The following is a 57,671-nucleotide window of genomic DNA, read 5'->3' on the forward strand; positions in this document are numbered from 1 at the left end:
GTCGCCGACCTCGCCGACGCGGTGGCGCGAGCCGTCCGCGATGCCGGGTGCACACGCATCCGCTATGCCGGTGTGTCGCTCGGCGGCGCCACCGGGCTCGAGCTGCTGCTGCGCCATCCCGACCTGGTCGACTCGGCCGCGATCGTCGCCTCCGGGGCGCAGCTGGGCGATCCGCAGGCTTGGCACGAGCGCGCCGCGCAGGTGCGCGCCCAGTCGACCTCGTCGCTCATCAGCGGCTCGGCGCAGCGCTGGTTCGCGCCCGGCTCGATCGAGCGCGAGCCCGACCTGAGCGGGCGCCTGCTGCACGCGCTGCAGGAGGCCGACGACGAGTCGTACGCACGGTGCTGCGAGGCGCTCGCCGGCTTCGACGTGCGCGACCGGCTCAGCGACATCGAACGGCCCGTCGTGGCGGTGTGGGGCGAGCACGATGCCGTCGCACCTGCGGCGAAGGCCGAGGAGATCGCGACGGGCGTGCACCACGGCTCAGCGGCGATGATCGCCGACGCCGCCCACCTGCCGCCCGCCGAGCAGCCCGAGGCGACCGCCCGCGTGCTGCTCGACCACTTCGCGCGAGGAGGCGCAGCATGAGCCGACCGTTCGGCGAAGGCCTGACCGACGCGGAGCGCTACCTGCAGGGCATGGACGTGCGGCGCGAGGTGCTCTCCGACGCGCACGTCGACCGCTCCGTCTCGGCCACGACACCCTTCACGGCCGACTTCCAGGACTTCATCACCCGGGTCGCGTGGGGCGACGTGTGGTCGCGGCCGGGCCTCGACCGGCGCTCGCGCTCGGTCGCGGTGCTCACGGCGATGATCGCGCTCGGGCACCACGAGGAGTTCGTCATGCACGTGCGTGCCGCGCTGCGCAACGGGCTGACCCCCGACGAGATCAAGGAGGTCATCCTGCAGTCCGCGGTCTACTGCGGGGTGCCCGCAGCCAACACGGCGTTCAAGCTCGCGAACGAGGTGCTCGCCGCCGAGGCCTGAGGGCGCGTCTCCCCCGGGCAGCAGGAGGCGCTCGCCCTGGCAATCGCCGCACCGGACCGATATAGTCGTTATACGAACATCGGTTCGCAGAGCGAACACAGGAGGCAAGCGTGATCGACAAGTCCGTGCCCGATCTCGAGGCGGCGGTCGCCGGCATCGACGACGGCGCGACGGTGATGATCGGCGGCTTCGGCCGCGCCGGTCAGCCCGTCGAGCTGATCGACGCACTCATCCGGAGCCGCGCGAGCGACCTCACGATCGTCAACAACAACGCCGGCAACGGCGACACGGGCCTGGCTGCCCTGCTGGCGACCGGCCGGGTGCGCAAGATCATCTGCTCGTTCCCGCGGCAGCACGACTCCTGGGTCTTCGACGGCCTCTACCGCGACGGCCGCATCGAGCTCGAGCTCGTGCCGCAGGGCAACCTCGCCGAGCGCATCCGCGCGGCCGGCGCCGGCATCGGCGCCTTCTTCTCCCCCACCGGGGTCGGCACCGAGCTCGCCGCGGGCAAGGAGACGCGCGAGATCGACGGGCGCACCTACGTGCTCGAGCACCCGATCCACGCCGACGTCGCACTCATCTCAGCGCTGCGCGGCGATCGCTGGGGCAACCTGGTGTTCCGCGAGACGGCCCGCAACTTCGGCCCCGTCATGGCGACGGCGGCCCGCGTGACCATCGCCCAGGTCGACGAGATCGTGCCGCTCGGCACCCTCGACCCCGAGCAGGTCGTCACCCCCGGCATCTTCGTCGACCGCGTCGTCGCGGTCGGCTCCCGGCCCTGGCTGCGCGACGGCGCGTTCGTCGGCGGCGTCGACGTCGAGGGGCGCCGCCTCGGCGACGCTCCCGCTCCCGTGGAGGTGGACCAGTGACCACGCGCATCAGCCGCGACGACCTCGCCCGGCGCATCGCCGCAGACATCCCCGAGGGCTCCTACGTCAACCTCGGCATCGGCGCCCCGACGCTGGTGGCGAACTACCTGCCGGTCGATCAGGAGATCATCCTGCACACCGAGAACGGCCTGCTCGGCATGGGCGAGGCGCCCGAGCAGGGCAGCGTCGACCCCGACCTCATCAACGCGGGCAAGCAGCCGGTCACGGCGCTGCCGGGCGCGGCGTACTTCCACCACGCCGACTCGTTCGCGATGATGCGCGGCGGCCACCTCGACGTGTGCGTGCTTGGCGCCTTCCAGGTCTCCGAGACCGGCGACCTCGCCAACTGGTCGACCGGCGCGCCCGGCGCCATCCCCGCCGTCGGCGGCGCGATGGATCTCGCGATCGGCGCGAAGAGCGTCTACGTCTTCACCGACCTGCTCACGAAGCAGGGCGAGCCCAAGCTCGTCGCGGCCTGCACCTATCCCCTCACGGGTGTCGGATGCGTGACGCGCGTGTACACGGACCACGCGATCTTCGATGTCACCGAAGCGGGCTTCGCCGTGCGGGAGGCGTTCGGCGACAACACCGTCGCCTCGCTGTCGGAGCTCACCGGCCTCGCGCTGGCCGACAGCCGGACCGCCGGACAGGACGCATCGTGACCGCATCCTTCGTCTACGACGCCGTCCGCACCCCGTTCGGGCGCGCCGGCGGAGCGCTCTCGGGCGTGCGCCCCGACGACCTCGCGGCGCTCGTCATGCGTGAGACGGTCGAGCGCACGGGCATCGATCCGGAGCGCATCGCCGACGTCATCTTCGGCGACGCCAACCAGGCGGGCGAGGACAACCGCAACGTCGCGCGCTTCGGCGCGCTGCTCGCCGGGCTGCCCACGTCGGTGACGGGCGTGACGGTCAATCGTCTGTGCGCGTCTTCGGTCGAGGCGGTCATCCAGGCGGCCCGCGCGGTCGAGTCCGGCGACGCCGAGCTCGTGCTCGCCGGCGGCGTCGAGTCGATGAGCCGCGCGCCGTTCGTCGTCGAGAAGTCGCCGAAGCCGTGGCCGGCGACCGGCAACCCACAGATGTGGAACACGTCGATCGGCTGGCGCATGGTCAACCGCGCACTGCCCTCGCACTGGACGATCAGCAACGGCGAGTCGGCCGAGAAGGTCGCGCGCGAGCACGGCATCTCGCGCGAGGCGCAGGACGCCTTCGCGGTGCGGTCGCACCGGCTGGCGGCCGAGGCCTGGGCTGCCGGCGTCTTCGACGGCGAGATCGTGCAGGTGCCCGGCGCCGAGCTCGCGCGCGACGAGGGCATCCGTGCCGACACCTCGCTCGAGCGGCTCGCGGGCCTGCGTGCGCTCTTCGCAGACGACGGCACGGTCACTGCAGGCAACGCGTCGTCGATCAACGACGGCGCCTCGGCCGTGCTCGTCGGCGCCGAGGGTGCGCTGGATCGCGAGCCGCTCGCGCGGATCGCCGGGCGAGCCAGCCACGGCGTCGACCCCGACGACTTCCCACTCGCACCGATCGAGGCCGCCAACAAGGCGCTCGCCCGGGCGGGCCGAACGTGGGCCGACGTCGACTTCGTCGAGCTGAACGAGGCATTCGCGTCGCAGGCGCTCGCCGACCTGAAGGGCTGGCCGGAGCTCGACCCGGAGCGCCTCAACATCCACGGCGGTGCGCTGGCGATCGGGCACCCGCTCGGCGCCTCGGGCGGACGCATCATCGGCCGTGCAGCGCACGAGCTCGCCCGTCGCGGCAGCGGCGTCGCGGTCGCGGCGATCTGCATCGGCGTGGGACAGGGCCTCGCCGTCGTGCTCGAGCGCTAGCGCCGGCGGCGCGCGCCTCGAGACCCTCCCCTCCGTTGGTCGAGTAGCTCGCGCCGGCAGCGCGCCCGGCCAGGGGCCAGCGACCTGCGCCGGCGCCGCGTCGCCCCAGGGCGTCAGCACCCCGCGCTCGGCGAGCAGCCGCCCGCCGCCGGGCGTCGCGGTCAGCACCGCCTCGCGGCCGAGCATGCCCTGCAGCCGCTCGAGCGCGTGCTTCGTGCGGTCGTCGATGTCGCCGCCGCCCCACAGCCCCGGCATGTGCTCGGCGTCGGCGTCGAGCCGCTCCGGCAGCGCCTGCACCTCGACGAGCGCCGAGCCGAGGTCGCTCTCGGTGAGCTGCCAGCGCATCCGGTCGACGATGTCGCCCGCGCGCAGGAACCCGGGCTGGCGCCAGAGGCGCTCGCTCACCCGGCCCTCCTCGCCGCGCAGCACGATGCGGATCTCGCTGCACACCAGCCGCTGCTCGGCCAGCTGCCGCACGAAGCGGTCGACCGGCTCGCGCACCGCGAGCGCGAGCTCCTGCACGCCCTCGATGCCCGGCTCGAACACGAGCCGCAGCACCCGCTCCTCGCCGAGCCCGGCCTCGTCGACGCGCCGGTCGTCGTCGCCGCGGGCGCGGGCGAGCGCCACCAGCCCCGCCTCGCCGAAGCGGTCGCGGATGCTCGCGTCGGGCAGCTGCGCGAAGCCGCCGAGGGTGTGCACGCCGAGCCGGTGCAGCATGCTCGGCAGCTCGTCGTCGCCGAGCACCCCGACCGGCAGCGCGCTCAGGAACTCACGGCTGCGCCCGGGCGGCACGATCGCCTCGCGGTCGGCGCCGGCGGCGAGCTCCGCCGTGAATCGGTCGTCGGCCACGCCGAAGCTCGCCCTCAGCCCGAGCTGCTCGAGCGCGCCGCGCACCGCGTCGAGGGCACGCGACTCCGACCCGTAGAACCTGCTCGCCCCGCGCATCCGGAACGCCAGCGCCCCGTCGCCGATCGGCTGCGCCGCCGGCACGACCGCCAGCACCGCGCGCACCACCCGCTCGAAGGCGAGCGCCTCGCCCACCGGGTCGGCGGGCGCGAGCGCGAGCATGGGCGACGCAGCCTGCGCGTCGCGCACCCGCATGCCCACCCGCACGCCGTCGGCTCGGGCGCCCTCGTCGCACGCCACGATGCGCAGCGCGTGCACGATCGCGCCGGGCTTGCCCTGCTCGCCGCCGCCGGGCAGCGCGCCCGTCTGCCGCGCCACCACCACCGGCCAGTCGGGCACGCGCAGCACGCCCACCCGGCTGGTGCGCACCCGCACCGCGGTGCTGCTCGTCGTCTCGTCCACACTCCATGATCGAACATACGTTCGATCGTCGTCAAGCGGATGCGGCGCGTCGCGCCGGGCGGTCCGGTGCCGTCGTGTGCGGTGCCCGTCGCGCCCGGACCGTCACGCCCGGGCATGCGGGAGTGCGGGACGCAACCCAGCGCGTCCCGCACCCGCTCTGTTCACCGCGTGACGTGCACGCGGCGTCGCGCCAGCAGCAGCATCCCGAGCGCCAGCAGCGTCAGCGCCGGGAGCAGCAGCTCGCCCGAGCCGGCACCGGTCTGGGGCAGCATGCCTCCGGAGCCGGAGCCGGAGCCGGAGCCAGACGCGCGCGCCGTGCCGGCATCCGCCGTCACGGGCATGCGCTGCACGGTCTTGTTGACCGCCGGCTGGTCGGATCCGCCTCCGCTGCCGACCTCGGCACCGGAGTCGCCGGCACCGCTGCCATCAGCCGGGTCGGCGGGGTCGGCCGGGTCGGCAGGCACCGTCGGGTCCGTGGGATCGGTCGGGTCGACCGGCACGGTGGGGTCAGTCGGCACCGTCGGGTCGGTCGGCACAGTCGGGTCGGTCGGCACGGTCGGATCGGTCGGGACCGTTGGGTCGGTCGGCACGGTCGGATCTGCAGGATCGACCGGCGAAGCCGGCGAGTCGCAGTCGCCCGCCAGCCCGCCGAGCGAGACCGCCAGGCAGACGTCGGCATCCACGCCGAGCAGGTCGCCCAGGTCGAGGCCGGCATCCGCATCCACGATCGCGTCGACATGGGGCAGCAGGCCATCGCCCGCCAGGCCATCGCCCGCCACGCCATCGCCCGCCACGCCATCGCCGAGGTCGACGATCACATCAGCGATCACGTCGGCATCGACCTCACCGAGCAGACCATCACCGAGCAGACCGTCACCGAGCACGCCATCCCCGAGCAGGCCATCGCCCAGCTCGACGACGAGGTCGGCATCGATCGCTGCACCGACATCCGAGAGCAGACCATCGCCCGCTCCCCCATCGGCCAGGTCGACGATCACGTCAGCAGCCACGTCGGCCACGACGCCGGAGAGCGCATCGCCCTCGTCAGCCGCGCCACCGAGCAGCCCGTCGCCGAGATCCACCAGCGCGTCGACGTCGACGACCGCTTCAGCTCCAGAGAGCAGGCCGTCGTCAGCGACGCCGTCGCCGACGTCGACGATCACGTCAGCCTCCACGTCGGCCACCGTGTCGGAGAGCAGGCCATCGCCCGCCATCCCGTCGCCGAGGTCGACGACCGCATCCGCGTCCACGACCGCCTCAGCGCCCGAGAGCAGGCCGTCGCCGGCGACCCCGTCGCCCAGATCCACGACCGCATCCGCGTCCACGACCACCTCGGCGCCGGAGAGCACGCCGTCGCCGGCGACCCCGTCGCCCAGGTCCACGACCGCGTTCGCATCCACGACCGCCTCAACGCCGGAGAGCACGTCGTCGCCCCGAGCCTCGTCACCGAGGTCGACGACCGCATCCGCGTCCACCGCCACGACCGCCTCATCGAGGACGTCATCGTGCACGACGCCATCGCCGAGGTCGACGATCACGTCAGCCTCCACGTCGGCCACCGCTTCGGAGAGCAGCCCATCACCCGCGACCCCGTCACCGAGGTCGACCACAGCATCCGCGTCGACCGCCGCCGAGTCGTCCGAGAGCACGCCGTCGCCGGCGACCCCGTCACCGAGGTCGACCACAGCATCCGCGTCTACGACCGCCTCGGCACCCGAGAGCACCCCGTCACCCGCGACCCCGTCACCCAGATCGACCACAGCATCCGCGTCCACGACCGCCTCGGCACCCGAGAGCACCCCGTCACCGGCGACCCCGTCACCGAGGTCGACCACAGCATCCGCGTCGACGACCGCCTCGGCACCCGAGAGCACCCCGTCACCGGCGACCCCGTCACCGAGGTCGACCACAGCATCCGCGTCGACCGCCGCCGAGACGTCCGAGAGCACGCCGTCGCCGGCGACCCCGTCACCGAGGTCGACCAGCGCGTCCACGTCGACGATCGCCTCGACGCCCGAGAGCAGGCCGCTGCCCACCCCGAGCACCGACGATCCGGATCCGACATCGTCGGTCTCCGCCGCACTGGCCACGCCAGTGCCTGCGGCCCAGAGGCCGCCTGCGAGCGCTGCTGTCCACAGCGCGCGCTTCATGAGCTTGTTCATCGCTCTTCCCTTTCATGGAGTGATCTGCCGCTCCGCTCCGGAACGGCTGCGTGCCGCGCGCATGGCACGGCCCGGATCGCTCAATCAGGGCTGGCGGTGAGCTCCTCCACAGGGGCGCTGGGGATGCGGTCGGACTCGACCGCACCGGCCTCACCGCTCGCGGGCGCGAGCAGGAGGTGGTCATGGGTGATCGCCGACGGCGGCGACGAGCCGGCCGTGGCACCGCTCGAGCCCGAGGGCAGAGCGGCGGGCTGTGCCGGCGCGCGGACGTCGGCGGCATCGCGATCCGGCGGCGAAGCCCCTCGGATCACGGGCGTGCCCGCGTTGGACGTCGGGGATCCAGCCGTCGCTGCGGCGCCGGCGACGCTGCGCCGCTCGAGCGCGACGGGGGCGGATGCGTCGACGACGTCGGGCGCCACGCCCGGCTCGGAGGCGTGCGCGGCCGCGTCGCTGGGCAGCGGCTCCTCGGCGCCGGCCTCCGGCACGAGCGCCGGCCCGGCCTCGACGACCGGCGGAGCAGTCGGGACCACGGGCTCGATCACCTGCGCGCCAGGGGTGACGACCTCGACGCCCGCCTCGAGGACTGGGTCGACGATCGCGCTGACCGGCCGCTCGCCGAGCAGGTCGTCGACCACAGGCAGCGCCTCGACCGCACCGTCGACGGTGTCGACGACCGGGTCGAGCGCCGTGAGCACCGGGGACAGCACCGAGCCGGTGACGGCATCGAGCACCGGGTCGGTCACCTGGTCGAGCACCGGCACGACCATCGGCGCGACGGCATGATCGATGACCGCCTCGACCGGCTGCGTCACGGGCGCGAGCGGCTGCAGCGCGGGCGCGAGCGCCTCGGTCGCGTCGCCGGCAGCGCCGGGCGCTGCGACGACCGCCTGCACGACGGGAGCGACCGGGGCGACGACCGGAGCCGTGATCGGCTCGACGATCGCCTCGACCGGATCGAGCGTCGCGCCGAGCTCGTCGACCAGCGCGTCGACCGGTGCTGCAGCAGCGCCGACCAGGCTGCCGAGCAGGTCGCGGCCGTCGTCGTCGGCAGCACTGGCCGCGGAGGCGCCGCCGATGAGGGAGAGGCCGACGGCACCGAAGGACGCCGCGGCGATCGCCAGGGCAAGGCGCAGCGGGCGGAGGCTTGTGCCTGCGCTCGCTGCCGACATGATCGCCCCCGAAGATTGCAGCCTTCTCGACTCTGTCCGGGTCAGGCTACGCCGCGCCTCCCGGCAGAGCAACGCATTTCTGACGTTCCCAGAACCTTCCCAGGACGGAAGGTTTCAGGCCGCCGGCTGCATCAGCAGCGCAGCGTCGCCGAGCACCGGCTCGGGCGCACCGGCACCGGCGATCGGGATGCGCGCGAGCCTCGGCGCCCCTCCGGCGGCCGCCTCGACCAGGAGGCTGCCGGTCGCGATGCGGCCATCCCCGTCGGCGAGGCCGCCCCACTCGGCCCGCACGCTGCGCACGACGGTCGCTGCATTCGGCCACGGGCCGACGACGAGCAGGGTCGACGACGACTGCCGCAGCCGGGCGGCGAGGCGCGCCGCGTCGGTGGGCGCGACCCGCGGCGGCGCGGCGGCCAGCACGACCGGCATCGCATCGGCGAGGCTCGCCACCACGTCGAGCCATGCGCGGCCCGGCTGCGGCACGAGCGCGATGCGGTCGATCGCCACGCCCAGGTCGCGAGCCGCCTCGATGCCGAGATCGGCCATGCCGACGATCGCGCCCCAGCCCCCGGCGGGCATGACAGCGCCGAGACAGGCGAGCGCGAGGCTGCGCGACTCGATGCTGTGCGCAGCCCCGGGGCGCAGGCTCCGCACGACATCGTCGAGCCCCGCGGGCGCCGACTCGTCGAGCGTCGGCGCCTGCTGCGGCACCGTCTCCTGCATGCTGCGCAGCCGCTCGCGCAGCGCCTCGACCGTCGCTGTGCGGTCCTCCCCCGTGCGGCGCTCGAGCCTCGTCGATGCCATCCCCATCCCTCCATCTTCGAACGTGTGTTCGAATCGGTCAAGCCCCGGCGGCGTGTCGAGCCATCAGTCGCCATGCGATGATCGAAGCGACCCGCGACGCGGGCAGCTGCGACGAGGAGGCTCGATGGCGACCACCGCCGACGACCCGAGCGTCGCACCCACCGCTGACGCGAAGGCCCCCGTGCTCTGCGTCACCACGAACCCCGCGATCGACATCACGTACACGATCGACGAGCTGCGGGTCGGCGTCAGCCACCGGGTGCCCACCGGCCTCGCCTGCGCCGGCGGCAAGGGCGTCAACGTCGCCCGCGTGCTGCGGCAGCACCACGAGCCCGCGATGGTCATCGCCCCGATCGGCGGGCCGGTGCGCGTGCTGTTCGTGCACGACCTCGACCGCTCCGGCATCCCCCACCGCCTCATCGACGTCGACGCGCCCACCCGGCGCACCACCGCGATCGTCACGCCGGCCGGCACCACCAACCTCAACGAGACCGGCGAGGCCATCGACGCCGCCAGCTGGCAGCGCGTGCTCGAGGCTGTGCGCGCCGAGGCAGCCGGATCCCGGGTCATCGTCTCGGCAGGCTCGCTACCGCCGGAGACGCCGGCGCACCTGTGCGCGAGCGTCGTCGAGATCGCGCTCGCCGCGGGCAAGCCGGTGATCGTCGACGTCGGGGGCGCGCAGCTGCCGCACGCGGTCGCCGCAGGCGCCACCGCCGTGAAGCCCAACCGCCACGAGCTCTTCGACGCGATGGGCGGCAGCGACCCGCTCGACGCCGCCCGCCGCCTCGCCGCGCTCGGCCACGGCACCGTCTTCGCCTCGCTCGACGTCGAGGGGATGCTCGCGGTGCTGCCCGACGGCCGCGCCTGGCACGCGATGCTCGACCACGTGCTCGACGGCAACCCGACCGGCGCCGGCGACGCCGCGGTCGCCGCGATCGCGCAGGCGCTCGCCGAGGGCGCGACGCTCGAGGAGCAGCTCGCCCGCGCGACGGCGTGGTCGGCGGCAGCGGTGCTCTCGCCCCAGGCAGGCGCGATCGCCGATCCCACCGAGCTCGCCCGACGCATCCGCATCACCCCCATCGGCTGACGCGGCGCAGCCGGTCAGCCGACTCCCAGCGTTCATCCGGCGCCCACTTGGCGTGCGGCATCTCGCTGGTACGGTGTGGCCATGGAGAACCTGCGCCTCGAAGAGCTGAACGCGGCCAACATCGTCGCTGCCAACGGCATGACGCTCAAGCGCGGGCAGGAGGCGTTCCTCGCCGGCAACGCCCGCCTCGAGGAGTTCGTCAACACGCAGAGCTCCTGGCAGCGGGTGATCTTCGACGGCGAGCAGCCCGTCGCGTTCGTGATGGCGAACTTCGACCCCGAGGTCGACCGCGAGGAGTACCGCTCGAGCATCCTGCGCATGTACGTCGCGGGCGACGCGCAGCGCAAGGGCGTCGGCAGCTTCACGGTCGATCAGGTGGCCGAGGAGGCCAAGCGCCAGGGCTTCGACAGCGTCTTCGCGGTCTGGGAAGAGGGCGAGACCGGCCCCGGCAGGTTCTTCCAGGCCGTCGGCTTCGAGATCATCGGCGAGAACGAGTACGGCGAGTCGATCGGCCGCAAGAGCCTCTGACGCCGCTCGCGCGAGCGTGAGCCGCTGATGCGTCGACTGGTCGCGGCCGTCGTCGCGGCAGCCGTGCTGGCCGTCACCGGCTGCGCGGCCGCGGCACCCGAGCGCCGCGACACGGGCGTCGCGCTCTTCCAGTGGAGCTGGAACGCCATCGCCGACGAGTGCGGCGTGCTCAGCGACGCCGGCGTCGCCTGGGTGCTCACCTCGCCGCCGCAGGAGCACGTCGACGGCCGCACCGCCGGCGTGCCCGGCACAGACGGCACCGAGTGGTGGTGGTCGTACCAGCCGACCTCCTACCAGGTCGAGTCGCGCCTGGGCACCCGCGCCGAGTTCGCCGCGATGACCGCCGCGTGCGGCGAGGCGGGCGTCGACGTCTACGCGGATGCGGTCATCAACCACATGGCGGGCGTCGAGTCGGGCTCGGGCTGGGCAGGCACCGCGTTCACCCACTACGCGTACCCGGGCACCTACTCGCGCGCCGACTTCCACGACTGCGACCGGAACCCCGACGACGACATCGACGGCTACACCGAGCCGTTCGTGATCCAGCACTGCGAGCTCGAGAACCTGGCCGACCTCGCGACCGAGTCGCCCCGCGTGCGAGAGACCATCGGCGCCTACCTCGACGACCTGCTCTCGCTCGGCGTCACCGGATTCCGCCTCGACGCCGCCAAGCACATCGACCCGGACGACGTCGCCGCGATCGTCGCCGCGCTGCCCGAGGGCACACCGGTGATCAGCGAGGTGATCCGCGGCGCGGGCGAGCCGGTGCAGCCCGAGCAGTACACCGGCTTCTCGACGGTGTGGGAGTTCGGCTGGGCCGAGCGCGTCGGCTCGTTCGTGCAGGACGGCTCGGCCAGGGCGCTCGCCGACCTCGACCCCGACTCCTACGGGCTGCTCGAGCGGAGCGCGCGCACCTTCCTCGTCAACCACGACACCGAGCGCAACGGCACCACGCTCTCCTACCGCGACGGCCGCGAGCTGTCGGCAGCGACCGCCGTCATGCTCGCGACCGACTACGGACCGCCGACGCTCCACTCGGGCTACGCCTTCTCGGAGCGTGATCAGGGTCCGGCGCTCGAGGCCGACGGGTCGGTGGCGGATGCGTCGTGCACCGGCGACGAGGTGCCCGACCGCATCGTCGATGGCTGGGAGGACCGCGCGTGGGTCTGCCAGCACCGCTGGCCGGGCACCCTCGAGCTGGTCTCGTGGCGCACCCGCGTCGTCGACGCGCCGGTGACCGAGCAGTCGTCGATGGAGTCGGCCTACGTCTCGCTCCGCGGCGAGACGGCGGCCATGATCGTGCAGCTCGACGACGAGCCGGTCGCCGTGCAGGTGCCTGTGACGCTCCCCGACGGCAGCTACTGCGACGTCGTGGTGCCCGACTGCGCATCCGTCATCGAGGTCGCGGGCGGCGTCGCCGCGATCGAGCTGGAGCCTTGGCAGGCGGTGGCGCTCGACCGGTTCACGCGGCCGTAGCCGGCTGACGCCTCCGCTGGTCAAGGATCGGCGCGAGCGCGCGCTCCTCGACCAGCGCGGCGGCTACACCAGCGACTCGCGCCAGGCGCGGTGCAGCGAGGCGAACTTGCCGCCAGCGGCGATCAGCTCGTCGGGCGAGCCGTCCTCGATGATGCGGCCGTGCTCCATCACCAGCACCCGGTCGGCGATCGCGACCGTCGAGAGGCGGTGCGCGATGATGATCGCCGTGCGGTCGGCGAGCAGCGTCGTGAGGCCCTGCTGCACGAGCCGCTCGGAGGGGATGTCGAGCGAGGCGGTCGCCTCGTCGAGGATCAGCACGCGCGGGTCGGCGAGGAACGCGCGCGCGAACGACAGCAGCTGCCGCTGGCCGGCGCTCACGCGGCCGCCGCGCTTGTTGACGTCGGTGTCGTAGCCGTCGGGCAGCGCCTCGATGAACTCGTGCGCGCCCACCGAGCGGGCGGCCGTCTCGATCTCGTCGTCGGTCGCCCCCGGCTTGCCGAGCGCGATGTTGTCGGCGACGGTGCCCGAGAAGAGGTAGGCCTCCTGGGTCACCATCACCACCGCGCGACGCAGGTCGTCGTTCGTCAGCTCGCGCAGGTCGACGCCGTCGAGCTGCACGGAGCCCTGCGTCGGGTCGTAGAAGCGCGACACCAGCTTGGCGAGCGTCGACTTGCCGGCGCCGGTGGTGCCGACGAGCGCGATCGTCTGCCCCGAGGGGATGTGCAGGTCGAAGTCGGGCAGCACGACCTTGCCGCTGCCGTAGGCGAACTCGACGCCGTCGAAGTCGATCTGGCCGCGCGAGGCGGGCAGCGCCCGCGGCGCGACCGGCTCCTTGACGGTCGGCTCCTCCTCGAGCACGCCGGAGATCTTCTCGAGCGCGGCCGAGGCCGACTGGTAGCCGTTGAAGAACATGCCGATGCCCTGGATGGGCTGGAAGAAGTTGCGCGCGTAGAGCGCGACACCCAGCAGCGCGCCGATCTGCATGGTGCCGTCGGCGACGCGCAGGCCGCCGACCAGCACGAGCGTGGCGATCGTGATCGCGCCGATCGCCATGATGCCGGGCTCGTAGATGCCGAAGATGTTGATGGTGCGGAAGTTCGCGTCGCGGTAGTCGTCGACGCGCTCGTCGAACTCCTGCTGGTTGGCGCCCTCCTTGCGGAACGCCTTCACCGCCCGGATGCCCGTCATCGTCTCGACGAAGTGCACGATCATGCGCGCGCTGGTCGTGCGCGTCTCGCGGAACAGCACGGTCGAGCGCACCTGGAACCAGCGCGTCAGCAGCACGGCCGGGATGAGCGCGATGCCGATGATCAGCCCCGAGAGCGGGTCGAGGATCGCCATCGCGATCCCCGTGAACGACATGAACAGCACGCCGCGCACGAGCTCGTTGAGGCCCTGGTCGAGCAGCTCGCGGATCGACTCGAGGTCGCTCGTCTGGCGGGCGATGATGCGGCCCGAGGTGTACGACTCGTGGAACTCGAGGCTCAGCCGCTGCGCGTGGTCGAACAGCCGCCGGCGCAGCTCGAACAGCACCGTCTGGCTGATGCGCGCGACGCCCACGGTGTAGAAGTACATGAGCACGCCGCCCACGACCGCCGCGACGATGTAGGCCACCGTGGCGCCCCACAGCGGCATCCAGTCGGCGCGCTCGACGATCGACGGCAGGCCCCGGTCGATGCCGTAGGCGATCAGCATCGGCCCGGCGATGTTCGCGGCCACCGCGATGACGACCAGGATCATGGTCACGACGACCTTGGCCACGTGCGGCCGCAGCAGGCTGCCGAGCAGCTTGCGCGACCGCGCGCGGATCGCCTTCGACTCGGCCTTGGTGTAGTCGGTGCGGTCCTCGCCCTGCACGCCCTGGACGGTCATCGGGAGACCCCCTCGGTCTGCGCATCGAGGTCCTCGACGTCGATGGTCTGCATCGAGCCGGTGATCGTCTCGATGCTCTTCCTGTCGCGCTCGGCCTCCTCGAGGCTCGAGATCACGTAGCGGTAGTGCTCGCTGCGGGCGAGCAGCTCGGAGTGGGTGCCGACGTCGACGATCCTGCCGTCGCGCATCAGCGCGACGCGGTCGGCGAGCTGCACCGTGCTCGGGCGGTGGGCGACGATGAGCGCCGTGGTGCGCTCGAGCACGTGGCGCAGCGCCTCCTCGACCTGTGCCTCGGTCTCGACGTCGAGCGCCGAGAGCGGGTCGTCGAGCACGAGCACCGCCGGGTCGGCGGCGACCGCCCGGGCGAGCGCGAGCCGCTGCCGCTGGCCGCCGGAGAGCGAGAGTCCCTCCTCACCGATCTGCGTGTCGAGCCCCTTCGGCAGGTCGCGCGCGAAGTCGGCCTGCGCGATCGCGAGGGCGCGGTCGAGGGCCTCCTCCGACGCATCCGGGGCACCCATCAGCACGTTCTCGCGGACGGTGGCCGAGAACAGCGTGGCGTCCTCGAAGGCCATCGCGACGTGGGTGCGCAGCTCCTCGAGCGTGAGGTCGCGCACGTCGACGCCGTCGAGCAGCACGCGGCCGCCGGTGACGTCGTAGAGCCGGGCGGGCAGCGCCGTGAGCGTGGTCTTGCCGGAGCCGGTGATGCCGATCAGCGCCATCGTCTCGCCAGGCCGGATCACGAGGTCGGCGCCGTCGACGAGGTCGCGCTCGTGCTCCTGCGCGTCCTGGTAGCGGAAGCGCACGCCCTCGAAGACGAGCTCGCCCCTCGGCTCGGCGATCGAGACCGGCGAGGCGGGGTCGACGATCGTGTTCTCGGAGTCGACGATCTCGTGGAAGCGGCGCGACGCGTTCGACGCGTCGATGAGGAAGGCGAACAGGAAGCCGATCGACTCGATCGGCCAGTTGAGCACCATCGCGACCGCGAAGAACGCGAAGAGCGTGCCGACCGTGATCTGCCCGCTCGCCGCGAGCCAGACGCCCAGGAACAGGCAGACGGCGTAGGAGATGTAGGGCACGATCGTCAGCCACATCCAGAGGCTGCCGTCCATGCGCGCCTTGTCGATCTCGGTCTCGCGCAGCGTCTTCGCCTGGTCGGTGAAGCCCTCGAGGGCGTGCCGGCCGCGGCCGAAGGCCTTCAGCACGCGGATGCCGTGGATCGACTGCTCGACGGTGGTCGCGAGGTCGCCCGCCTGATCCTGCGCCGCACGAGAGATCGTGAAGTAGCGGCGCTCGAAGCGCAGCGCGAAGAAGACGATCGGCGCCGAGAGCACCACGAAGACGCCGGCGAGCAGCGGGCTCCAGAAGAAGAGCACACCGATGCCGACCACCAGCGTGATCGCGTTGACGACCAGCAGGGGTGCGCCGAAGGCGGTGAAGCGGCGGATCATGCCGAGGTCCTGCACCGCACGGCTGAGCAGCTGGCCCGACTGCCAGCGGTCGTGGAACGCGACCGGCAGCGCCTGCAGCTTCGCATAGAGGGAGCGGCGCATCGACGCCTCGACCTTGGTCGAGGGCAGCGTGACGAGGAACCGCCGCATGTAGACGAAGAAGGCCTCGCCGAGCGCGAGCGCGAGGATCGCGAGCGCCACCGGCCAGACGGCGGCCGAATCGGCGTCGGCGAGCGGGCCGTCGACGAGCGCGCGCATCGCGATCGGCGTCGCCAGGCTCAGCAGCGCCGAGACGAGCGCCGCCGCGGTGCCCCACAGCAGGCGCGGCAGCACCGGCCGCAGGAAGGGCAGCAGGCGCGAGAGCGCTGCCAGGTGCCCGATGGGCTTCTGCTCTGTCGAATGGTCCGGGGGCGTGGCAGACATGGGGGATCCTTCGGAATCGCGGGCGGGATGGGCCGGCGATGATGTGTGCGACCGGTGGGTCGCGATGGCGGTGCGGTGCCGGGCTCAGCGTGGCGCTGGCACGGCGGGGCGAGCGGGGCTCGCGACGGGGAGATCCCTGGCTGCTACCGGCGCCCGGCGAAGCCGACGCGGGTGCGGAGGGCGCGGGCGGCAGCGATCGGGGCGTTCGTCGTCGTGCTCATGGCATCCTCCTGGCATCGGCCGCTCCTGGGTGGCGCGGACAGCCTTCGATTCTAAGCAGGCGCACAGGCTCGCGTCTACCCCCCGACAAGACTCACCTAAGGTGCTCGCGAAATGGGGCGCATGGCCACCGAGCGGCTACACCACTTTATGGGGCACTACTCCGATCGGCGACGAGCACTTCCATCCACGCACGCTGCCTGCCAATGATCTCCCCGCATACCTCCGCACACACTTCCAAGGCGTCCCCGAACGCACGGTAGTTCTCACCCTCCACGAAAGCGCAGAACACGCAGCCGACCGCCTCTACCGCATCGACGGCACCATCGAACCAATCAGCGAACAGGAATGCCGCTACACGGCCCACGTCGACTCATACGAATGGCTTGCGCTCTCCCTTACACTCACCGACATCGAGTTCACAATCGAATCACCGGACGACTTCCGCGCCTACCTCGCTCACCACGCAAACAGAATGCTCCGCGGAGCCCTCCCGCCAAGATAAGCCTCTTCGTCACGCAGCCCCACTGACACCAGTCCATGTGTCACCAGCCCATGTGTCACCAGTCCATGCACGTATGCCACGGCTGGGCCGTGGTGCGCACCTTCCTCATGAGGCGACTCATGAGGGAGGCCGAGATGAAGGGCGGGGTGATCCTGTTCCGCGGCACAGGTGCTGCCGCGCGCCGCTATGTCGAGGCCGACCGCTCCCGCGCGGACGAGTACTACCTCGGCGCGGACGACGCCGTGGCTGAGTACGCGGTGCTCGACTCTCACGGTGAGATCGCTTCCACTCGTTCGCTGACCGCTGAGGAGTATGAGGGGTGGGTGGACTGGACGGAACCTGTCACGGGCAAGTCGATGGGCACCCCACGCAATCCCGGCGAGAGGTCGAAGGGGTCGCCGTTGTTCGCAGAGATGACGATCAACGCCCCCAAGAGCCTTTCGGTCGCTGCCGCGCTCCACCCCGAAGTGTCGGCGGCGCTGGACGCGGCGCAGCAGGACGCGCTGGGAGAGATTCGACGCTGGCTTGGCCAGCACTCGGTGACAAGGGTCGGGCCGCGCGACCAACGGGAAGTGCTGTCTATCGAGCGGATGCAGGTCGTCGGCATCACTCACAAGACATCGCGGGCTGGTGATCCGCACCGGCATATCCATATGCAGATCGGTACTCGGGTGTTTGCGGCTGGGAAGTGGCGGGCGCTCGATACTGCGGCGTTGTTCAAGCAGCAGGGCGCGATCCGCGCTCTCGGCACCGCGGTCATCGCCGCGCACCCGCACCTCGCACAGACCCTCGCAAAGCACGGCCTGACGCTCGACCCAGTGTCCGGTGAGGTGGTGGAGTTGCAGCCATTCAACGGGGTGATGTCGAAGCGTTCGGCCCAGATCAGACGCAACCTTGACCGCCTCGAAACCGAATGGGAGCAGCAGCATCCCGGAGAGGGGCTCGGCCCGGTGATGACAGCGCGGCTGCAAGGCATCGCCTGGACACACGAACGGCCTGGAAAGAAGCCCGCTGACTTGAAGAATGAGCAGTGGTGGGTGCAGGAACTCGCCGACGCCGGATACGACCCCGCTGCGCGTCAACGCCGCACCGTGCAGCGTTCGGTGTTGTTGGATGATCTTGCGGTGCAGGAGGTTGCATCCCGTGCGCTGGATCGCTGCGCCGCTGCATCATCGGCATGGACGAGGCACACAGTGCAGGAGCACGTCACCCGCATCACCACCGAACACGGCGTACGAGCGACCCCCGCTGAGTTGCGCGAGTTCATCACGATGGCGACCGTGCTGGCGGTCTCGGATTGCTTCTCCGTGCTCCCACCGGATGCGGCGATGCCGGAGCATGTCGCGCACCTGACCAGCCTCACCGTGGTCGCCGCCGAAACCGCGCTCCGCGACCAACTCACTGCCAGCACACCGAAGCAAGAGCCCGCCCACCCGGAGGTGACCGAGGCCGCACGCGCGGCGGGGCTGGATGACGGGCAGGCGGTCGCTGCTGCTGCGGTTGCGTCGTCTGATCCGTTGGTGATCGTAGAGGGCGCTGCGGGGAGCGGGAAGACGACGATGCTGCGCACCGCCATCGACGTCTCCGCCGAGCACGGGCGGGGATCGCGGGTGGTTGCGCCGACGCTGCGCGCGGCGCAGGTCGCGCACGACGAACTCGGCATACCCGCCACGAGCGTTGCAGCACTCGTGCACGCGCACGGATGGAGATGGAACCGCGACGGCGTATGGACACGCCTCACTCGCGGCGACACCGACCCCGACACCGGGCGAACCTACACCGGCCCGCCGAAAGAGGCGCGGCTGTTGCGAGGTGAGCGGGTGATTGTGGACGAGGCCGGGATGCTCGACCAAGACACCGCCCACGCCCTCCTCACTGTGACCGCCGAGGCAGGCGCAACTATCGCGCTCGTCGGCGACCGCGCCCAGTTGCCCGCCGTCGGCCGGGGTGGTGTGCTCGACATGGCCGCCCAGATCAGAGGCCGCACCTACGATATGACTGAACTGCACCGGTTCGCTAACGCTGCATACGCGGCCCTCACGTTGACGATGCGCGACCGTGAGAACCCCGGCGACGTGTTCGACCGGCTCACCGCGATGGGGCTGGTGACGCTGCACCTGGACGAGGAGCAGGCCCGCGACCAAATCACGGAGCACGCTACCCAAGGTGATGCGATTACGGTCGCCTCGAACGACGAAGCCGCTGCCCTGAACGAGCGCATCCGCACAGGACGGGTCGAGCGTGGTGAGGTCGATGACACGATCACAGTGACTGGCAGCGATGAACTGCCTATCGGTCGGGGGGATCTGATCCAGACGCGGAAGAACGACACCGCGCTTGACGTGGCGAACCGGCAACAGTGGATCGTCCAGCACGTCACCGACGACGGTACCATGTACGCTCGCGAAACCGGCAGCGGGCGCAGAAACCCGCGCACCGTCGTCCTCCCGCCTGAGTACGTGAGCGAATACGCGCACCTGTCCTATGCCGCGACTGCGTATGGCGTCCAAGGCGCAACCGTCAACGTCTCACACACGATGCTCACAGCGGCGTCGAGCGCAGCAGGCGTCTACGTCGGTATGACACGAGGCCGCGAGCACAACCGGTTGCATGTCATTGCCGAGGATATGGCGGATGCGCGGGCGCAGTTCGTTGATGCGGTGAAGCGTGACCCCGCCGACCGCGGCCTCGACCATGCCACCGCACAGTCCGTCGAAGCAGTACGCGGCATCGTCAAAAACGGCCCGATCCGGCGCGTCACCGAAGAACTCGTCCGACTCGACAGGGAGGCCCAGCGTGCCGAACGAGCGGCTGAGCGGTGGGAGCAGACCGCGAACAGGCTCGACGCCCAACTAGCCGCACACACGGTCGAGAAGGAGAAGGACGCCGCTGTGCTTCGTCAGGCCGAGGAAGAAGCGGCGCGGGTGCGTGCCGAGGTCACCGCGCCTCTCGCGGAGCAAGCCGAACGCGACGGCGAGGCATACCTTGCCAGCGTCGAGGAAGAGAGGACGGCGAGCGCGCGCCTCGCCACTGTTGGGCGGTTCGGGCGACGCAAGGCTCGCGACGAGCACCGTGCTGTGAGCGACCAAGCAGCAACCATCCGAACACATCTTCGCGATGCGTGGGAGGCTGAACCGCCACGAACCCCCAGCGCACTACCCGATTGGGCTGCACAGGTCGCAGAACGGCGAGCAGAAGCCGATCCCCGCGTAAGCGAAGCCGCCCAAGCTGTAAAGGCTGCGCGCACCGAACGAACCGCGACCGGTGAACGTCACCGCAACGAGCGCCTGGCGCTCTTGGCCCACGAGTACGGGCCTGAGAACGCTCGCGCACACCAGTACGGGATGCACGCCCTCAACCCACACCGTAACGCCCGCGACGCCCGCGCACGCGCAGCCATGCTTCGTACCGAGAGTGAGAAACTCCGCAGCCTCCCGGTGAACGATGCCGCCAAACTCATCGAGAGCAAACGCGTCGAGCGAGCGCGCGCGCAGCAACAAGCCGAACAGCGTCAACGGCGGATCTCTTCGCCCGAACCATCCTCGCGTCAAGGCCCAGATTCGCCGCGTGAGCGCGGAATCGGGTTCTGACCCTTCACCTCCTAAGACTTGGACGTAGCCTGCGTCCATTCAGAAGAACAGGGGTGGATGGCTAACTAGTCGTGAGCTTGGACGGCTGCGGTGAGTCGGCGGGCGAACTGGGTGATGTCGGTTGCCATGTCGGGTGGGGCTTCGATTCGGAAGTTCGAGTCGAGGTAGCTCAGTGCTGGCAGGACTCGTTGCCACGAGTCGAGTGCGAGTAAGGCCTCGGTGCGGGTGTGGTTCACCGAGCTCAGTCGGGCATCTTCGTGCCGGAGGGCGTCAGCGACGGCGGCTATTGGGGCGTCGATGGTGATGCGCACCCTGTGGAAGGTCTCGCCGAGCCCGGATCGCAGGTATGCCACAGCACTGTCGGCAGGGAGCGGCCTTGGCTCGTACCGCGTTCCCGTGCTGTGGAACTCGCTGATACGGTCGGTGCGGAAGATACGCCAGTCCTCGCGATCAAGATCCCACCCCAGCAGGTACCAGCGCAGTTCGATATAGACCTGGCGGTGCGGTTCCACTCGGCGCCTGCTGACGTTCTCGCGCGCATCAACATAGCCGAACGTGACGATCTCTTGAGCGGCGACGGCATCCCCGATACTTCCGAGTGCCACCGCGTGAACGCTCGGCGCGATGCGCCGTTCCGCTTCGACACTCATGCGCAGGGTCAAGGCTCTGCGTCGTAGTCGTGCCGGTAAGAGTGCATCGATCTTTCCATACGCACGACTGGCGGCGTCGCCGAGAGTTCCTGGCTGCGCAGGAGCGTTCGTGGCGAGGGTGGCCAAGCTGATTACTGCAGCAATAGTCTCCTCGTCATCGAGCACGAGCGGAGGCACCCGCTGCCCTGCGGCGAGTTGGTAGTGACCTCCTGGACCTGGCCGCGTAGTCACTGGGTACCCATATCCTCGTAGCCGCTCGACGTCTCGCCGTAGCGTCCTAGGGCTCACCTCCAGGCGTGCCGATAGTTCCTCCCCGGTGAACGCCTGCCCGCTCTGCAATGTGGCGAGCAGGCGCAGCATTCTCTCAGTGACATCGGCCATGACATCATCCTAAAGATGCGGTCAGAATCAGACCACATCTCCTGTTAGCGTCGAAGTGAACCGACGTAAGGAGTGGAGACATGACGATAGGGGTAATGACGCCGAACGGACACGTTGGGGCGCATGTCCTCCGTCTGCTCGTGCAGGCGGGAGAACGCCCGCGGGCGTTGGTTCGCAACCCGAACAAGCTGGATCAGAGCATCGCGGACTACGTCGATATTGCTATGTTGGACGCCTGGAACGAACCTACTGTTGTCGAGGCGACCCGAGGGCTCGAAGCGGTGTACTGGGTCAGCCCGACCGCGACGGACAGCGACCCGCTCGCAGCGCACTCCCTCGCCGCACGCAACATCCGCACCGCAATCGAGACCAATCGAATCGAGCGAGTGGTGTTCCAGTCCAGCGTAGGAGCCGAGAAGCGGCACGGTGTCGGAGAAATTGACGGCCTCGCCGCAACCGAGTTGGAGTTGGAAGCCAGCGGCGCTTCGGTCGCGCATTTGCGATGCGGGTATTTCTTCACGAACCTACTCATGGACATCGACTCGATCCGCGGAGGTGTCCTGAGCACAGCGATGGACATCGAGCGCCCGATCGCTTGGGTCGCTCCCGCCGACATCGCTACGGTCGCAGTAGGGCGCCTGCTCTCCCGAACGTGGAGTGGTCGCGAGGTTCAGGCAGTCCACGGCCCCGAAGACCTGTCGTTCACACAAGCCGCGGCGATCCTTTCGACCACGCTAGACGCGCCCGTGTCAGCGCTTCAGCTCAGCGACGATAACGTCCGATCCGCGCTCGGCGAATTCGGCCTGCCCGAGGCCCAGATCGAGGCAATCGTGATGATGGCCGCCGGGATCAGGGATGACTTCACTCCCGAGAATCCACGTACCTACGCGACGACGACGCCCACCACTCTTTCCAGTTGGGCAGCGGAATACCTCTCTTGAACCGATTCACGGATCGTCGTGCGGACTGGCCGTAGCGCAGATGGCGGCGCCTCACGCTGCTCCGCGGCGACATCACCCGTCGATCGCTCAGGCGAGCCGCGTCTTCAGGGACGCCTGCAAGATGACGCCGTTGGCTTACCTGACGAAGTTCCGTATCATCGAAATGGCGCGTCTACTACGCGAGACCGACCTCACTATCGCGGTCATCACCAGACGCCTCGGATGGAACAGCCCAGAGTCATCCGTAACTGCGTTTGCCTGCCATTACGGAGTCACCGTGCGTCTGTCGTCGCAGCGGTCCATCATTCGCTTCAGATCTCGGGCCGGGCGAAGGCGTCGCCCGCGACGCGAAAAGTGCTAACGGAAGTGCTAAGCAACCTGTAGGTCGGGGTATCGCGGTGGATTTATCCACAGGCCAGATGCTGTAGATCGTTGATTTCATGCGGCAGAACGCTAGGTTGAGATTCGTAGCGCGAGGGGGTCGAGCTCAGTTCAACTCCCACGCCGTTGACTGCGCTCAAGCTAGGCTGGTGCACGGCAAACCAAAAGGTTAAGACGTAGCTATGTTTGCTCCCCTACGGGTATCTTCCTCGACGTAGTGGGAGGCCAGTCTGAGTGAGCGGTCACCATGTCGGCTGGACACCGCTGCTGCCGGCTGCGCTATGCTGTCCCCCGATCCGCCTGGAGTCAGCTCGCGCACTGACGACTGATACCGTTGGAAAGTGCTTAACGTAACGTTCGACACTGTCTTGATCAATGGCAGCGTTGGCACGGGGAAGACAACCACTGCCGAGAGGCTCGGCGGCGAGTTGGAGCGGTGCGGTATTCCTGGCGCAGTCATCGATGTGGACTGGTTGCGCCGATCGTGGCCTGCGCCGCCTGGTGACCCTTTCGGGACCGCACTGGCGCTGGAGAACATGCAGGCAATCGCCTCGAACTTCCGGCGCGCGGGTGCCCGCGTGATTGTGGTCGCAACAGTTGTCGAGTCACTGGAAGAGTTGCGCCGCGCTTCTGGGGCGTTGGCCTCGAGAAGGCTGTTGCATGTGCGGCTGACAACGACACCCGATGCGGCGATCTCGCGTCTGACCAGGCGGCACGCGGACGATAAAGTGATCCTGCACTGGCATCTACAGCGTCACGCGGGGCTGGCAGGTATTCTCGACCGAGCTGGCTTCACTGATGAGTTGCGTATCGACACAACTGAAAAGCAAGCCATAGAGGTTGGGCGCGAGATCCTCACTACTATTGTCGAATGAGCGAAGCCGACGACCGGTTAGACGAATGGGAGGCACTCCAGCCGCCCATCGTCTGGTGCGCACCGGAGGGCTTGCTCACGGACGCTGCCGGATCCGGCACCTGTGGCATAACTCTCACGGTGCGCACGCGCCATGTGGGTCGTTTGTCCGGCGAGTGTTCACGTCGGCGTAATGCAACCGGGCTGAGAATTTAGTCGTCGGCGTCGGGGATGAGGATGGTGGCGAGGCTGATGCGACGTTGTGCGTCATCGCGTCGTTGGAGGTAGGGCGTGAGTACTTCCATGAACTCTGTTTGAAGTTTCTCAAGGTCTTGCGTGTCGAGGTAGAGCGGTGCACTTGCGAACCCGAGGAATCCGCGCAAGTCTGTGCGTCCGTCTTCGAGAACCTCTTCGAAATCATTTGAAAGGTCGCTGACGAACATTGCGAATGCCGACCGCAACTGCAGAGTGTCCATCGCCTGCATCTCCTCATGGCCGACGTGGGCCATGCGCTCCCCGAGTGCGAGCGTACGCTCGATGGCACCACGCACCTGTCGTTCGTCGACGACCGCCAAGATTTCGGCATCAAGCAGGGCCGCGACGTGCCGGTACAGCGTGGCCTGCTTCACTTCCGGCAGTGCTTTGCGGAGCTGAGCGGTGGTCATATTGCGGCGGCCGATTTGTTGAATGATCTTCATGCGAACAGGGTGGAGCACGAGGTCGGCGACCGGACGCTCTGCAACCATGGCTCTACCCCTAACCGTTATCACTGTGATAATGTTCTCATTGATGTACCACCCATTGAAGCAGAGGAGAGCGCGATGACGCAGGCGACCTATGGAATGGCTGGCGTTGACGTGCGCTTCCCTGGCTGGGAGTCCCTGATGGTCGGGCGAAGCTTCCTGCACGTTCCGTTAGCTGCGGTTCGGTCGGCTCGCGTTGAGCCTGGCTGGTCTTCAGAAGTACTCGGCATTCGTTCTGGTTTCGTCGTGTCCGGCTATCGCAAGCTCGGCACCTTCACTCACCCCTCGGGTGTCCGGCGACTGGTGTCGATGAAACGGGGCATGCCCCTCCTTCGCCTTCACACGGTTCGTGACGAGACCGGGTTCGACGAGATCCTCCTCAGCACCGATGACGCGGAGAGCATCGCGCACAACATTCAGGCAGGCGTCGCACGATGAGCCGTGCGCCGATTGAGATCCAGGGTCTTCGTAAGAGCTTCGGTGCTGTTGACGCAGTATCGGAGGCCACGTTCATAGCGGCGTCAGGCCGGGTCACGGGCTTCCTGGGCCCGAACGGTGCAGGGAAAACGACGACGCTACGCATACTGCTAGGGCTGACCCGACCGTCCAGAGGAACGGCACTTGTGCAGGGAAAGCGCTATCGAGATCACCCCCACCCGGCACGCATTGTCGGGGCGGTGGTGGATATTGCGGGCGCGCATCCGAGGATGACCGCCAGGCAGCACTTGCTCACTTACAGTGCGCTGTCCGGGCTTTCTCGGACACGAATCGAAGCGGTGCTCGAACAGGTGGGCGCGACCGCTTTCGCTGACCGTCGCATCGGCACGTTCTCGACCGGAATGCGCCAGCGGCTCTCGCTTGCGACGGCGCTTCTGGGCGACCCAGAGATCCTCGTGCTCGATGAACCCTCCAATGGCTTAGACCCGGGGGGTATCGTTTGGCTGAGAACGTTCCTCCAAGAGTTCGCGAGATCAGGGCGCACCGTCTTGTTGTCCAGCCACGTGCTCGGTGAGGTCGAGCACACCGTGGACGATGTCGTACTCATCGATAAGGGGCGGGTGAGGCGAGCCGCCTCTCTCACCGATATTCGCTCGTCAGGCGCATCCCTTGAGGACGTGTTCCTTCGCGCGACACAGGGAGGAGACCAATGATGAGTGTGATCCGCGGCGAGCTCATCAAACTGCTCACTCTTCGTCTCGCGCTCTGGACGATCCTCCTCGCAGCAGCCTGCGGCGCACTCCTGACAGGCACACTCGCATTCATTGGGCCGGAGAACGCGACCCCGCCAATGCCCGGGCTCGATACCCCAGATGGCGTCGCGATCGTTCTCGGGCTTCCCACGGTGCTGTTGTTCATCCCCGCGCTCATCGGCACCATCGCCATCACCTCCGAGTACCGGCACCGAACTATTGGCACCACGTTCCTCGCAGTGCCAAGGCGGGGGCAGGTGCTTGGTGCGAAACTCGTCGTCTACACCCTGCTCGGCCTAACATACGGGCTCGCCTCCTCGATCGCATCCGGTGCAGCACTCTTCGCAGGAGCAGCAGCACGAGGAGTGACGATTCCGGTGCCTGTTGGCGAGATCATCCTGCCGCTACTCCAACTCGCCCTCGCAGCGGCCGTGTACATGGTGTTAGGGGTAAGTATCGGAGCGCTCGCCCGCAACCAACTCATCGCCATCGGCATCGTGCTCGGATACTTCTACTTCATCGAGTTCGTACTCATGATGCTCCCCGGCGTGAACAAGCTATACCCCTTCATGCCAGGCGGAGCCACAGCCTCGCTGACGAGCTTCTCCTTCCTCACCGACACTCTCGCCGAGCAGACCTCACTCAGCCCGGCCTCGCTGGCGTCTCCTCTCATGGGAGCCGTGATACTGCTTGCTTACGCGGGAATCGCCGGGCTCCTCGCAATATTTGTGACGTTGAAACGCGACCTGAAATGACGAAAACACCGATCGAACTCTCAACGCTCTTAACGTCACGAACCTCTGAAATGTCGGTATCCTCCGAAGCCAAACGAGGTGCAAGTCGGCGAGCTCAATTCGCCACTCCGTCAGTGGAGCACTTCTAAACGCCCATAACCCATCAAAGGAGAATCATGCGAGCAACAGGAACCTTCACAGTGGAAGCATTCACTCCCATCGAGCCACCCTTGAACGCCGGACCCGAAACTGGCACACCGGTAGCCGTCGCGACAATGGAGAAGCGCTTCGCCGGAGACATCACTGGACGTTCGACGACGCTGTTCACCTACGCACTCGACCCAGCGAGCAATATCGGCGGATACGCTGCAATGGAATCTTTCGAGGGATCGCTTCACCACCGTTGGGGAACTTTCAACTTCACGCACTCAGCGACGACAGCAGGTGAAGATCGGAGCGCAGAATCCTTCGCCATCATCCCCTCCAGCGGCACCGGCGAACTGAGTGGAATCTCAGGCGACGGGGGGATCGCCGTCGACCCCGACGGAACCCACCGGCTCTGGTTCGATTACCACCTTCCCAAATGAACGCCAACCCTGCTCGCCGCACTGAGCGGCGAGACCGCTCGGCCGAGGGAGGTAGCGGGCCTCGACGGGTGAACGCACGGGAACCGGAGGCGCAAGTGATCGTGCTCAACGGCGGATCAAGTTCGGGAAAGACGTCTATCGCACGAGCACTGCAGGAATCCCTTCCCGGAACCTGGCTGACCTTTGGGGTGGATACGTTCATCGAAGCGTTACCCGGCCGGGGCGACAGCCTGAAGTCCGGAATCAGCTACGGCCCTGATGGCACTGTCGTGGTGACGGAGCAGTACAAACGGCTGGAACGCGCTTGGTACTCAGCACTGCATACGCTGGCGCACTCGGGTGCCAACATCATTCTTGACGAGGTGCTGCTTTCCGGAAACGAAGGACCACCGCTACACCACTACTTGGGACTTGACCCCGATCTGTAGATTGCTCATCCGGTCGAGTCGGAAGGTACGCCAGTCGCTACGGGCGCGATCCCAGGAGAAGAGATACCAGCGTTGTTGGAGCCGCACTAGGCGTGCCGGTTCTACCTCACGTTGTGTCGTGTGGGATGTGTTGGCATGGTCGAAGCGCAGGATTCGGTGGGCTGTGATTGCCTCAGCGACAGTTTTCGCCGTGCCTGACTCAGGAAGTGTTCCGGCTGTGCTGGAGATGTCGGTCGTCGAGATGAGGGCGTCGACGGTGCGCCTGAGTTTGGGCGGCAAGATGCGGTGGATTTTTGCTTCGGCTCGTGCCGCAGAAGTCATAGTCTCCTCGCCGACCGTTGCTCCGTTGGCTGCCAGTTTCAGGCTCAGGACTGCCGCAATTGCTTCGTCGTCTTCGAGCATGAGTGGCGGGAGTGCTCGGCCTGCTACGAGTTGGTAGTGACCTCCGGGACCACGGCTGCTCTGGACGGGATACCCGAGGTTTCGGAGGAACTCGATGTCGCGTCGCAGTGTTCTGGGTGTGCTCTCGGTCGCCGTGGCCAGATCGGGCGCTGTCCATTGGCGGCCGCTCTGTAGCAACGAGAGTAAGCGCAGCATCCGCTCCCGTGGCGTCCTCATGTTTGCCCTCCTGCCAAACAGGTTGCGGTCAATACCTGTCCACAACTGATCGTAGCGTTGAGACATGACGAAGATGAGCGGGGACCGTGCTGCGTGGATCAGTGTCGAGCAAGCGAGGACCAACAATCTCCAAGAGGTGTCTGTGCGGGTACCGAAGCACCAGATCACCGCCTTCACCGGCGTCTCCGGGTCGGGAAAGTCGTCTCTCGCTTTCGGCACTATCGCCGCGGAAGCCACCCGCTTGGTAGCAGAGTCGTACCCGCTGTTTGTCCGCAACCGTCTGCCGTCCAGCGGACGAGCTGATGTCGATCGCATCGACGGTCTCATGTTCACGACGGTCGTGGATCAGCGCCCGTTCACGGGCAACGCGAGATCGACCGTTGGCACCGCGAGTGACATCGCGCCCTTGCTGCGGATGCTCTTCTCTCGTATCGGAGAGCCCTGCGCCGGTTACTCGCCGGCATACTCGTTCAACGACCCGTCCGGGATGTGTCCGAGATGCGAGGGATTGGGAACGGTTGACGATATCGACCTCGACCAGTTGCTCGATATGCGGCTGAGTTTGAATCAGGGTGCGATTCGTTTCCCGGCGTTTGAACCTGGCACCTATCGGTGGTCTCGAATGGTGCATTCCGGCCTTGCCGACCCCGAGACGCGCTTATCCGAGTTGCCCGACGACGTGCTCAACAGTCTCCTGTACGCGGAGGATCTGCCGCTGGCGTCCCCTGACCCGAAGTACCCGAAGTCGAGCAACTTCGACGGAGTGATTCCCAGGCTGCGCAACAGCTACCTGCGCAAGACGCCCTCTCGGCTGACCGACGAAGAACGAGCGGGGCTGGCGAGGATCGTCACTCGGCAGCCCTGTCCCGAGTGCCACGGGGCCCGGTTGAACCAGGCCGCTCGCTCGAGTCTCATAGACGGCCGGTCGATTGCTGACTGGTCCGCGCTCCCGGTCAGCGAACTACGGGACCTGGTGCACGGTGTTCATGATTCGCGCGTGAATCCGGTCCTCACAGCGATCAGCGAACGATTGAGAGCATTGGACGCCGTTGGGCTGGGATACCTGAGCTTGGACAGGCACTCGACGACGCTTTCCGGCGGCGAGGCACAGCGGGTAAAGATCGTCAGGCATCTCGGCAGTGCCTTGAGCGACGTTTGCTACATCTTCGATGAGCCCAGCGTCGGCCTCCATCCACACGACGTTCACCGGCTGCTCACGCTCCTGGCAGACCTTCGTGATGCCCACAACACCGTCCTCGTCGTCGAACACCACCCTGCGGTGATCGCTGCGGCCGATCTCGTCATCGACCTGGGGCCCGGGGCAGGGACGAACGGCGGTCACATCCAGTTCGAGGGGACACCCGACGAACTGGCCGCCACCGACACGGCGACCGGTCGGATGCTGCACGAGCAGGTGCGTCTCAACCTCAACCCTCGGACACCGACGAAGTGGGTGACCGTCGAACGTGCCACAGCCCACAACCTTCAGGATGTCACCGTTGAGATCCCGCTCGAAGTCCTCACCGTGGTGACCGGGGTCGCGGGTTCCGGGAAGAGCACCCTCGCCGCCCAAATCCTCCCAGCTCAACACCCGCAGTTTGTCGTCATCGGGCAAGAACCACTCCGTGGCGGGAACCGGTCAACCTCCGCCACCGTACTGGGAATCGCCGACCCCATCCGCCGTGAGTTCGCTCGCGCCAACCATATGGCACCGTCGTGGTTCAGCCCCAACGCAAAAGGTGCGTGTCCGGTCTGCAAGGGCAAAGGCTTAATCACTACCGACCTCGCGTTCCTCGATGACGTGAGCACACCCTGCGAGGCGTGCGGCGGGACCAGGTTCAATCCTCAGGCGCTCTCCGCCCAGTTCAAGGGACACTCGATTGCTGACGTCCTTGCAATGAACGCCTCCCAGTCCCTCGACCTGTTCAGGTCTGTCCGCGACATCACGACACCGCTGGGATGGCTGGAAGACGTCGGGCTGGGGTACCTCAGCATCGGACAAACGACGAACACACTATCCGGAGGCGAACGCCAGCGACTCCTGCTCGCCAAACACCTCAGCGACACTCCCGAACCCTCGAGATTGCGGCTCGTGTTCGACGAACCGACCGCCGGACTCCACGGCTCCGACACCGACAGACTCCTCCGACTCTTCGACCGGCTCGTGGACGAGGGAGCCACCATCACCGTCATCGAACACAACCAACGGGTCGTCGCGCACGCTGACTACATCATCGACATTGGCCCCGGCGCAGGAGAACGAGGAGGCACCGTCGTCTACCACGGACCCCCACAGGGCCTCCTCACCGCAAGCGATTCAATCACCGGGAAGTATCTGCAGTCCACTCACCCCACACTGAACACCTCGAAGCGACTATGACGACGCTCAGTGAAGGGTCGCAAAGCCACGTTTGATCGGCGATACCGTTCTGACCTGATTCCTCCTCCCGCACGGTATTCGATGCTTGCCGAAGAGGTCGATCCATGAGCAGGAAAGCTCGGGATCGCATCAAAGCCTGAACCAGCGTCTGGCTTGACAAGAAGGCTGATATTTCGCGTCCAACGGCGGACAGCGGAGACCCCGACCGCGCCCGGCACAGTGCGGCATGCAGGGCACCTACCGGCTTTGGGTGCTGATGGCGCACCTCCCTTGTGGGAGGCGTCACCGTGGACGAACACACCTCACCCGCTACCCACGATGCTGCGGGAACGACTGGCTCGACCAGCGGCGGTTACGAGAGCCCAGAAGGTCTACGTTCCCTACTAACTCGACTACACGATTCCGGGCCGGGCGCTTGGCGGGGTGACCGTGAAGCAGCCGAACTCATGCGCTACACCGCCACGAAGTACCGGCCACTCGCACGTAAGCACGGGCTGGATGCCTGGGCGGTCGCGTCCGCCGCGTTCGAGGTGATGCTCGCCCCTTCAACGCGTAACGCGGGCAACCCTTGGGCGGTGGTGACGCGTGCTGTGCAGATCACCTGTCACGCGGAGACTCGCGCTGCTGGGATGCTGACCTCTGCCAGCAAAGTACGCCACGCCTCTCGGATGGCCGGGTTCCATGATGCGGTGCGGTTCGCCGAGCGGGAGCGGCTGGCCGACTACCATCCCGCTTTCACGCACCGCGACGACGACCCGGACGAGAGCGAGCGTGAGGCGCGAGTGGCCGCTTTGCTGTCTGCCACGGTCGCGCTGTTCGAGTCTGCGGGTTGGGATGCTGCGCTCGTTGCCGAGTGCGTCGAGCATGTGGCCTACCGGCTTGCCGATCTCTCCTCGCGTCAGCGAGGGGTCGAGGTGCTGCGCCGTGACCGCACGATCCCAATGCTGCTCGGTCTGCCGCCCCGGTCGTGGTCTGCGCTGTTGCGGATCACACTCGGGCATCCCGACCTGAAGCACGCGGGCACGCCGATGGGTGATGGTGTGCTGCTGCGATTACTGAACGGCGAAACGCTGGACGCTCTGTGCAACGATCAGGCGCTGATGAAGATGATCCGCACCGCCAACCCCGACAAGCACGCCGCGCCTTGATTTGGGGGTGGGGCTCCGCACCTAACGGTATGAGCACCCGCACCGTTACCCCCACTGACACCTCCACCGCCCCTGAGCCGTCGCCTAACTCCACGCTCGGCGCTCAGCTTGCCGCCGCCTCGCGGCGCGCGCAGGGCTTCACCACCGTCGTAGATGATCCAGCCGTGCTGACTCGGCTGCGCGGACTCTGCAACGCTCCGCGCCCCATGCGTGTACCCGTCGCCGAGCAACGCGAAGGCCCCGCACCCTGACATGCTTTCGTAGCCAGGAACGCGGGGCCGGTCACGCATCGTCGGGGCTATGCGCGCCAGATGAACTCGACCCGGCGTGCGAGCACTGCCGCGCGGTGCGCGTCTCGGCGCACGTGGAAGTCCTCGGTGCTCTCGTTGCGGCGCTTGGGGACAGCGGTCATCATGTCTGCGGGGTGAGCGTGCACGAGTACCGCTTGCAGGATCAGGCTCGCGGCCTGGTACTGCCACATCGGGGTACGCCCCTTCCACTCAGCCGCAACCGTGGTCATGTCGATGTTGAGCCCTGCGTGCTGCTCGGGCATCGTCGCCGCATGCTCGCGGCGGGTCGACTCGATCCGCTCCGCAATCCTCGCACGTTGCCGCACCCACATGGTCTTGTCGATCAGGCCGTCGTAGTAATCATCATCCAGCCTCGCCAAGCGTTCCCTATCCGCGTCGAGCGTCGCCGCGAGCCCGACCCTGGCCGCAAGGTCTCTGCCGGAGGTTCGGTGTTTCGTGGGGTGGAGGGTGATCTGCTCGAACGTCGCACGCACTGCTTCCTCCACGAGCTTCTCGATTTCGGCAGAGCGGATCGAACGGGTGCACCCGCCTGGGGTCGGCTGGATGCACTGGTACACGCCGCCCCGGTGAATCATCGCCGTCCCGCACAGTGAGCAGCGAATCAACCCCGAGAACGGGTACATCCGCACCGCCGAACCACTTCCGGGTTGGTGGAAGTTCCGGGCCTTCTTCCTGGCATCGAGTACGTCGGAGACTTGCTGCCAGGTGTCCTCGTCAACAATCGCGGGCCACGCCGCTTTCACCTGCATTTTCGAGGTTCGCGCGCGGCTCCCGTCCGGCATGACGGGCCGGTACTCGCGCACGCCCTTGTTGGAGGGGTTGTAGAGCACCATCTTGAGCGTCCGATCCGACCACCTGCATCCGTGGGTGGTGAGGATGCCGCGCTCGTTCCACTCCTTCCGTATTCGGTACAGGGAGTCACCGGCGAGCACCCGCTGGTACATCTCGACCACCAGCGGCCCCGTCACCGGATCAATCGTGAGCGCGCCTGCCTCGGCCCGGTATCCGAACGGCACCCGGCCGCCGTGCCAGGCACCCTCGATGGCCTGCTGTTTCGCTGCCCGTGCGACACGACGGGCAGTATCCGCCGATGACTTGTTCGCCATCGCGACCAGCACCCTGGCCATCGCCACATCAGAATCCGTATCCAACCGGAGCGAGCCGGTCACGGAGCGGACGGTGAACCCGCCGAGCACCTTCGCGTCGATGAGGTCTTCCAAATCTCTCGGGTCGCGCACCGCCCGATCCAAGTCATACGCGACCATCACCTGCGCCTGGCCGTCCGCGAGATTCTTGAGCATGGCGCGGAACTGCGGGCGAACAACCCGCCGCACCCGCTCACCCGAAGAGAGTGTGATCGTGCGCTGCTTGAACGCCGACGTGTCGTTTTCTCGGAATACGGCTGCGACTTCCCAGCCGTGGGCTTCGGCGTAGGCGCGGCAGTCGACCTCTTGCCGATCCACGCCGCGTTCGGTGCCCTCGGGGTCGTCACTGATCCTGACGTACACCACCGCCCGCAACGCTTCCGTGGTCTGTTCCTGCTGTTCGTGGCCCATCTCTCGGCCCCACCTTCCTACTCGTGTGAGAGGTAGGTGCGTTTACAGAACCTCGGCTACGCAGTGACGGCTCATAGGGCGCAAGGCATCACGACCGACACCTCGCATGTCCTCGTTGATCCGTCTACGACCAGGGAGAACCTGTATGTCGCGATGACTCGCGGCAGGCACACGAACCTCGCATATGTCGCCACCGACTTCCCCGACGACAACCACACCACCCCGCACCCGGCGGATGACCCGGATGCGACCGCGCGGAGCGTGCTCTATGGAGTGCTGCAGCACGTCGGCGCGGAACTCTCCGCGCACGAGACGATCATCGCCGAACAGGAGGCCTGGGGGTCGGTGGCGCAGCTCGCGGCGGAGTACGAAACGATCGCGCAAGCCGCCCAACACGACCGCTTCGCCACCCTCATCCGTCAATCCGGCCTCACCCCGGACGAAGCAGAAGACACGATCCACTCCGACGCGTTCGGGGCACTCACCGCCGAACTCCGCAGAGCCGAAGCGAACCACCACAACATCGACGCCCTCATCCCGCGGCTCGTCGCAGCACGCGGCTTCGGCGACGCCGACGACATCGCCTCCGTCATCCACCACCGTCTTACCCGAGCCACCGCCAGACCCGCAGGTTCCGGGCGCACCCGCAAGGCGCCCCGACTGATCTCCGGCCTCATCCCCGAAGCCGCCGGGCCCATGAGCGCCGAGATGCGGAATGCCCTCACGGAGCGACGCGAGCTGATCGAACAACGCGCCGTGGCCGTCGTCGACCACGCCCTCACCGAGCGTCACGAATGGGCGCTCGCACTCGGAAACATGCCGCCTGAGACGAGAGCCGTGGCCACGTGGAAACAGCAGGCGAGAACCGTGGCCGCGTACCGGGACCGCTACGGCATCACCACACGCACGCCGCTCGGCCCGGCACCCGACAGTGACGCACAGAAGATCGACGCCGCACGAGCGAAAGCCGCTCTCGCAAGACTCCGCGACCTCGCTAGTGCCGAACGACACGACGAGCCATCTCGGACTGCGCGGCGCGAGGGCGCGGGCCTGGGCCTGTGACCCATTTCCCTTCCGAATGTCGCCGGTGCGTCGTATCTTGGTAGTTGAGGCGGATTTCTCCTTGATATGACGCTCCTCGGGGCAGGCCGCAAGGCCACTCACACACGCACCGCTTCCGACGATCCGTTGTGCATGTGAGAGGAAACCCCCGTCATGATCCGCGAACTCTGGACCGTCAGCGTCCACACCCGCGCATTCCTGCGCCGCTACATGCCCACCAACATCTTGCTCGACGCCATCCGCACCCGCCGAGGCTTGAAATGGGGTGTACCAGCGATACTCCTCGCCGCGCCCTACCTCCTGGCCGCGAGCACATTCACCACCCTGATCGCAGACGGTGGTCCAGGCTGGCTCAACCTCCTGGTTTTCCTGTGCCTGTGGAACACAATGAAGTTCATCATCATGGGGCCGGTCAGCCTGATCCTGCTGGGTCGCGCACGCCTGCGGGAAGGAGCCGCCGTACGCGCCGAACGAAGAACAATGGCCGAGTCGGCCGAGCAAGCGACCTGACCGGCTCGACTCGCTTCGTGTCCCAGAGACATCGCTGTGATCCTAAAGACCTCCATCTCCACTGCACTGTTGTCGACATCCACGGTAAGATTCAAGAGTTCCCTGTCGTAAACCGCCATTGGAGTCCAATGAACGCATCCACGTCGTTGTTCGGACTGCTGGCAGTGGACATGCAGCGTAATGAGCCCGAACCTAGGCCCCGTCCGCAGCCTTCAACGCTGACGCACACAATCGAGACATCTGATCACGGGTTCGGGTTTTCCCCGCTGGTGATGTCTCGGATGGAGAGCTAATGCAGGCAAGAGAAGCCTCCACCTCCTTGTTTGCCGAGTTAGCAAGCTACCCGCAAGGCGGTGTCGATGGTATTCGCGGGACAGCAACGATCACAGAGACGATTGAATCGTCCGATACCGATGAGGCAGTCACGCAGCTCCTCCTAAGTTACGTCGGGCCTCGTTGAGTTCCAGAGCACCCATCCTCATCGGTGAACGTGATGATCCTCATATCGCAGCTGTCGAGGATGCCCTCATAAGATGCGGAAATCGCCCACTGATCTTCGACCTTGAGTCAGTCATGAGCGATGGTCTTTCGTTAAGCGATGAAGGTTACGCCGTGAAAATTGACGGCGCTTGGCGCGACCTCACCGATGCGCGATTTGGGTGGTTACGACGTCTTCACCGGGCAGACTGGGGTCTTGGCATCGAAGCAGGCTCACTGAGAGCTTTGGAGCTTGGCACTTGGTATTCGGCGTACTCATGGCTTCTGGACGACTCCAAAGTAAGTTGGATAACAAGCCCAGTGGCACTGCGCAGAGCTGAATCGAAACTCTGGCAATGGAAGGCGGCCGTCAGGCTTGGTATTCCATACCCGAGAACCCTAGTGACGACGAGTAGTGAGGCAGTCGCGACATCCTTCTCGAACGAGGTCATTGTTAAGCCTCTCGGTACGGGCCAGTTCATCCAGGACGGTGAAACAATGACGGTCTACGCCGAGTCGATGATGCCTACAGACATTCGACTTAACGCTCTGAACGCAGCGCCATTCATTGTCCAGGAACGGATACCGGCTGCTAAGCATCTTCGCGTTGTCACCGTCGGCGATCGTAGCTGGGTGGCAACGCTAGATGTTGACCTAACTGCTCCCGCTGACTGGCGGCGGCGTTCACGCAATCATTCTGCGTTCAAAGAAGCCCCTGACGCGAGCTCGATAGCGCCCACAGGCGCGCTGACAATTGCGAGTCATCTCGGACTCGGATACTCGAGCCAAGATTGGGTCCAAACGCCTGATGGCGAGGTGTACCTTCTCGACGTGAACCCATCGGGGCAGTGGCTCTTCCTTCCGGAGCGAGTGGGTACTGCGGTCACTGATGCCCTCGCAGATCTACTCGTGGTGGCCACATGAGAAAGCAGACTTTTCGCGACAAGACAAGACGTACATTCGCCGAAGTTCGCATGGTTGTGAGTACGGCGCTGGGTCTCTTCGCTGGCCGGAGAGTTTGGATGCCAAAGGAAGCGGCACCTAAAACGAAGTGGATAGACGAGTGCCCCAAACGGAACCTTCCCTTGGCGCGCTCGTCCTATGACGAGCGGCTGAAAAGCGAATCAGCGGGCATCGAGGCGGTTCGGCGCCGTGCAGAGTTCGCACTCACAGCAATCATTGCGGCCATCGGACTGAGCACTGCCGCCTTCGAGCGACTCTGGGCCGTTGCCTCGAACTCCACCAGCTTGCTCGTCATCTGGTTGGTCGGCGTTCTCATTGTCGTCATGGCAGTTCTGGTTTTTGCCGGTGTTGCCGTGTCGAACAAAGTCCTTGGAGTTGTCCAGGTAGAAGACTTCATTCACCTTCGTGATCCCCGCCGAGAGGAGCTTCGACAGTACGTTCTGGCAGTGCATACGACGTCGAAGACTCGCCGAGCGATGGTCACGGTCTTCCGTGACGGCTTCTTAATCGCGCTAGTCGGACTAACGCTGCTCGCGATCGCTCACACCGTATCTTGGGCGGTTCCCCTGGACGATGCTCCAACGCCTGTGGATGTCAACATCATAAGTCCTTCGCCCGCACCATAGCTTTGAGCGGCGACACGAAACACCCCACTGCCAGACGTTAGAGAATGACGATTCCCTAGTGATCTCGTCCGGTCAACGTGACGTCTACGAAGACGGCCAGTGGGCTCGAACTTGCTTGGCAATGAGTTCTGTCTTGGCGAGAGGGAGCTCTTCAACGGGACCCCATTCGGTGCCGCCAGAGTCCAGGGTTCCTGCGACGTGGAAGTGAACGTGCCTGATCGACTGGCTTGCGGCCTCACCGTTGTTCTGCCAGACGGAGATACCTGGACGCTGGTAAGCGGCATCGATAGCCGTCGCTGCGTTCCTTACCTCGACCATCAGCGCCGCACACTCATCATCTGTCAAGTCGAGAATGGTCTCTCTGTGCCTGGTAGGGATGACGAGAAGGTGCGGTTTCCCACGCTGTTCCTGCGTAACCATAACCGCTGTCAACGTGTTCCTTGTTACGAAGGTGAACGGTCGACTTCCTTTGAGGTAGGCGCAGAACGGGTCAAGTCCCAAGTAGTGGTGTAGCGGTGGTCCTTCGTGTCGCGACTCAGGTGAGACCTATGTCGCGACTCATCACAAGAGCGGAGGATGGGGGATTCGAACCCCCGAGGGCTTGCACCCAACACGCTTTCCAAGCGTGCGCCATAGGCCACTAGGCGAATCCTCCGTGCTGACCGCGAACGGTCAACCCTGCGATTCTAGCGGAGCCGACGAGGGGGCGAGGACCGCAGTCCCCGCCCCCTCGCTCATGCTGCCGCTACGGGCAGATCGCGTACTGCGCGACCTGCGCCGACAGCGTTGCCTCGCTGCCGAGCAGGAACACCCGCGGCTGGTCGAGCCGCAGGCTCTCCGTCACCACAGCCGAGTCCACGCACGACGAGCGCGCCAGGTACAGCGGCGAGCCCTCGGCTGCCGCGAGCGCCGAAGCGGCCAGGGCGTCCGGGAACTTCTCACCGCTGGCGATGTACATCGCCGGCACCGGAGCATCGAACATCGCCCGGTTGACGAGCACCGCGGTGTCGAACCGGTCAGAGCCGGCGAACCGGTTGACCGTCAGCCCCGCGTTGTCGAACGAGAGCTCGATGCCGTTCGACATCGAGGCCTGGTCGCCCATCAGGTACGTCGTGCCGACACCAAGGCTGTCGAGCTGCGCCATCGTCGCGTCGTCCGCGCCGCCGGACAGGCCGTCGACGAGGATGATCGGCGCATCGATGGAGCCGGCCGCAGCGCCCGCCGACAGTGCGTCGGGGTAGTTGCGTCCGGTGGCGATGAACGCCGATGCGGCGGAGTCGAAGGCGTAGTCGGCGATGAGACGGCTCGTCTCATACCGGTCTGCGCCCGCGACGCGGTCGACGGTGGTCGCCATGGGCTCGAGCGCGTCCGCGACCGCGGCCGACAGCGTGGGCTCTCCACCCACGATGACGACGCGCTCGGGCGCGAGTCGCTCGATCTCCGCTGCGACCGCTCCGTTCAGGCCCCAGCTCGGCGTGAGCAGCAGCGGGCCGCCCTCGTGCGCAGCGGCGGGACCGGCAGCCAGGCCGTCGGGGAAGTTCTCGCCGCTGGCCACGTAGACGACGGGAGCGCCATCCGGGTAGCCCTGCTGCGAGATCTCGACCGCGGTCTCGTACCGGTCGTCGCCGGCGAGCCGGTCGGGCGCCGGCATCGTGACGTCGCCGGTCGTCACGCGCACGATGGTGCGAACGTCCGTGCCGGTGTACTCGATGATGCCGAGGTACTCGGAGTCGACGTCCAGGCCGTTCCACTTGGCCGAGTACGTGAACTCCTCGCCGATGGCGGCGTCGACCGAAGACGGCTCCGCGCGGAACGAGCCCTGCTGCTGACCGTCGCCGACACCGACGTGGTCGAGCGTGAAGGTCGCCGGCGCGCCGGCCTCACCCGTGGCGAAGACGTCGACGAAGGCGATGTAGTCGCCCGCGACCGGTGCCTCGATGAGGAGCTCCTCATCGGCGGAGCCGGTGGCCGCCAGGAACCGCTGGACGGGCTGTCCCTGCGCGTTCAGCCGGTAGACGTCCAGGTCGAGGTCGGCGGTGTCATCGGCTGCGTCGAGCGACATGTAGTGCACCAGCTCGCCTGCGGCGACCGTGAACGCGTACTCGAAGAAGTCGCCGGTGTCGCCACCGTCAGCGCCCAGCTGGGCGAACGGAGCCAGGCCGTTGGCGTCGAGGCCGATCTGGCCGTCGATGCCGGAGACAGCCGTGATCGGCGTCTCGCCGACGGTGCCCATGCCCTCGACCCAGGTGGGAGCCGCGACCGCGACCGGCTGCACCGCGAGGGGCGACCGGACGGTGTGCTCTGCGCTGGTCCAGGTGAGGAAGCCCGACGACCAGGCGCCGAGCGGGGCACCGGCGGTCGTGAACGTCACGGAGTAGTCGAGCGACTGCCCGGCCTCCGTGAACACCAGCGAAGCGGGCGACACGTCGACCGTGACACCCGGGACGCCCTCGACGGACGGCGCGTACGTGCCGGCCTCGAGTGCCGTGACCGTGCGCGTCACCGTCTGGGTGCCCGCGAGCGAGCCGATCCCGATCGAGGCGATGTTCAGGTCGCTGGCGTCGATCGGGCTGCCCACCCACTCGTCGGGCAGGATGTAGCCGAGCCCGCGGAGGTAGCCGTACCAGTCGGCCGTGCCGTTCTCGTAGATGAGTCCGGCGTCCAGCATCGACTGCGTGTTCACGAAGCCCGCGCCCTGCGCCCAGACGTCCGTCGAGCGGGTGCCGTCGAGGTTGCGGGTGTCGGTGGCGGTCGTCATGAGCGCTGACTTGACCTCTGCCGGCGACGCGTTCGGGTGCGCACCGAGGTAGATCGCGCCGAGGCCGGCCACGTGCGGTGCCGCCATCGACGTGCCCGAGAGCAGCTCGAAGCTCGGCGCGCCGTCAGCGGGGTTGGGGCCGGCGGCGATGATGCCGACTCCGGGTGCTGCGACGTCGGGCTTCAGGATGTCGCTGCCCTCTGCCTGCACCGGACCGCGGGAGGAGAAGCCGGCGACCACGGGGGCGACGGTCTCGATGCCCGAGATGTTGGTGGGAGCGAACGACACGACCGTGGTGCCGTCGGCGGCTGCGAGCAGCTCGTCGCGGTACTCGGCGTCGACGTGGATCGTCGGGACCGCGTGGTCGTCGAGGTCGATCGAGCCGGGCGTCACGTTGACGACCACCGCGCCGACGCCGCCGGCGTCGGCGACGACCTGCGACTTCTCCGCACGCGCGTTCACGCCTCGGTCGCAGAGCACGATCTTGTCCAGGGCCTGCGCCGCGTCGAGGGTGCCGATCTGGCAGAGCGCCGCGTCGGCCGCGGTCGCGCCGGCTGCGGGGATGTCGCCCGCGTAGACGAAGGGCCCGCTGATGGTCTCGGCGCCCTCGCCCATGGGCACGGTCACCGACCCGCCGGGGATGAGCACGTCGTTCGGCAGGATGACCGTCGCCTCGTAGTTCGGCACGCTCGCCGCGGCGACCGTCGTGTACCAAGGGGCGGCGTGGTCGAGCGTCGAGGCGCCCGGGCCGGAGTTGCCGGCCGAGACCGACACGAAGACGCCGGCAGCCGCCGCGCCCAGGAACGCGATGTCGTCGGCCGAGACGACCGAGGTCGCCGCGCCGCCGCCGATCGAGAAGTTGATCACGTCGACGCCGTCGATGACAGCCTGCTCGATCGCCTGCACCGAGTCGCTGTTCGCGCAGCCGTCGTCGGTGGTCACTGCCGGGTCGGGCCCGGACCAGCAGACCTTGTACGCGGCGATGCGCGCCTCGGGCGCGACGCCGGACATGGTGCCGAGGTCGGCGCCGCCCGGGGAGGCCACGGGCACGTCGGCGTTGCCGGCGGCCGTGGAGGCGGTGTGGGAGCCGTGGCCGTCGCCGTCGCGCGGCGAGAGGTACTCGCCGGGGATCTGGGTCTCGGTGCCGATGCGAGCCTGGCCGAAGCCGTCGACGTAGTAGCGCGCGGAGACGATCTTCGTCGAGCAGTCGTCAGCCGTGAACTGGGCGCCCGTCTCGCAGAAGCCGGTGAAGGTGTTGCCGTCGCCCTTCTCGAAGATGATGTCGGTGCCGCTGCGGTAGGGCTCCGTGCCGGCCGTCGTGCCCAGCGGGTCGCCCGCGAACAGCGGGTTCTCCGGGGCGATGCCCGTGTCGAGCACACCGACGACGACGCCCTCGCCGGCGGCGTCGACGCCGCCGACCTGCGCCCAGAGGCCCTCGAGGTCGAGGTACTCGTTGGCGGGGCTCGCCTGGATCTGCTGGATCTCGTCCGGGAAGACGTGCGAGACGCGGGAGTCGCGGACGAGCTCGAACGCCTGCTCCGCCGAGAGGTCGGCGATGAAGCCGTTCATCGTGACGGTCAGGCGCGACTCGATCTGCGCACCGATCGACGAGGCGACCTCGGTCTGGCCGGCCTCGAGGTATGCCGAGTAGGCATCGGCAGCGGCGGAGTCGACGTCGATGTCGTCAGAGCCGAGCGGAGCGGTGCGAGCCAGGTTGGGCAGCCCGCCGCGGTAGGTCGCCATCGGGTCGTCATCCAGGACGACGATGTAGCGGCCGTCGTCGAAGCCGCTGGTGTCGATCGGTGGTTGAACCGGCGCCGCGCTCGCAGATGCCGCACCAAGCACCGACGCCCCCGCGCTGAGCGCGAGGGCGGTGGTGAGTGCGAGGCCGCTGCGAAGGCGTGCACGCTTCGTGAAGAGTGTGCTCACTGTGATCCTTCGTTCAGGACGAAGCCCCCGACCTCGGGGGCAGATGTGGTCAAAACTAAGGGTGCGCAAAGGCAGAGGAAAGGGTGCAGGTCAAGCGTTATCGTTTCGTGACCTCAGGATGAGGCGTACTAGCCTGAAGCGGTGCCGACCCGAATCGTCATCGCTTCCCCCGAAGGCCACGCCGGCAAGTCGATCGTCGCTCTCGGGCTCGTCGACGCGCTGAGCCGCCGCGTCGAGAAGGTCGGCGTCTTCCGGCCGATCGCGCGGTCGGCAGCCGAGCCCGATCGCGTGCTCGAGATGCTGCTCGCGCACGACGCGGTCGACCTCGCGTACGACGACGCGATCGGCACCACCTACGCCGCCGTCCACGAGGACGCCGAGGCGGCGCTCGCCACGATCGTCGACCGCTACCACCGCATCGACGAGCGCTTCGACGCGATCGTGATCGTCGGCTCCGACTACACCGATGTCGGCAGCCCCACCGAGCTCGGCTTCAACGCGCGGGTCGCCGCAAACCTGGGCGCCGAGGTGCTGCTCGTGCTCGGCGGCCGCGACCCCGAGACCGACGCTCCCCGCACCGCCGACGAACTGCGGCAGCTGGCGGAGGTCACGACGGCAGAGCTCGTGGGTGCCCACGCATCCATCGCCGGCGTCATCGTCAACCGTGCCGACCCATCCGCCATCGACGGCATCCCCGCGGCGATCGCCGATGCCGTGCCGGCGGAGGTGCCGGTCTGGTCGATCCCGGAGGATGCGCTGCTCAGCGCCCCGAGCGTCGGCACGCTCTTCGCCGCCACCGACGCGCAGCTCGTGCGGGGCGACGCCGAACTGCTGTCGCGCGAGTCGCTCGGCACGGTCGTCGCCGGCATGTCGATGGAGCACGTGCTCGAGCGCCTCATCGAGGGCGGCATCCTCGTCACCCCGGGCGACCGCTCCGACGTGGTGGTCGGCACGATCCTCGCGCAGCGCTCCGAGACCTTCCCGACGCTGGCGGGCATCATCCTGAACGGCGGCTTCGACCTGCACCCCGCGGTGCAGCGGCTGCTCGACGGCCTCGATCTCGCCCTGCCCATCGGCGTCAGCCCGCACGGCACCTACGAGACCGCGCGCCGCGTCGCCACCACCCGCGGCTCGCTGGTCGACGGCACGCAGCGCAAGCGCGACACGGCGCTCGCCCTGTTCGAGCAGCACGTCGACGCCGACGCGCTGCTCGAGCGGCTCGCGGTCGCGACCACCGACGTCGTCACGCCGCTCATCTTCGAGCACAGCCTGATCGAGCGCGCCCGCACCGACGTGCGCCACATCGTGCTGCCCGAGGGCGACGACGACCGCATCCTGCAGGCGGCCTCGACCGTGCTCGCGCGCGGCATCGCGCGGCTGACGATCCTCGGCGACGAGCAGGCGATCCGTCGCCGCGCGGCCGGCCTCGGCCTCGACCTGGCCGACGCGCGCATCGTCGCGACCGACGACGCCGAGCTGCGCCCGAAGTACGCGGCCGAGTACCAGCGGCTGCGGGCCCACAAGGGCGTCACGCACGAGCAGGCCATGGAGCGGCTGCTCGACGTCAGCTACTTCGGCACGCTCATGGTGCACACCGGCGACGCCGACGGCATGGTCTCGGGGGCCGCGCACACGACCGCGCACACCATCAAGCCCTCCTTCGAGACCATCAAGACGAAGCCGGGCGTCTCGGTCGTCTCGAGCGTGTTCCTGATGGCGCTCGCCGATCGGGTGCTCGTCTACGGCGACTGCGCGGTGATCCCGGAGCCGACCGTCGAGGAGCTCGCCGACATCGCCGTCTCGTCGGCGCAGACCGCTCGTGACTTCGGCATCGAGCCGCGGGTGGCGATGCTGTCGTACTCGACCGGCGAGTCGGGCACGGGCGCCGAGGTCGACCGGGTGCGCGCGGCGACGGAGCTCGTGCGCGAGCGGGCTCCCGAGCTGCCGGTGGAGGGGCCGATCCAGTACGACGCGGCAGCGGATGCGGCGGTCGCCTCCAAGAAGATGCCCGGTTCGGCGGTGGCCGGCAGGGCGACGGTGTTCGTGTTCCCCGACCTGAACACCGGCAACAACACCTACAAGGCCGTGCAGCGCTCGGCCGGCGCGCTCGCGATCGGGCCGGTGCTGCAGGGGCTCAACAAGCCCGTGAACGACCTGTCGCGGGGAGCGCTGGTCGGCGACATCGTCAACACCATCGCCATCACCGCCATCCAGGCGCAGGGCGCTGCCGGCACTGGAGGCACCGCATGACCCGCTCGGTCTTCGTCATCAACGCGGGCTCCTCGAGCCTCAAGTACCAGCTGGTCGACCTCGACTCGGGCGCGGCGCTCGCGAGCGGTCTGATCGAGCGCATCGGCGAGACGACCGGCGAGGCCAAGCACGAGCTGCCCGGCCGCCCGAAGGTCGTCGAGCAGCGGGTCATCCCCGACCACGAGAAGGCGTTCGGCTGGGTGCTGCGGCAGCTCGACCAGCACGGGCCCGCGCTCGACGAGGCCGGCATCATCGGCATCGGCCACCGCGTCGTCCAGGGCGGCGCGCGCTTCGACCGCGCGGTGCTCATCGACGACGACGTCGCGCAGCAGATCGACGACCTCGCCCCGCTCGCGCCGCTCCACAACCCCGCGAACCTTCAAGGCATTCGCTCTGCCCGTGCCACCTTCATGGGCTACCCACACGTGGCGGTCTTCGACACCGCGTTCCACCTGACGATCCCGCCCGCCGCGCATCGCTACGCGATCGAGGCGCGCATCGCGGCCGAGCACCGGGTGCGGAAGTACGGCTTCCATGGCACGAGCCACCAGTACGTCTCGCGGCGGATGGCCGAGCTGCTGGGCCGGCCGCTCGACGAGGTCAACACGATCGTGCTGCACCTGGGCAACGGCGCCTCGGCCACTGCGGTGCGGGGCGGCCGCAGCATCGAGACGTCGATGGGCATGACGCCGCTCGCGGGCCTCGTCATGGGCACCCGCTCGGGCGATGTCGACCCCGGCGTGATCTTCCACCTCCACCGGGTCGCGGGGCTCTCGGTCGACGAGATCGACCTGCTGCTCAACAAGCGCTCCGGGCTGCTCGGCATGACCGGCACCGGCGACATGCGCGACGTGCTGCAGTCGGCCGAGGCGGGCATCCCGCGCGCCGTCGAGGCGCTCGAGGTCGTCGGCCACCGGCTGCGCGGCACCGTCGGCGCCTACCTCGCGCACCTCGGCCGCACCGACGCGATCGCCTTCACCGCCGGCATCGGCGAGAACGCCGCGAAGGTGCGCGAGGTCGCGCTGGCCGGGCTCGAAGGGCTCGGCATCGTGCTCGACCCGGAGCGCAACGCCGGTCGCGGCGAGCGCCGCATCTCGGCAGACGGGTCGGCGATCGAGGTGTGGGTCGTGCCGACCAACGAGGAGCTCGAGATCGCCCGGCAGGTGGCGGCGCTGGTCGACGCCGGCTGAGCCCGGTCAGCGCTCGGCGAGCTCGCCGATCGCGAACTGGCTGAGCTGCTCGGTGGGGAGCGCGTCACCCGAATGCTGCGCGCCGAAGTCGTCGGACGCATCCGTGCCGCAGATCCCGAGGATGCGGTCCGGGCCGCCGGGGTGCTGCGGGATCCACTCCGTGACGTCGTAGACGGTGCCCTCGATGGCCACCCAGCAGGAGGCGGAGTCATCGTGCTGCGCGACCGTGGCGATCGAGATGTCCTCACCGCCGGTGGGCGCGGCAGAGGGGGCGCCGGTGGCCTCGGGCGCCGACGCGTCCGGGGTCTGCACCCCGACCCGGTCGCCCCAGGCGGCCGTCGCGCCGGAGTGGCCGGTGAGCACCGCGATGATCACCGCACCGACCGCGAGCGTCGCGAGCACCGTGCCGACGATCAGCCCGACCACGCCCGTGGGCCGGCGCACCCGCGCCTGACGGCGCTGCCACAGCCACCACGCGAGCGTCGCGGTGAAGAGGATGCCCGCCGTCGCCAGCAGCCAGTTGCCGAGCTCGGCGTGCTGCCCGGGGTCGCCGACGCGCAGCGCGAGCGCCTCGCCCGACAGCTTCGCGACCAGCGCGCCGCCGGTCGCCATGCCGAGCATGACGATGACCGGCCAGGCCAGCACCGTGCGCCAGCGCACGACCACGAGCATCAGCAGCAGGCCCATCGCGCCGAGCGGCAGCAGCACCACGGGCACGTGCACCGCGAGCGGGTGCAGCGGGAGTCCGGCGAAGAGGTCGAAGGGATTGCCCGTCGCGGCGATCGGCAGCATGCGCACACGCTACCGGGCGTGGGTGCGGGGCGGTCCGCGCATTCGGTACGATGGATGCGGCTCCCCGCGTGGCGCCATCCAGGCCAAATCCCCCAGGTCGGAGACGAAGCAAGGGCAACCGGGCTCTGGCGGGTGCGCGGGGGGTCCTTCCCGTCTCTGGGTGCTGCAGGCGCCGTCGATGGATGTGTCCCTCGCGCCCGCTGCCGAAGACCTGCAGTCCCGGTAAGCGTGTGGAGCGCGGCATCGCGCGTCACCGGCGGCAAGTAGCCTGGGCGCATGGTCGCCGCTCTCTATCGTCGCTATCGGCCGGAGGCCTTCTCCGAGCTCATCGGGCAGGCGCACGTCACCGATCCGCTCAGCACGGCGCTCCGCGCCGACCGCGTGAACCACGCCTACCTCTTCTCGGGCCCGCGCGGCTGCGGCAAGACGACCAGCGCCCGCATCCTCGCCCGCTGCCTGAACTGCGCGCAGGGGCCGACGCCCGAGCCGTGCGGCGTCTGCGACTCCTGCATCGAGCTCGGCCGCGACGGCGGCGGCTCGCTCGACGTGGTCGAGATCGACGCCGCCAGCCACGGCGGCGTCGACGACGCCCGCGACCTGCGCGAGCGCGCCACCTTCGCGCCCAGCCGCGACCGCTACAAGGTCTTCATCATCGACGAGGCGCACATGGTGACCTCCGGCGGCTTCAACGCGCTGCTGAAGATCGTCGAGGAGCCGCCGGAGCACATCAAGTTCATCTTCGCGACGACCGAGCCCGAGAAGGTCATCGGCACGATCCGCTCGCGCACGCACCACTACCCGTTCCGGCTCATCGCCCCGGCGCCGATGCTCGAGTACGTGCAGCAGCTCTGCGCGCAGGAGGGGGTCGAGGTCGCTCCCGGGGTGCTGCCGCTGGTGGTGCGCGCGGGCGGCGGCTCGGCGCGAGACACGCTCAGCCTGCTCGACCAGCTCATCGCGGGCTCTGAGGGCGGGGTCTCCTACGAGCACGCGGTCGCCCTGCTCGGCTTCACGCACGGCGAGCTGCTCGACGAGATCGTCGCTGCGCTCTCGGGGGCGGATGCGCCAGGGCTGTTCACGGCGATCGATCGCGTCGTGCAGTCGGGGCAGGATCCGCGCCGCTTCGTCGAAGACCTGCTGGAGCGGCTGCGCGACCTGATCGTCGCGCACGCCGCGAAGGATCCGGCGGCGATCCTGCATGGCGTGCCGCCGGAGGAGCTCGCGACGCTCGTCGAGCAGGCACGGGGCTTCGGCAGCGCCGAGCTGTCGCGCGCCGCCGACATCGTCGCGAGGGCGCTCACCGACATGGCCGGCGCCACCAGCCCTCGGCTGCACCTCGAGCTGATGGCCGCGCGCCTGCTGGTGCCCGAGTCGGGCGACCCCGAGGTCGGCACGATCGCGCGCGTCGAGCGCATCGAGCAGCGCCTCGACGGCGGTGCCGCGCTCACGGCAGCCCCCGCGGCCGCGGCAGCCCCCGCCGCGTCGGCACCGGCGCCGGCTGCGAAGGCGGGCGCGGCGCCCTCACCGGCGGTGAAGCCGGACCAGCGCGCCGAGGTGGACCATGCCGTCGCCGACGTCGGTCAGCGACACCTCGCGCCGGTCGCGGGCCGCCTGGTGGCGCTGCTGCAGCGGCCGCGTGAGCGCCTGGTCGACGATCCGCCGCGCCCGCACCCGCAGCCGGCCGGGCGTCGTCGCCTCGGCGACCGCCACCAGCTCCGCCTCCACGCGGGCCCGCTCGGCGGGGTCGGCGTCGACGTCGAGCCGCAGCGGCAGCGTCGCGGCCGTGATGACCCGCAGGTGCCCGCTCGCGATGCGGCCGGCCTTGTGCGCTTCGTGGGCGGCGGGCAGCTCGGTGACCGTCGTCCACGCGTCGGTGAGCTGCTGCTCCATGGTGCGGTCGGCGGCGCGCAGCTCCACCGCGAGGATCGAGGCAGTCTCGCGCAGCGCCATGCCGGAGTCGCCGCGGTCGTCGAGCATCGCCTGGAAGCGCGCCGCCATGAGCTCCCGCTCCTCGGCCTCCAGCCGCGCCCGCTGCGCGTGGAGCGCCTTCACCCGGCCGGCGAACGCCACCTCCGCCCGCAGCGCCGCGAGCACCGGCGACTCGACCGGCGGCGCCAGCGGCGGCACCGCCATGCGGCCCGCGACCACCTCGTCGAGCTCCGCCTCCGTCAGCGGCGCCAGACGCGCCGACCAATCGGCATCGAACGCATCCAACTCATCCTGCAGCTCCGACGCCGACCGGCCGTGCGGGTCGACCAGGCCAGCGCGCACCGCGGCGACGTACTCCTCGCCATCGATGCCCCAACCGTCCATGCAGAGATCACACCACGGGCCACTGACACGGAATCGGGGCTGTGGAGAACCAGTGGCTGCAACCATCTCAGCCGTGCAGCTGCTCGCCATCGACATCCGAGCCGAGGTGCGCGAGGCGCTCTGACCGGTCGAGCGCGCGCGAGGGATGCTGCGCGTAGGCTGAGCCGCCGGCATCGGCCGATGCCCGTGATCCGCCAGGAGGCTCTGATGCCCATCTCCACGAAGGCGCTGCAGAAGACCGGCCCCGATCAGCCGTTCCGCATCGCCACGATCGAGCGCCGCGACCCGCGGCCGAACGACGTGGTGATCGCGATCCGCGCGGCCGGCATCTGCCACAGCGACATCCACACGATCCGCGACGAGTGGGGAGCTGCGCCCTTCCCGCTCACCGTCGGCCACGAGATCGCGGGCGTCGTCGAGGCCGTCGGCGACGCCGTCACCCGGCACGCGATCGGCGACCGCGTCGGCGTCGGCTGCCTCGTCGACTCGTGCGGCGCGTGCGAGCAGTGCCTCGCCGACGAGGAGCAGGACTGCCTGAACGGCTCCGTCGGCACCTACGCCGCCGTCGATCGCGACGGCTCGATCACGCAGGGCGGCTACAGCGAGCGCGTGGTGGTTGACGAGCGCTTCGTGCTGCGCATCCCCGACGGGATCGCGCTCGACGTGGCCGCGCCGCTGCTGTGCGCCGGCATCACGCTCTACTCGCCGATCGACCGCTGGGGCGTCGGCCCGGGCAAGCGAGTCGCGGTCGTCGGCCTCGGCGGCCTCGGCCACATGGGCGTGCAGCTCTCCGCGGCCAAGGGCGCGGAGGTGACGGTGCTCTCGCGCAGCCTCGCGAAGGCCGACCTCGCGGCCGAGCTGGGCGCGGCCCGCACGGTGGCGACCGGTGAGGCCGGCTGGGCCGACGCGCATCGCGGCGAGTTCGACGTGATCCTGAACACCGTGAGCGCCGACCTCGACCTCGGCGCCTACCTGTCGCTCCTGAAGCCCCACGGGGCGATGGTGAACGTCGGCCTCCCGCCCGAGCCGCAGCAGATCTCGCTCGGATCCCTGATCATGGGCGGCAAGGTGCTGGCAGGCTCGAACATCGGCGGCATCCGCCAGACACAGGAGATGCTCGACTTCTGCGCCGAGCACGGCATCGGCGCGGTCATCGAGCGCATCGGGATCGACGAGGTGGATGCGGCGTACGACAGGGTGGTCGATGGTGACGTGCGCTTCCGCTTCGTCATCGACACCACGGCGCTCGCCGACGCGACGGCGGTCGCATAGAAACTGCGAGCGGCTACGCCCAGCCGAGCTCGTGCAGCTGCTCGTCGTCGATGCCGAAGAAGTGCGCGATCTCGTGCACGAGCGTCGTGCGCACGTCGGCGCGCAGCTCCTCGAGGGTCTCGCTGGCATCGAGGTGCGGCAGGCGGTAGACCATGATCCGATCGGGCAGCTCGCCGAACCCGTACTGCCCCCGGTCGGTGATCGCGACGCCCTCGTAGAGCCCGAGCAGGTCTTCGTCGGGGTGCTCGTCCTCGACGAGGAACACCACGTTGTCGAGCCCGTCGACCATCTCGTCGGGCAGCTCGTCGAGCACCTCGGTGACGAGCGACTCGAACGACTCCTCGCTCATCTCCAGCACTGGCTGCCTTTCCTCTGCTGCACGCTGATCGTGAGCCTACCGAGGGCTGTCGGGAGCGCCCCCGCTGATACCGTCGAGACCACATGAGCACTCCAGATCGCCCCTCGCGCCCCGCCCGCCCGCAGCACGTCATGCAGGTGCTGAGCACCGAGCGGATCGCGCCCAGCCTCGTGCGGCTGTGGCTGGGCGGCCCGGGCTTCGCCACCTTCACGGCGAACGACAGCACCGACGCCTACGTCAAGCTGTGGTTCGCGAAGCCCGAGCTGGGCCTCGAGCCGCCCTACGACGTCTCGGCGCTGCGCCAGACGCTCGCGCCGGAGGATCTCCCGGTCTCGCGCACCTACACGGTGCGCGACGTGCGCGACGACGCACTGGCCATCGACGTGGTCGTGCACGGCGACGAGGGCGTCGCCGGCCCCTGGGCCGCGCGGGCACAGCCGGGGGAGCGCGTCGTGTTCGGCGGCCCCGGCGGCGGCTACCGCCCCGACGAGACCGCCGACTGGCACCTGCTGCTCGGCGACGAGTCGGCGCTGCCGGCCATCGCCCGCGCGATCGAGTCGATGCCGGCCCAGGCGATCGGCCTCGCGCTCATCGAGGTGCGGGATGCGTCCGAGCAGATCACGATCGCCGCTCCCGACGGCGTCGAGGTCCGGTGGCTGCACCGCGGCGAGCCGAGCCAGCAGACGGTCGGCCTGCTCGCCGACGCTGTGGCCGCGCTGGAGTTCCGCGACGGCCGGCCGCACGTCTTCGCGCACGGCGAGCGCGAGTCGATGAAGGCGCTGCGCGACGAGCTCTTCGGCCGCCGCGGCCTGGCGCGCGGGCAGGTGTCGCTGTCGGGCTACTGGGCCCAGGGTCGCACCGAGGATCGCTTCCAGGCGGAGAAGCGCGAGCCCATCGGCGTCATCCTGCCCCAGGACTGACTCGCGTCGCACGGCGCGACGGTCCTGCCGTCGCTATTGGTACGTGATCAGGTCGGGCACGGGCGAGACTCCGCCGACAGTCTGCTCAGGAGTCAGCATCGGAAGATCCTCGTCATAGAAGTTCTTCCATCCCCAGTGCAGGCCTTCCGGGGCGTCGCGCTGCAGGGCCGCCCAGGTCGCCTGCTTCTCGGGCTGCGAGCCCAGGCCGTCGACATGGAGGAGCATGGCCAGCTCGGGACGGCTGAGGTCGAGCGACTGCCGATCGGTGATCATGTCCGACCGGAACTGGTGCAGCACGAGCATCTTCTGCGGCAGGCCCTGCGCGTTGGTGAGGTCGGCCAGCCACGTGACGACGCTGTTCACCTCCGCGGCGCTGACCGAGCCGATCTGACGCAGGTGCACCTCGTCGGGGGCGAGGCGCCATTCGGGATCGAGCGCGAGCCCGACGTGCGGCAGCTCGAGCAGCGATCGGTACTGCTGCGCCTGGGTCAGGAAGTCGGTGCGACCCGGCTGCAGGTCGATCACGACGTAGATCCCGGCCTCGGCCGCGGCATCCACCAGCGGGCGGAGCTCGTCGACGGGCAGCTCGTTGGAGTAGTTGCCATCCGGCCCTGGCTCGCGGGCGGCGACGGTCGCGATGATCTCGAACATGGGCACGACGGTCTTGTCGGTCAGCGCCGCGTAGGGCGCCGCGACGTCACGTGCCCGCTGGATCGATGCGGCGGCATCCTGCTCTCCCAGCACGCCGAGTGCGCTCGTGCTCGGCGTGCCGTAGAGCGCGACGAACTGCCGCTGAGCGAACAGCTGCTGTCCGCCGCCGGCGAGCTGGAAGCCGCCGCGCGCGGAGCGGACCTCCCACTCCAGCGCCGGCCGCGCAGAGAATGCTGCGCCGAGCGCGAGCGTCCTCGTCGTGGTCGAGGCGTGCAGGGCGTCGACGACGGATGCCGTGGACTGCGGGTTCTCGGAGCCCTGCGGCACGAGGTGCACCGGCACACCCGCCGCCCGCGCCGTGGCGATGGCGCCCAGCTGCCGCACGTCGTCGATCGCCAGCGCGAGGGTGTCCGTGAGCGGCGCTGCCGGCAAGGGCCGCGGCACGGCGTCGGCCCGTGGGGCGGCGGTGTCGCCGGGCGCATCGACGGCCAGTCCGGCGATGCCCGCTGCGAAGCCGGAGGCGTCAGGCGCGGTCGGTTGGCCGATCGTCGCGCCCGCGGCTCGTCGGACGGCGGCTTCCGTGGCGTCCACCCGTTCGATCGCCACGCTCGAGCCCGCGCCCTCCTCGGGCAGCCGGGCCACGTCGCCGATCACGAGGGCGGTCGTCGCAGCGAGCCGGTGCAGCTCGGTCGACAGGGCGGAAGCGCCGTCCGCGTCGGGCGTCGTCGGCGATGGCGGCAGCGGCGCGGGCGAAGCGATCGCGGCCCCGGCCTCCGGAGCTGTCTCAGCTTGAGCCACCAGCAGCGGCACGCCCAGCGCGATCGCTGCCCGGGCGCTCAGCTCCTGGCCCTGGGCGTCGCCGGCGGCGGCGATGACCACCAGCGGTGCGGCGTCGAACAGCACCCGGCTGGTGGCGATGGATGCGTCCTGGTCGTTCGGGTCCGCGATCACCGTGAGCACGGCATCCGGCTCGGATGTCTGCACCGCTGCGCGCTCAGGCTGCGCGGAGGCCGGCTCGGACGTCTGCACCGCGGTGCGCTCGGGCTGCTCGACGTCCGAGGGCACGCAGGCGGTCAGCAGGAGCGCTGCCATCAGGGCCAGGGCTGCGGCCTGCGACGGTCGAGTGCGGAGCGGCATCCGTCCACGCTACGTCACAGGTGTGACGTCCGAACGAGGAAGAGGTCCGAACTGCCTGCCGGGGATGCTTCCCTGGCCGGGAGTTCGGACCTCGTCCGTCTGGGGTGCCTGGATAGCACGTTCGGCAACTCCGCCCCCAAGACGAAGACCCTCGTCACCCGCATGAATCGTGGGGTCTACGAGGTCTCGCGGCGTCCCCCGCTCAGCGCTCCGAGGGACGATCGGGGGCCAGTCGTGAGGACTGTCGAGACGGCTCAAACTTTTCTGACCGCTGCTGAGGTCGACGCTCTCATCGGCGACTACCTGGGCGGGATGGGCGTCAAGCAGCTCGCGGAGCGGTACGGAATCCATCGTGCCACGGTGTTCTCCCACCTCCGCCGCCGGAACGTGCCGAGTCGTCGGCCGGGGCTGGGCCTCGACGAGAAGGCGGAGGCCGTGCGGCTTGCGCGAGCGGGAGTCTCGATGCGGGCGATCGGTCGCCGGATGGGTGTCGACCGCAAGGCCGTGCGAGCGGCGCTGGTCGAGGCTGGGCTCATCGTGGACGACGCCAGCGACGGTGCATAGCGCACCTCCGCGCCGCTGATCCACCGGGGTTGCCGGCGCACCTCGTCGGTGACGAACGCCGAGAGGAACCGGCGAGGCCGAGCTTGAGTGAACTGGCGACCGACGAACAAACCGCGCGAATGGTGCTGTCTATGCTCGTCGAACCCAACGATCCGGACGGGCCACATCCTGGCTCCCCCGGAGCTGTCGAGACGCTCTGGCTCGCCGAGTGCGATGGAGCGGTGGTGAGCCTCAGCGCCGTGGATGCGCAGGTCTGGCGCGCCCGTTTCAGCGCACCGGAGGCGAAGGACGTGGCTATGAGCATCGGCCGGGTTCAGCAGTCTGATGTTCGAGCGCCGTCTCGATCGTCGACGCCGATTCGGGACGTTCCGCGCCAGCAGCCACGCACCCTTCTGCCCGTGCGGCTGCACCTGGTACTCATGCACGAACTCGCGAATCTCCGGCGCCGTGGACCCTGGACCGATAGACATGAACATCGCCTCCTGGCTGATCGTGAAGTGATTCACAACCAGCCTGGCGAAGAGGGCATGTCACGAAACAACGTCCCTGGGCATCACATCTAGACGCGATCCCGGCCGGCGTGTCGGGCCGTTACCGTCGACGGCGGCTCGCGGCCTACCGAGGCTCCGCGGGGCGCGGGAGCAGGGCGACTCGCGTCGCGCTTCACGCGGCGGCCTTCACCGTTCCCATCATCCCGAGGTCCTCGTGACCGAGGATGTGGCAGTGGTAGACCGTGAGGCCCGTAAACCGTGCGAAGTCGATGCGCACCACGACCGAGCCCTGAGCCGGGACGTTCACGACGTCCCGCCACTGGGTACCGTCGATCGCCGATCCGTTCACCTGGATCAGCTGCATCGGCAGACGTGCAGGTGGAACGGATGATCCATCGGCGTGGGGTTGCGGATTGTCCACTCCTCCACGGTCTCCGCGCCGACGCGCTGATCGATGCGCCCCGCGTCGAATGCGCGCCCGTCGAAACCCAGGGCCCTCATCCCGCCCTGCTGAGCCATGCCCATTCCCATGGTCATGGTGAAGGAGATCTCGCGCCGCGCGTCGGGAGTGTGGGAGCGCAGGTCGGCGTCGGGCGCGCGCGGGGGCACGGCGGGCAGCACCGCGGCGTCGGGCCCGCGAACTTCGACGAAGGCGAGCAGCGCCGGGCCGGAGGAACTGCCCCCGCCGGCCATCATCCCGCCCATCATGGCGGCGCCCCGGTCGTAGCCGAGTGTGCGCAGCTGGGCACTTCCGGTCTGCATCGTCACCAGGAGATCCGCCCTGTTGCCGGGAGCCAGCAGGACCTCATCGACGGCGCGGGGCCGCGGTTCGTGCCCGGAGTCGATGCCCAGGAGCTCTAGGGCGTGTCTCCCATACGTGGGGTGATTGACGCGCGATCCGGCGCGTCACCCGCTACCCACGCTCAACGGCGAAGAGCCCGTTTGGCTCTTCGGACATTCGGTGGGGGTCACGGGATGAGTCCGCCTGCGGCGAGGAGCATCCGGAGCCGGTAGTTGTTGCGGTTGCGGTAGCCGCGGGCGAGGCGGCGGTGGAGCTCGATGATGCCGTTGATGGCCTCGGTGCCCCCGTTCGATGAACGGTTCGTCGTGAAGTAGGCCAGGAACGCGTCGCGCCAACGACGAAGGGTCCGTCCCAGTCGTGCGACTTCCGGGATCGGACAGGTGTGGAAGGACTCGAGGATCCGCTCGGCGCGGCGTCGGCCCTCGGCGAGATCGGCTTGGCGGTAGGCGGCGCGGAGGTCTTGCGCGCAGCGCCAGGCGACATAGACGGCCTCGTGTGCCGGGTCGGCCTCGATCGCGGCCGCGAGCCGTCCGAGCTGCCTGTCGGTGAGGTTCTCGGCGCTGGCGCGCAGGAGGGTCTGGATGCCGTAGAGCGGGTCGCCCTTGCGGCCCCGGTGCCCGAGGGTGTCCTGTTGGACGCGTCGGCGGACCTCGTCGACGACCTGAGTGCCGAGCTTCACGACGTGGAATGCGTCGAGGACAGCGACGGCGTCGCCGAGCTCGTCATCGATCGCGCTCTTGTAGCCGGCGAACGGGTCGAGCGCCGCGACGCCCACCCCGTCGCGGAACTCGGGCGTACGCGCCTGCAGCCAGTCGGCGTAGGCGCGCTTCGAGCGGCCCGGCACCAGATCCAGCAGCCTGGCACGAACCCGACCCCGATCGTCGCGGGTGAGGTCGACCATGCCGGTGAGCTCCTTCGGCCCGCGCCTGCGAGTGTCGACGTGGTGCCAGATGTGCTCATCGACACCGAGTGCGGTGACGCCATCGAACCGGGACGCGTCGGCGGCCAGCCGTTCCAGCTCGGGTTCGACCGCCCGCCAGACCGTCTTCCACGACGTGCCCAGTTGCCGGGCGATCCCCGCGATCGTGGCGTGCTCGCGGCGCAGCTGCCCGATCGCCCACGCGACCGCGCGCTTCGTGATCGACCCACGCGCAGGCACCAGCGACGGCACCTGCTCAACGAAGGTCCCCCTCGCGCAGCCCGCTTCGGTGCACCGCCAGACGCGTTGCCGCCACATGATCTGCACCCGGGTCGCGGTGGGCACGTCGTGGAGCACTCGTGCGCGACGCCCGCGACCGACCGCGATCACCCCGCACCCCGGACAGCCCGTCGGCTGCCGTGGCGTCGAGACCGTCACGGTCAGCAACTGCTCGCCTCGGTCGACGCGCTCGACCAGCACGCCATCCAGGCCCAGCAGCAGGTCGCAGCGAGAACACGGAGCGGTGGCAGAGCGCGCTGGAACGCACCCCGAAATAGGGTGAGACACGTCGAGGTCCTCAAGTTGGAACAGCAGTTGGCGCTACTGATCCTCGAGGACCTCGACACCTACCCGCCCCACCCCACCCGGCGAGCCTCACCCCCACCGGATGTCCGAAGAGCCCCATAAGCACATCCACGTCGCGGCGGTGATGGACACCATCGGAGGAATCCTCGCGAGCCTGACGATCAACGCGCTCATCGAGTGGTTCTGTGGGCGATTATGCAACGCGACCTCCTCGATCGCACAGCATGGGAAACGAGGACGTAGCTCGCGTCCGCCATACTTGATGGATCGAGGGGTTCTGCAACCCGACCCGACGCCACACGCGCCTCTGCAACCTCGTCCCGGCTGAGTTCGGAGCCGTTCACACGACCGCCCTCGCCGCGACATGATCATCGCTGAGAACGTGTCCGGGAAGCTAGGTCGGGCTGCCTCGCGCGGATTGTAAAGGACGGCGTACTCCCCGCCTACTAAGCCATCCTCAGAGAGCCCCCTAATCGGAGATTCCCGCACGGTGTGCGATCCAAAACGCCAAGCCCAGGTTCACGAGAAGCAGCACAGTCTGGGTCAGGCTCATTGCCAAAATAGCGACGTACATCTCCTGATGAAAAGCGACGATCGCGACAATAGGCGCAATGGCGTAGACGACCGCGAACGGGAGGCTCACGTGTTGCTTCTGCAACACGACGAAGAGTGTAGAAATGGGTGATGTTGCGAGGTTTATGTATAGCCATGGTACGAGCACTTGGGCGTACCTACCTGCCTCGACCCATTGGTCTCCTAGTGCCCATGGAAACACGAGTGGGCTCAGCCAAAAAATCAACGCGAAAGGGATTGCGCTAATAAGCATCGACTTCACCACGCTACTCCGCACCGCGCGAAACAAGTCCTTGCGAGGCGTGCTGGCAAACTCCGGAAAGTACACCTGGCTTAGCGCCGCACCGATCAGGCTTGCTGGTACGTTGACAAGTCTCCACGCCTGCGAATACTGGCCGAGTGCCGAAAGCGACATGGAGCCGATGACCAGGTTGATCCCGTTCATTCGAAATGAATCGACTAGCGCTTGCGGCGCCGTGAGCGCTGGCAATCGCCAGTGCCGCCGAAACAGGTATGACCACTGTCGCAAATTGCGACCATCCTTTTTAAGGCGGCGAGACGGGTCGGAGAGCACCAGTAGTAATGCGGCAACAGCTTGCCCAGTAATCATTCCCAAGACTAGCCCGAAGCCTGACGGGTTTGGCACAAGGCCGGCAAGCGCCTGCGATCCTGCAATCGCAACGGCCTGCAAGACGCGGTTCCGGCTGAGTATTCCGTATCGGTTCAGGCGCATGAACCAATACATCATTATAGCGTTGTACCCCAGAAGAAAAGTGCTCGGCCCGAGGAGCAGGATCAACCACCGCCAGTCACCGTCTATAGCGATGGGTAGCGCTGCGATCACGACACAGACAAGGGCTATTAGCAGGCTCGCGATCAATAATAGTCGCAGGGTCAGCTGTTTGACTGCAGCAGCTTCGCGGGGCGAACGCGGAAGCACGATTGCCATCTCGTACCGAAGAGTTGCTATCACGGACGCAAACGCCGTGATCGAGACAAAGATCGCATACTCTCCGAAAGCGATCGGGCTGTACATACGTGCAAGGAATGGCAATGCCGCCACCGTCGCAAGTTGCGCAATCACCGACCCGGAGAGCAGCGCCATGATGCTGCGTGCTCTGCTGCGACGCGTGCGCACCGAATTCTCCGACATTCGGTGCTAGCCCTTCGGCGGCGTCGCGAGATCTGCGAGGAGCGCAGCAAACTTGGAGAAGTTAGTCTCTGCCGACCACGCTCGCGCCCAGTGCGAGTGGCTCGACTTCACATAAGCGCGATAGGCTTCGTCGTCAGTGCTGAGCAGAGAGTTTAGGCGATCAGCAAGCTCTACCGGCGTCGGATTGGCGGGGAGGAGTCCGTC

Annotated in this window: 46 protein-coding genes, 1 tRNA gene, 1 other RNA gene and 4 pseudogenes (2 of these 52 cut by a window edge); 28 read left to right on the forward strand and 24 right to left on the reverse strand. The window is 68.3% G+C overall.

The window, feature by feature from the left end; all coding sequences use genetic code 11:
* From Q9250_RS13695 to Q9250_RS13715, 5 genes are all read left to right on the forward strand, one after another.
* Positions 1-588: the 3' portion of an alpha/beta fold hydrolase gene (locus Q9250_RS13695; protein ID WP_306232451.1), read on the forward strand. Its footprint begins 195 nt before the window's first position; the window shows 588 of its 783 coding nt (coding positions 196-783); its start codon lies beyond the left edge, outside the window; its stop codon occupies positions 586-588.
* On the forward strand, positions 585-986 hold the full coding sequence (pcaC, locus tag Q9250_RS13700; protein ID WP_306232452.1) for a 4-carboxymuconolactone decarboxylase: 402 nt from the start codon (positions 585-587) through the stop codon (positions 984-986). The genes Q9250_RS13695 and pcaC overlap by 4 nt, the downstream gene beginning before the upstream one ends.
* A 110-nt stretch (positions 987-1,096) precedes the next feature.
* On the forward strand, positions 1,097-1,855 hold the full coding sequence (locus Q9250_RS13705) for a 3-oxoacid CoA-transferase subunit A (protein ID WP_306232453.1): 759 nt from the start codon (positions 1,097-1,099) through the stop codon (positions 1,853-1,855).
* Positions 1,852-2,517: a 3-oxoacid CoA-transferase subunit B gene (locus Q9250_RS13710; protein ID WP_306232454.1), complete on the forward strand. Its 666-nt coding sequence runs from the start codon at positions 1,852-1,854 to the stop codon at positions 2,515-2,517. The genes Q9250_RS13705 and Q9250_RS13710 overlap by 4 nt, the downstream gene beginning before the upstream one ends.
* Positions 2,514-3,683 (forward strand): thiolase family protein, encoded by a 1,170-nt coding sequence (locus Q9250_RS13715; protein ID WP_306232456.1) that lies wholly within the window; start codon positions 2,514-2,516, stop codon positions 3,681-3,683. Before Q9250_RS13710 ends, Q9250_RS13715 begins: the two co-directional genes overlap by 4 nt.
* 873 nt (positions 3,684-4,556) lie before the next feature.
* Here the strand turns inward: Q9250_RS13715 and Q9250_RS14225 are convergent.
* The 4 genes and pseudogenes from Q9250_RS14225 to Q9250_RS13735 all read right to left on the reverse strand — a co-directional run.
* Positions 4,557-4,991, reverse strand: a pseudogene (locus Q9250_RS14225) (Y-family DNA polymerase); the annotation flags it as partial.
* Between the two features lie 161 nt (positions 4,992-5,152).
* Complete coding sequence (locus Q9250_RS13725) at positions 5,153-7,153, reverse strand: autotransporter outer membrane beta-barrel domain-containing protein (protein ID WP_306232458.1); 2,001 nt, start codon at positions 7,151-7,153, stop codon at positions 5,153-5,155.
* A gap of 80 nt (positions 7,154-7,233) precedes the next feature.
* Positions 7,234-8,322 carry a hypothetical protein gene (locus Q9250_RS13730; protein WP_306232459.1) on the reverse strand — a complete coding sequence of 363 codons (1,089 nt, stop codon included), beginning with the start codon at positions 8,320-8,322 and terminating at the stop codon, positions 7,234-7,236.
* Between the two features lie 114 nt (positions 8,323-8,436).
* Positions 8,437-9,126, reverse strand: coding sequence for a serine/threonine-protein kinase (locus tag Q9250_RS13735; RefSeq protein WP_306232460.1), 690 nt, complete (start codon positions 9,124-9,126; stop codon positions 8,437-8,439).
* Positions 9,127-9,250: 124 nt separating this feature from the next.
* On the opposite strand from Q9250_RS13735, the gene Q9250_RS13740 reads away from it, so the two are divergent.
* The 3 genes from Q9250_RS13740 (at position 9,251) to Q9250_RS13750 (ending at position 12,217) form a co-directional block, all read left to right on the forward strand.
* Positions 9,251-10,213 (forward strand): 1-phosphofructokinase family hexose kinase, encoded by a 963-nt coding sequence (locus Q9250_RS13740; RefSeq protein WP_306232462.1) that lies wholly within the window; start codon positions 9,251-9,253, stop codon positions 10,211-10,213.
* Between the two features lie 81 nt (positions 10,214-10,294).
* Positions 10,295-10,741: a GNAT family N-acetyltransferase gene (locus Q9250_RS13745; RefSeq protein ID WP_306232464.1), complete on the forward strand. Its 447-nt coding sequence runs from the start codon at positions 10,295-10,297 to the stop codon at positions 10,739-10,741.
* Between the two features lie 27 nt (positions 10,742-10,768).
* A complete protein-coding gene (locus Q9250_RS13750) occupies positions 10,769-12,217 on the forward strand; it encodes an alpha-amylase family glycosyl hydrolase (protein WP_306232466.1) in 1,449 nt (482 codons plus the stop codon).
* 63 nt (positions 12,218-12,280) lie between these two features.
* Here the strand turns inward: Q9250_RS13750 and Q9250_RS13755 are convergent, their stop codons facing one another.
* Together Q9250_RS13755 and Q9250_RS13760 are read right to left on the reverse strand one after the other, a co-directional pair.
* Complete coding sequence (locus Q9250_RS13755) at positions 12,281-14,089, reverse strand: ABC transporter ATP-binding protein (RefSeq protein ID WP_306232467.1); 1,809 nt, start codon at positions 14,087-14,089, stop codon at positions 12,281-12,283.
* Positions 14,086-15,960, reverse strand: a complete 1,875-nt coding sequence (locus Q9250_RS13760) for an ABC transporter ATP-binding protein (protein WP_306232468.1) — start codon at positions 15,958-15,960, stop codon at positions 14,086-14,088. Before Q9250_RS13760 ends, Q9250_RS13755 begins: the two co-directional genes overlap by 4 nt.
* A gap of 843 nt (positions 15,961-16,803) precedes the next feature.
* Between Q9250_RS13760 and mobF the strand changes: the two genes are divergently transcribed.
* On the forward strand, positions 16,804-20,274 hold the full coding sequence (gene mobF, locus Q9250_RS13765; RefSeq protein WP_272027553.1) for a MobF family relaxase: 3,471 nt from the start codon (positions 16,804-16,806) through the stop codon (positions 20,272-20,274).
* 65 nt (positions 20,275-20,339) lie between these two features.
* On the opposite strand, the gene Q9250_RS13770 is transcribed toward mobF, so the two are convergent.
* Positions 20,340-20,936 (reverse strand): helix-turn-helix transcriptional regulator, encoded by a 597-nt coding sequence (locus Q9250_RS13770; protein WP_306232469.1) that lies wholly within the window; start codon positions 20,934-20,936, stop codon positions 20,340-20,342.
* A gap of 207 nt (positions 20,937-21,143) precedes the next feature.
* Positions 21,144-21,305: pseudogene (locus tag Q9250_RS14235) on the reverse strand (HTH domain-containing protein); the annotation flags it as partial.
* An 80-nt stretch (positions 21,306-21,385) separates the two neighbouring features.
* On the opposite strand from Q9250_RS14235, the gene Q9250_RS13775 reads away from it, so the two are divergent.
* The 3 genes from Q9250_RS13775 to Q9250_RS13785 all read left to right on the forward strand — a co-directional run bounded on the left by Q9250_RS13775 (position 21,386) and on the right by Q9250_RS13785 (position 23,502).
* A complete protein-coding gene (locus Q9250_RS13775; protein ID WP_166232725.1) occupies positions 21,386-22,246 on the forward strand; it encodes an NAD(P)H-binding protein in 861 nt (286 codons plus the stop codon).
* 40 nt (positions 22,247-22,286) lie between these two features.
* On the forward strand, positions 22,287-22,607 hold the full coding sequence (locus Q9250_RS13780; protein ID WP_272027555.1) for a helix-turn-helix domain-containing protein: 321 nt from the start codon (positions 22,287-22,289) through the stop codon (positions 22,605-22,607).
* Between the two features lie 361 nt (positions 22,608-22,968).
* Entirely contained in the window at positions 22,969-23,502 is a 534-nt protein-coding gene (locus Q9250_RS13785) for an AAA family ATPase (RefSeq protein ID WP_166232729.1), read from the forward strand.
* A gap of 190 nt (positions 23,503-23,692) precedes the next feature.
* Here Q9250_RS13785 and Q9250_RS13790 read toward each other — a convergent pair whose 3' ends face one another.
* Positions 23,693-24,226 (reverse strand): helix-turn-helix domain-containing protein, encoded by a 534-nt coding sequence (locus Q9250_RS13790; RefSeq protein ID WP_166232731.1) that lies wholly within the window; start codon positions 24,224-24,226, stop codon positions 23,693-23,695.
* 75 nt (positions 24,227-24,301) lie between these two features.
* On the opposite strand from Q9250_RS13790, the gene Q9250_RS13795 reads away from it, so the two are divergent.
* The 5 genes from Q9250_RS13795 (at position 24,302) to Q9250_RS13815 (ending at position 27,162) form a co-directional block, all read left to right on the forward strand.
* Entirely contained in the window at positions 24,302-24,661 is a 360-nt protein-coding gene (locus tag Q9250_RS13795) for a hypothetical protein (RefSeq protein WP_166232733.1), read from the forward strand.
* On the forward strand, positions 24,658-25,374 hold the full coding sequence (locus Q9250_RS13800) for an ABC transporter ATP-binding protein (RefSeq protein ID WP_166232735.1): 717 nt from the start codon (positions 24,658-24,660) through the stop codon (positions 25,372-25,374). The genes Q9250_RS13795 and Q9250_RS13800 overlap by 4 nt, the downstream gene beginning before the upstream one ends.
* Positions 25,374-26,168: an ABC transporter permease gene (locus tag Q9250_RS13805; protein WP_083311052.1), complete on the forward strand. Its 795-nt coding sequence runs from the start codon at positions 25,374-25,376 to the stop codon at positions 26,166-26,168. Before Q9250_RS13800 ends, Q9250_RS13805 begins: the two co-directional genes overlap by 1 nt.
* A gap of 155 nt (positions 26,169-26,323) precedes the next feature.
* Positions 26,324-26,734, forward strand: coding sequence for a DUF3224 domain-containing protein (locus Q9250_RS13810; RefSeq protein WP_166232737.1), 411 nt, complete (start codon positions 26,324-26,326; stop codon positions 26,732-26,734).
* 95 nt (positions 26,735-26,829) lie between these two features.
* On the forward strand, positions 26,830-27,162 hold the full coding sequence (locus tag Q9250_RS13815) for a phosphotransferase-like protein (RefSeq protein WP_306232472.1): 333 nt from the start codon (positions 26,830-26,832) through the stop codon (positions 27,160-27,162).
* On the opposite strand, the gene Q9250_RS13820 is transcribed toward Q9250_RS13815, so the two are convergent.
* The gene (locus Q9250_RS13820; protein ID WP_306232473.1) at positions 27,127-27,564 is read right to left on the reverse strand and encodes a helix-turn-helix transcriptional regulator; all 438 of its coding nucleotides are present in this window, start codon (positions 27,562-27,564) and stop codon (positions 27,127-27,129) included. The two genes, Q9250_RS13815 and Q9250_RS13820, sit on opposite strands and share 36 nt — an antisense overlap.
* A gap of 54 nt (positions 27,565-27,618) precedes the next feature.
* Positions 27,619-27,846: pseudogene (locus Q9250_RS14240) on the reverse strand (HTH domain-containing protein); the annotation flags it as partial.
* Between Q9250_RS14240 and Q9250_RS13825 the strand changes: the two are divergent.
* Positions 27,845-30,160, forward strand: a complete 2,316-nt coding sequence (locus Q9250_RS13825) for an excinuclease ABC subunit UvrA (RefSeq protein WP_206079967.1) — start codon at positions 27,845-27,847, stop codon at positions 30,158-30,160. The pseudogene Q9250_RS14240 and the gene Q9250_RS13825 overlap by 2 nt on opposite strands.
* Positions 30,161-30,606: 446 nt before the next feature.
* Positions 30,607-31,308, forward strand: coding sequence for a hypothetical protein (locus Q9250_RS13830; protein WP_206079966.1), 702 nt, complete (start codon positions 30,607-30,609; stop codon positions 31,306-31,308).
* A 298-nt stretch (positions 31,309-31,606) separates the two neighbouring features.
* Here the strand turns inward: Q9250_RS13830 and Q9250_RS13835 are convergent, their stop codons facing one another.
* Entirely contained in the window at positions 31,607-33,175 is a 1,569-nt protein-coding gene (locus Q9250_RS13835) for a recombinase family protein (RefSeq protein WP_166232719.1), read from the reverse strand.
* A 48-nt stretch (positions 33,176-33,223) separates the two neighbouring features.
* On the opposite strand from Q9250_RS13835, the pseudogene Q9250_RS13840 reads away from it, so the two are divergent.
* Together Q9250_RS13840 and Q9250_RS13845 are read left to right on the forward strand one after the other, a co-directional pair.
* Positions 33,224-34,237: pseudogene (locus Q9250_RS13840) on the forward strand (C-terminal helicase domain-containing protein); the annotation flags it as partial.
* Positions 34,238-34,390: 153 nt separating this feature from the next.
* Positions 34,391-34,747: a hypothetical protein gene (locus tag Q9250_RS13845; RefSeq protein WP_024355920.1), complete on the forward strand. Its 357-nt coding sequence runs from the start codon at positions 34,391-34,393 to the stop codon at positions 34,745-34,747.
* A 1,601-nt stretch (positions 34,748-36,348) separates the two neighbouring features.
* Here Q9250_RS13845 and Q9250_RS13850 read toward each other — a convergent pair.
* From Q9250_RS13850 to Q9250_RS13865, 4 genes are all read right to left on the reverse strand, one after another.
* Positions 36,349-36,588, reverse strand: coding sequence for a hypothetical protein (locus tag Q9250_RS13850; protein ID WP_306232475.1), 240 nt, complete (start codon positions 36,586-36,588; stop codon positions 36,349-36,351).
* A gap of 309 nt (positions 36,589-36,897) precedes the next feature.
* Positions 36,898-37,314, reverse strand: a complete 417-nt coding sequence (locus tag Q9250_RS13855) for an HIT family protein (RefSeq protein ID WP_306232476.1) — start codon at positions 37,312-37,314, stop codon at positions 36,898-36,900.
* Positions 37,315-37,383: 69 nt separating this feature from the next.
* Positions 37,384-37,468 (reverse strand) — tRNA-Ser (locus tag Q9250_RS13860).
* A 90-nt stretch (positions 37,469-37,558) separates the two neighbouring features.
* Positions 37,559-41,500, reverse strand: coding sequence for a cell wall-binding repeat-containing protein (locus tag Q9250_RS13865; protein WP_306232477.1), 3,942 nt, complete (start codon positions 41,498-41,500; stop codon positions 37,559-37,561).
* 141 nt (positions 41,501-41,641) lie between these two features.
* On the opposite strand from Q9250_RS13865, the gene pta reads away from it, so the two are divergent.
* Both pta and Q9250_RS13875 read left to right on the forward strand, forming a co-directional pair.
* Positions 41,642-43,750 carry a phosphate acetyltransferase gene (gene pta / locus Q9250_RS13870; RefSeq protein WP_306232479.1) on the forward strand — a complete coding sequence of 703 codons (2,109 nt, stop codon included), beginning with the start codon at positions 41,642-41,644 and terminating at the stop codon, positions 43,748-43,750.
* Positions 43,747-44,940, forward strand: a complete 1,194-nt coding sequence (locus Q9250_RS13875) for an acetate/propionate family kinase (protein WP_306232480.1) — start codon at positions 43,747-43,749, stop codon at positions 44,938-44,940. Before pta ends, Q9250_RS13875 begins: the two co-directional genes overlap by 4 nt.
* 6 nt (positions 44,941-44,946) lie before the next feature.
* On the opposite strand, the gene Q9250_RS13880 is transcribed toward Q9250_RS13875, so the two are convergent.
* Positions 44,947-45,732, reverse strand: a complete 786-nt coding sequence (locus tag Q9250_RS13880; RefSeq protein WP_306232482.1) for a cytochrome b5-like heme/steroid binding domain-containing protein — start codon at positions 45,730-45,732, stop codon at positions 44,947-44,949.
* Between the two features lie 55 nt (positions 45,733-45,787).
* Between Q9250_RS13880 and ffs the strand changes: the two genes are divergently transcribed.
* Positions 45,788-45,884: signal recognition particle sRNA small type (ffs, locus tag Q9250_RS13885), an RNA gene on the forward strand.
* Between the two features lie 124 nt (positions 45,885-46,008).
* Positions 46,009-49,314, forward strand: a complete 3,306-nt coding sequence (locus Q9250_RS13890; RefSeq protein WP_306232483.1) for a DNA polymerase III subunit gamma and tau — start codon at positions 46,009-46,011, stop codon at positions 49,312-49,314.
* Positions 49,315-49,327: 13 nt separating this feature from the next.
* Here the strand turns inward: Q9250_RS13890 and Q9250_RS13895 are convergent, their stop codons facing one another.
* Positions 49,328-49,663 (reverse strand): metallopeptidase family protein, encoded by a 336-nt coding sequence (locus Q9250_RS13895; RefSeq protein ID WP_306234004.1) that lies wholly within the window; start codon positions 49,661-49,663, stop codon positions 49,328-49,330.
* Positions 49,664-49,755: 92 nt separating this feature from the next.
* Here Q9250_RS13895 and Q9250_RS13900 point away from each other — a divergent pair, with 92 nt between their 5' ends.
* Positions 49,756-50,592 (forward strand): siderophore-interacting protein, encoded by an 837-nt coding sequence (locus Q9250_RS13900; RefSeq protein ID WP_306232484.1) that lies wholly within the window; start codon positions 49,756-49,758, stop codon positions 50,590-50,592.
* 33 nt (positions 50,593-50,625) lie between these two features.
* On the opposite strand, the gene Q9250_RS13905 is transcribed toward Q9250_RS13900, so the two are convergent.
* The gene (locus Q9250_RS13905) at positions 50,626-52,380 is read right to left on the reverse strand and encodes a hypothetical protein (protein WP_306232485.1); all 1,755 of its coding nucleotides are present in this window, start codon (positions 52,378-52,380) and stop codon (positions 50,626-50,628) included.
* Between the two features lie 234 nt (positions 52,381-52,614).
* Here Q9250_RS13905 and Q9250_RS13910 point away from each other — a divergent pair, with 234 nt between their 5' ends.
* The gene (locus Q9250_RS13910) at positions 52,615-52,944 is read left to right on the forward strand and encodes a hypothetical protein (protein ID WP_036283758.1); all 330 of its coding nucleotides are present in this window, start codon (positions 52,615-52,617) and stop codon (positions 52,942-52,944) included.
* A gap of 131 nt (positions 52,945-53,075) precedes the next feature.
* Complete coding sequence (locus tag Q9250_RS13915; RefSeq protein ID WP_306232486.1) at positions 53,076-53,507, forward strand: hypothetical protein; 432 nt, start codon at positions 53,076-53,078, stop codon at positions 53,505-53,507.
* Positions 53,508-53,607: 100 nt separating this feature from the next.
* Here the strand turns inward: Q9250_RS13915 and Q9250_RS13920 are convergent, their stop codons facing one another.
* From Q9250_RS13920 to Q9250_RS13940, 5 genes are all read right to left on the reverse strand, one after another.
* On the reverse strand, positions 53,608-53,799 hold the full coding sequence (locus tag Q9250_RS13920) for a multicopper oxidase domain-containing protein (protein WP_306232487.1): 192 nt from the start codon (positions 53,797-53,799) through the stop codon (positions 53,608-53,610).
* Entirely contained in the window at positions 53,790-54,197 is a 408-nt protein-coding gene (locus Q9250_RS13925) for a multicopper oxidase domain-containing protein (protein WP_306234005.1), read from the reverse strand. The genes Q9250_RS13920 and Q9250_RS13925 overlap by 10 nt, the downstream gene beginning before the upstream one ends.
* A 206-nt stretch (positions 54,198-54,403) precedes the next feature.
* Complete coding sequence (locus tag Q9250_RS13930; RefSeq protein WP_422665050.1) at positions 54,404-55,723, reverse strand: ISL3 family transposase; 1,320 nt, start codon at positions 55,721-55,723, stop codon at positions 54,404-54,406.
* Between the two features lie 487 nt (positions 55,724-56,210).
* Positions 56,211-57,419 (reverse strand): oligosaccharide flippase family protein, encoded by a 1,209-nt coding sequence (locus Q9250_RS13935; protein ID WP_306232488.1) that lies wholly within the window; start codon positions 57,417-57,419, stop codon positions 56,211-56,213.
* A 54-nt stretch (positions 57,420-57,473) separates the two neighbouring features.
* Positions 57,474-57,671 carry the 3' end of a glycosyltransferase gene (locus Q9250_RS13940; protein ID WP_306232490.1) on the reverse strand. It continues 516 nt past the right edge of the window, so 198 of the gene's 714 nt are visible here — the last part of the coding sequence; its start codon lies off the right edge, out of view; the stop codon is at positions 57,474-57,476.

Source organism: Agrococcus beijingensis, from assembly GCF_030758955.1.
Lineage (GTDB): Bacteria > Actinomycetota > Actinomycetes > Actinomycetales > Microbacteriaceae > Agrococcus > Agrococcus beijingensis.

Bases quoted from the DNA above. Each gene is read 5' to 3' on its own strand.
- Q9250_RS13750 (WP_306232466.1), top strand. From the start codon at position 10,769: ATGCGTCGACTGGTCGCGGCCGTCGTCGCGGCAGCCGTGCTGGCCGTC.
- mobF (WP_272027553.1), top strand. From the start codon at position 16,804: ATGAGGGAGGCCGAGATGAAGGGCGGGGTGATCCTGTTCCGCGGCACA.
- Q9250_RS13825 (WP_206079967.1), top strand. From the start codon at position 27,845: ATGACGAAGATGAGCGGGGACCGTGCTGCGTGGATCAGTGTCGAGCAA.
- Q9250_RS13920 (WP_306232487.1), bottom strand. From the start codon at position 53,799: ATGCAGCTGATCCAGGTGAACGGATCGGCGATCGACGGTACCCAGTGG.
- Q9250_RS13880 (WP_306232482.1), bottom strand. From the start codon at position 45,732: ATGCTGCCGATCGCCGCGACGGGCAATCCCTTCGACCTCTTCGCCGGA.
- Q9250_RS13760 (WP_306232468.1), bottom strand. From the start codon at position 15,960: ATGTCTGCCACGCCCCCGGACCATTCGACAGAGCAGAAGCCCATCGGG.
- Q9250_RS13795 (WP_166232733.1), top strand. From the start codon at position 24,302: ATGACGCAGGCGACCTATGGAATGGCTGGCGTTGACGTGCGCTTCCCT.
- Q9250_RS13780 (WP_272027555.1), top strand. From the start codon at position 22,287: ATGGCGGCGCCTCACGCTGCTCCGCGGCGACATCACCCGTCGATCGCT.
- Q9250_RS13895 (WP_306234004.1), bottom strand. From the start codon at position 49,663: ATGAGCGAGGAGTCGTTCGAGTCGCTCGTCACCGAGGTGCTCGACGAG.
- Q9250_RS13915 (WP_306232486.1), top strand. From the start codon at position 53,076: ATGCTCGTCGAACCCAACGATCCGGACGGGCCACATCCTGGCTCCCCC.
- Q9250_RS13725 (WP_306232458.1), bottom strand. From the start codon at position 7,153: ATGAACAAGCTCATGAAGCGCGCGCTGTGGACAGCAGCGCTCGCAGGC.
- Q9250_RS13900 (WP_306232484.1), top strand. From the start codon at position 49,756: ATGAGCACTCCAGATCGCCCCTCGCGCCCCGCCCGCCCGCAGCACGTC.
- Q9250_RS13935 (WP_306232488.1), bottom strand. From the start codon at position 57,419: ATGGCGCTGCTCTCCGGGTCGGTGATTGCGCAACTTGCGACGGTGGCG.
- Q9250_RS13835 (WP_166232719.1), bottom strand. From the start codon at position 33,175: ATGGGCCACGAACAGCAGGAACAGACCACGGAAGCGTTGCGGGCGGTG.
- pcaC (WP_306232452.1), top strand. From the start codon at position 585: ATGAGCCGACCGTTCGGCGAAGGCCTGACCGACGCGGAGCGCTACCTG.
- Q9250_RS13775 (WP_166232725.1), top strand. From the start codon at position 21,386: ATGACGATAGGGGTAATGACGCCGAACGGACACGTTGGGGCGCATGTC.
- Q9250_RS13740 (WP_306232462.1), top strand. From the start codon at position 9,251: ATGGCGACCACCGCCGACGACCCGAGCGTCGCACCCACCGCTGACGCG.
- Q9250_RS13745 (WP_306232464.1), top strand. From the start codon at position 10,295: ATGGAGAACCTGCGCCTCGAAGAGCTGAACGCGGCCAACATCGTCGCT.
- Q9250_RS13800 (WP_166232735.1), top strand. From the start codon at position 24,658: ATGAGCCGTGCGCCGATTGAGATCCAGGGTCTTCGTAAGAGCTTCGGT.
- Q9250_RS13925 (WP_306234005.1), bottom strand. From the start codon at position 54,197: ATGCAGACCGGAAGTGCCCAGCTGCGCACACTCGGCTACGACCGGGGC.
- Q9250_RS13890 (WP_306232483.1), top strand. From the start codon at position 46,009: ATGGTCGCCGCTCTCTATCGTCGCTATCGGCCGGAGGCCTTCTCCGAG.
- Q9250_RS13805 (WP_083311052.1), top strand. From the start codon at position 25,374: ATGAGTGTGATCCGCGGCGAGCTCATCAAACTGCTCACTCTTCGTCTC.
- Q9250_RS13755 (WP_306232467.1), bottom strand. From the start codon at position 14,089: ATGACCGTCCAGGGCGTGCAGGGCGAGGACCGCACCGACTACACCAAG.
- Q9250_RS13830 (WP_206079966.1), top strand. From the start codon at position 30,607: ATGCGCTACACCGCCACGAAGTACCGGCCACTCGCACGTAAGCACGGG.
- Q9250_RS13820 (WP_306232473.1), bottom strand. From the start codon at position 27,564: ATGCTCGAAGACGACGAAGCAATTGCGGCAGTCCTGAGCCTGAAACTG.
- Q9250_RS13735 (WP_306232460.1), bottom strand. From the start codon at position 9,126: ATGGCATCGACGAGGCTCGAGCGCCGCACGGGGGAGGACCGCACAGCG.
- Q9250_RS13730 (WP_306232459.1), bottom strand. From the start codon at position 8,322: ATGTCGGCAGCGAGCGCAGGCACAAGCCTCCGCCCGCTGCGCCTTGCC.
- Q9250_RS13905 (WP_306232485.1), bottom strand. From the start codon at position 52,380: ATGCCGCTCCGCACTCGACCGTCGCAGGCCGCAGCCCTGGCCCTGATG.
- Q9250_RS13875 (WP_306232480.1), top strand. From the start codon at position 43,747: ATGACCCGCTCGGTCTTCGTCATCAACGCGGGCTCCTCGAGCCTCAAG.
- Q9250_RS13790 (WP_166232731.1), bottom strand. From the start codon at position 24,226: ATGGTTGCAGAGCGTCCGGTCGCCGACCTCGTGCTCCACCCTGTTCGC.
- Q9250_RS13810 (WP_166232737.1), top strand. From the start codon at position 26,324: ATGCGAGCAACAGGAACCTTCACAGTGGAAGCATTCACTCCCATCGAG.
- Q9250_RS13845 (WP_024355920.1), top strand. From the start codon at position 34,391: ATGATCCGCGAACTCTGGACCGTCAGCGTCCACACCCGCGCATTCCTG.